46 protein-coding genes and 1 tRNA gene (1 of these 47 only partly in view) are annotated in these 50,430 nt (G+C 41.3%); 35 read left to right on the forward strand and 12 right to left on the reverse strand.

What is annotated here, in order from left to right; all coding sequences use genetic code 11:
- The 6 genes from FRX45_RS17580 to FRX45_RS17605 form a co-directional block, all read left to right on the forward strand.
- A protein-coding gene (locus tag FRX45_RS17580) for an RNA polymerase sigma-70 factor (protein ID WP_152269776.1) crosses the window boundary here: on the forward strand, positions 1 to 409 show its 3' portion. 155 nt of this gene lie to the left of the window's left edge; 409 of the gene's 564 nt are visible here — the last part of the coding sequence; its start codon lies off the left edge, out of view; its stop codon occupies positions 407 to 409.
- Between the two features lie 80 nt (positions 410 to 489).
- A complete protein-coding gene (locus tag FRX45_RS17585; protein ID WP_152269777.1) occupies positions 490 to 1,602 on the forward strand; it encodes a FecR family protein in 1,113 nt (370 codons plus the stop codon).
- A gap of 225 nt (positions 1,603 to 1,827) precedes the next feature.
- Positions 1,828 to 5,220, forward strand: a complete 3,393-nt coding sequence (locus FRX45_RS17590; RefSeq protein WP_226805436.1) for a TonB-dependent receptor — start codon at positions 1,828 to 1,830, stop codon at positions 5,218 to 5,220.
- 19 nt (positions 5,221 to 5,239) lie between these two features.
- Positions 5,240 to 7,036, forward strand: a complete 1,797-nt coding sequence (locus FRX45_RS17595; protein WP_152269778.1) for a RagB/SusD family nutrient uptake outer membrane protein — start codon at positions 5,240 to 5,242, stop codon at positions 7,034 to 7,036.
- A 362-nt stretch (positions 7,037 to 7,398) separates the two neighbouring features.
- Positions 7,399 to 7,647, forward strand: a complete 249-nt coding sequence (locus tag FRX45_RS23630; protein ID WP_226805437.1) for an endonuclease/exonuclease/phosphatase family protein — start codon at positions 7,399 to 7,401, stop codon at positions 7,645 to 7,647.
- 210 nt (positions 7,648 to 7,857) lie between these two features.
- Positions 7,858 to 8,652 carry a glycoside hydrolase family 16 protein gene (locus FRX45_RS17605; RefSeq protein WP_152269779.1) on the forward strand — a complete coding sequence of 265 codons (795 nt, stop codon included), beginning with the start codon at positions 7,858 to 7,860 and terminating at the stop codon, positions 8,650 to 8,652.
- Between the two features lie 36 nt (positions 8,653 to 8,688).
- On the opposite strand, the gene FRX45_RS17610 is transcribed toward FRX45_RS17605, so the two are convergent.
- Entirely contained in the window at positions 8,689 to 8,910 is a 222-nt protein-coding gene (locus FRX45_RS17610; protein ID WP_152269780.1) for a DUF2905 domain-containing protein, read from the reverse strand.
- Positions 8,911 to 8,976: 66 nt separating this feature from the next.
- Positions 8,977 to 9,795 carry an SAM hydrolase/SAM-dependent halogenase family protein gene (locus FRX45_RS17615; protein ID WP_152269781.1) on the reverse strand — a complete coding sequence of 273 codons (819 nt, stop codon included), beginning with the start codon at positions 9,793 to 9,795 and terminating at the stop codon, positions 8,977 to 8,979.
- A 232-nt stretch (positions 9,796 to 10,027) separates the two neighbouring features.
- Here FRX45_RS17615 and FRX45_RS17620 point away from each other — a divergent pair.
- From FRX45_RS17620 to FRX45_RS17695, 16 genes are all read left to right on the forward strand, one after another.
- Positions 10,028 to 10,100, forward strand: a tRNA-Lys gene (locus tag FRX45_RS17620).
- A 270-nt stretch (positions 10,101 to 10,370) separates the two neighbouring features.
- Positions 10,371 to 11,084: a hypothetical protein gene (locus tag FRX45_RS17625; protein ID WP_152269782.1), complete on the forward strand. Its 714-nt coding sequence runs from the start codon at positions 10,371 to 10,373 to the stop codon at positions 11,082 to 11,084.
- Between the two features lie 41 nt (positions 11,085 to 11,125).
- Positions 11,126 to 11,446, forward strand: coding sequence for a DUF6922 domain-containing protein (locus FRX45_RS17630; protein WP_152269783.1), 321 nt, complete (start codon positions 11,126 to 11,128; stop codon positions 11,444 to 11,446).
- Between the two features lie 11 nt (positions 11,447 to 11,457).
- Positions 11,458 to 12,108 (forward strand): nucleotidyl transferase AbiEii/AbiGii toxin family protein, encoded by a 651-nt coding sequence (locus FRX45_RS17635; RefSeq protein ID WP_193311758.1) that lies wholly within the window; start codon positions 11,458 to 11,460, stop codon positions 12,106 to 12,108.
- A 111-nt stretch (positions 12,109 to 12,219) separates the two neighbouring features.
- Complete coding sequence (locus tag FRX45_RS17640) at positions 12,220 to 12,549, forward strand: helix-turn-helix domain-containing protein (RefSeq protein WP_152269786.1); 330 nt, start codon at positions 12,220 to 12,222, stop codon at positions 12,547 to 12,549.
- Between the two features lie 58 nt (positions 12,550 to 12,607).
- Complete coding sequence (locus FRX45_RS17645) at positions 12,608 to 13,543, forward strand: CHC2 zinc finger domain-containing protein (RefSeq protein ID WP_152269787.1); 936 nt, start codon at positions 12,608 to 12,610, stop codon at positions 13,541 to 13,543.
- 52 nt (positions 13,544 to 13,595) lie between these two features.
- Positions 13,596 to 13,976, forward strand: coding sequence for a hypothetical protein (locus tag FRX45_RS17650; RefSeq protein ID WP_152269789.1), 381 nt, complete (start codon positions 13,596 to 13,598; stop codon positions 13,974 to 13,976).
- A 206-nt stretch (positions 13,977 to 14,182) separates the two neighbouring features.
- Positions 14,183 to 14,536, forward strand: a complete 354-nt coding sequence (locus tag FRX45_RS17655) for a plasmid mobilization protein (RefSeq protein ID WP_193311759.1) — start codon at positions 14,183 to 14,185, stop codon at positions 14,534 to 14,536.
- Positions 14,533 to 15,516, forward strand: a complete 984-nt coding sequence (locus FRX45_RS17660; RefSeq protein ID WP_152269791.1) for a relaxase/mobilization nuclease domain-containing protein — start codon at positions 14,533 to 14,535, stop codon at positions 15,514 to 15,516. The genes FRX45_RS17655 and FRX45_RS17660 overlap by 4 nt, the downstream gene beginning before the upstream one ends.
- Positions 15,517 to 15,547: 31 nt before the next feature.
- Positions 15,548 to 16,153, forward strand: a complete 606-nt coding sequence (locus FRX45_RS17665) for a hypothetical protein (protein WP_152269792.1) — start codon at positions 15,548 to 15,550, stop codon at positions 16,151 to 16,153.
- 2,981 nt (positions 16,154 to 19,134) lie between these two features.
- Positions 19,135 to 19,797, forward strand: coding sequence for a hypothetical protein (locus FRX45_RS17670; protein ID WP_152269793.1), 663 nt, complete (start codon positions 19,135 to 19,137; stop codon positions 19,795 to 19,797).
- Positions 19,798 to 20,061: 264 nt separating this feature from the next.
- On the forward strand, positions 20,062 to 20,667 hold the full coding sequence (locus FRX45_RS17675; RefSeq protein ID WP_152269794.1) for a hypothetical protein: 606 nt from the start codon (positions 20,062 to 20,064) through the stop codon (positions 20,665 to 20,667).
- 255 nt (positions 20,668 to 20,922) lie between these two features.
- The gene (locus tag FRX45_RS17680; RefSeq protein ID WP_193311760.1) at positions 20,923 to 21,744 is read left to right on the forward strand and encodes a helix-turn-helix transcriptional regulator; all 822 of its coding nucleotides are present in this window, start codon (positions 20,923 to 20,925) and stop codon (positions 21,742 to 21,744) included.
- 70 nt (positions 21,745 to 21,814) lie between these two features.
- On the forward strand, positions 21,815 to 22,264 hold the full coding sequence (locus FRX45_RS17685; protein WP_152269797.1) for an SRPBCC family protein: 450 nt from the start codon (positions 21,815 to 21,817) through the stop codon (positions 22,262 to 22,264).
- A 41-nt stretch (positions 22,265 to 22,305) separates the two neighbouring features.
- A complete protein-coding gene (locus FRX45_RS17690; RefSeq protein WP_152269799.1) occupies positions 22,306 to 22,641 on the forward strand; it encodes an EthD family reductase in 336 nt (111 codons plus the stop codon).
- A gap of 230 nt (positions 22,642 to 22,871) precedes the next feature.
- Positions 22,872 to 23,465: an SMI1/KNR4 family protein gene (locus FRX45_RS17695; RefSeq protein WP_152269801.1), complete on the forward strand. Its 594-nt coding sequence runs from the start codon at positions 22,872 to 22,874 to the stop codon at positions 23,463 to 23,465.
- Positions 23,466 to 23,967: 502 nt separating this feature from the next.
- On the opposite strand, the gene FRX45_RS17700 is transcribed toward FRX45_RS17695, so the two are convergent.
- The 3 genes from FRX45_RS17700 to FRX45_RS17710 all read right to left on the reverse strand — a co-directional run bounded on the left by FRX45_RS17700 (position 23,968) and on the right by FRX45_RS17710 (position 27,306).
- Positions 23,968 to 25,317, reverse strand: coding sequence for a phage integrase SAM-like domain-containing protein (locus FRX45_RS17700; RefSeq protein ID WP_152269802.1), 1,350 nt, complete (start codon positions 25,315 to 25,317; stop codon positions 23,968 to 23,970).
- Between the two features lie 273 nt (positions 25,318 to 25,590).
- The gene (locus FRX45_RS17705) at positions 25,591 to 26,130 is read right to left on the reverse strand and encodes a hypothetical protein (RefSeq protein ID WP_152269803.1); all 540 of its coding nucleotides are present in this window, start codon (positions 26,128 to 26,130) and stop codon (positions 25,591 to 25,593) included.
- A gap of 210 nt (positions 26,131 to 26,340) precedes the next feature.
- Entirely contained in the window at positions 26,341 to 27,306 is a 966-nt protein-coding gene (locus tag FRX45_RS17710; RefSeq protein WP_152269804.1) for a WD40/YVTN/BNR-like repeat-containing protein, read from the reverse strand.
- Positions 27,307 to 27,516: 210 nt separating this feature from the next.
- On the opposite strand from FRX45_RS17710, the gene FRX45_RS23875 reads away from it, so the two are divergent.
- Positions 27,517 to 27,765, forward strand: coding sequence for an RDD family protein (locus tag FRX45_RS23875; protein ID WP_152269805.1), 249 nt, complete (start codon positions 27,517 to 27,519; stop codon positions 27,763 to 27,765).
- Here FRX45_RS23875 and FRX45_RS17720 read toward each other — a convergent pair.
- Complete coding sequence (locus FRX45_RS17720; RefSeq protein WP_152269806.1) at positions 27,762 to 28,244, reverse strand: hypothetical protein; 483 nt, start codon at positions 28,242 to 28,244, stop codon at positions 27,762 to 27,764. The two genes, FRX45_RS23875 and FRX45_RS17720, sit on opposite strands and share 4 nt — an antisense overlap.
- A gap of 168 nt (positions 28,245 to 28,412) precedes the next feature.
- Here FRX45_RS17720 and FRX45_RS17725 point away from each other — a divergent pair, with 168 nt between their 5' ends.
- Positions 28,413 to 29,465 carry a winged helix-turn-helix domain-containing protein gene (locus tag FRX45_RS17725; protein WP_152269807.1) on the forward strand — a complete coding sequence of 351 codons (1,053 nt, stop codon included), beginning with the start codon at positions 28,413 to 28,415 and terminating at the stop codon, positions 29,463 to 29,465.
- 713 nt (positions 29,466 to 30,178) lie between these two features.
- Here FRX45_RS17725 and FRX45_RS23345 read toward each other — a convergent pair.
- The 3 genes from FRX45_RS23345 to FRX45_RS17740 are packed head-to-tail and all read right to left on the reverse strand — an operon-like array spanning position 30,179 to position 34,210.
- A complete protein-coding gene (locus FRX45_RS23345; protein ID WP_193311761.1) occupies positions 30,179 to 30,646 on the reverse strand; it encodes a VanZ family protein in 468 nt (155 codons plus the stop codon).
- A 16-nt stretch (positions 30,647 to 30,662) separates the two neighbouring features.
- Positions 30,663 to 31,730: a D-alanyl-D-alanine carboxypeptidase family protein gene (locus FRX45_RS17735; RefSeq protein ID WP_152269809.1), complete on the reverse strand. Its 1,068-nt coding sequence runs from the start codon at positions 31,728 to 31,730 to the stop codon at positions 30,663 to 30,665.
- A 35-nt stretch (positions 31,731 to 31,765) separates the two neighbouring features.
- Positions 31,766 to 34,210: an ABC transporter permease gene (locus FRX45_RS17740; RefSeq protein ID WP_152269810.1), complete on the reverse strand. Its 2,445-nt coding sequence runs from the start codon at positions 34,208 to 34,210 to the stop codon at positions 31,766 to 31,768.
- 288 nt (positions 34,211 to 34,498) lie between these two features.
- Between FRX45_RS17740 and FRX45_RS17745 the strand changes: the two genes are divergently transcribed.
- The 8 genes from FRX45_RS17745 (at position 34,499) to FRX45_RS17780 (ending at position 39,574) form a co-directional block, all read left to right on the forward strand.
- Entirely contained in the window at positions 34,499 to 35,593 is a 1,095-nt protein-coding gene (locus FRX45_RS17745) for a sensor histidine kinase (protein ID WP_152269833.1), read from the forward strand.
- Entirely contained in the window at positions 35,590 to 36,330 is a 741-nt protein-coding gene (locus tag FRX45_RS17750) for a LytR/AlgR family response regulator transcription factor (RefSeq protein WP_152269811.1), read from the forward strand. Before FRX45_RS17745 ends, FRX45_RS17750 begins: the two co-directional genes overlap by 4 nt.
- Before the next feature lie 347 nt (positions 36,331 to 36,677).
- Complete coding sequence (locus FRX45_RS17755) at positions 36,678 to 36,833, forward strand: lmo0937 family membrane protein (protein WP_152269812.1); 156 nt, start codon at positions 36,678 to 36,680, stop codon at positions 36,831 to 36,833.
- A gap of 32 nt (positions 36,834 to 36,865) precedes the next feature.
- Positions 36,866 to 37,435, forward strand: a complete 570-nt coding sequence (locus FRX45_RS17760; RefSeq protein ID WP_152269813.1) for a DUF4142 domain-containing protein — start codon at positions 36,866 to 36,868, stop codon at positions 37,433 to 37,435.
- A 131-nt stretch (positions 37,436 to 37,566) separates the two neighbouring features.
- Complete coding sequence (locus FRX45_RS17765) at positions 37,567 to 37,749, forward strand: DUF3606 domain-containing protein (RefSeq protein ID WP_152269814.1); 183 nt, start codon at positions 37,567 to 37,569, stop codon at positions 37,747 to 37,749.
- 4 nt (positions 37,750 to 37,753) lie between these two features.
- Positions 37,754 to 38,494 (forward strand): DNA polymerase ligase N-terminal domain-containing protein, encoded by a 741-nt coding sequence (locus tag FRX45_RS17770; RefSeq protein ID WP_152269815.1) that lies wholly within the window; start codon positions 37,754 to 37,756, stop codon positions 38,492 to 38,494.
- A 243-nt stretch (positions 38,495 to 38,737) separates the two neighbouring features.
- Positions 38,738 to 39,070, forward strand: a complete 333-nt coding sequence (locus FRX45_RS17775) for a hypothetical protein (RefSeq protein WP_152269816.1) — start codon at positions 38,738 to 38,740, stop codon at positions 39,068 to 39,070.
- Positions 39,071 to 39,166: 96 nt separating this feature from the next.
- On the forward strand, positions 39,167 to 39,574 hold the full coding sequence (locus tag FRX45_RS17780) for a hypothetical protein (protein WP_152269817.1): 408 nt from the start codon (positions 39,167 to 39,169) through the stop codon (positions 39,572 to 39,574).
- 1,285 nt (positions 39,575 to 40,859) lie between these two features.
- Here FRX45_RS17780 and fbp read toward each other — a convergent pair.
- Positions 40,860 to 41,876 (reverse strand): class 1 fructose-bisphosphatase, encoded by a 1,017-nt coding sequence (gene fbp / locus FRX45_RS17785; RefSeq protein WP_152269818.1) that lies wholly within the window; start codon positions 41,874 to 41,876, stop codon positions 40,860 to 40,862.
- Between the two features lie 556 nt (positions 41,877 to 42,432).
- Here fbp and FRX45_RS17790 point away from each other — a divergent pair.
- The 3 genes from FRX45_RS17790 (at position 42,433) to FRX45_RS17800 (ending at position 46,092) form a co-directional block, all read left to right on the forward strand.
- Complete coding sequence (locus FRX45_RS17790; RefSeq protein WP_152269819.1) at positions 42,433 to 42,921, forward strand: helix-turn-helix domain-containing protein; 489 nt, start codon at positions 42,433 to 42,435, stop codon at positions 42,919 to 42,921.
- A gap of 293 nt (positions 42,922 to 43,214) precedes the next feature.
- A complete protein-coding gene (locus FRX45_RS17795) occupies positions 43,215 to 43,664 on the forward strand; it encodes a nuclear transport factor 2 family protein (RefSeq protein ID WP_226805438.1) in 450 nt (149 codons plus the stop codon).
- A 223-nt stretch (positions 43,665 to 43,887) separates the two neighbouring features.
- Positions 43,888 to 46,092 carry a DUF4838 domain-containing protein gene (locus FRX45_RS17800; RefSeq protein ID WP_152269820.1) on the forward strand — a complete coding sequence of 735 codons (2,205 nt, stop codon included), beginning with the start codon at positions 43,888 to 43,890 and terminating at the stop codon, positions 46,090 to 46,092.
- A 67-nt stretch (positions 46,093 to 46,159) separates the two neighbouring features.
- On the opposite strand, the gene porV is transcribed toward FRX45_RS17800, so the two are convergent.
- Complete coding sequence (gene porV, locus FRX45_RS17805) at positions 46,160 to 47,326, reverse strand: type IX secretion system outer membrane channel protein PorV (protein WP_152269821.1); 1,167 nt, start codon at positions 47,324 to 47,326, stop codon at positions 46,160 to 46,162.
- A gap of 87 nt (positions 47,327 to 47,413) precedes the next feature.
- Positions 47,414 to 50,430, reverse strand: a 3,017-nt coding sequence (locus FRX45_RS17810) for a YDG domain-containing protein (RefSeq protein ID WP_226805439.1), incomplete at its 5' end; no start/stop codon positions are given.

The raw sequence follows: 50,430 nt of genomic DNA on the forward strand, positions 1-50,430 counted from the left end.
TTCCGATACTTTTATTAACCTGTGGCGCAACCGTATGCGGCTGCTTGAAATAGAAAACCTGAAAGTATACCTGTATGTATCGGTGAAAAATCTTTCTATTAAATATCTCAGTCGCAATAAACTCCGGGTTGATTTTGATTTGAATGACATAATACTGCAGCATGTAGCCGCCACAAGTCAGAATCCGGAGGATCTGATGGTTTCAAAAGAAGTGCTTAAATCAATACATATGGCTATTGAAGACCTGCCGCCTAAATGCAGGCTTATTTTTAAGCTGGTAAGAGAAGACGGGCTAAAATATAAGGAAATTGCACAAATACTTAATCTTTCTGTAAAAACGATTGATGCGCAAATGGCTATTGCCGGAAAACGCATTGTACAGTCGCTCAGCTTTCTCATTCATAAATAATTTTCCGTTTTTTCCTGATCCATTTAGGGGATTTTTTTGATTTTAGGTTCCTTTAGTCATTCAAAAGAACCTTTACCTGAATGTCGTATAACAAAATCTGGCAATTGGTTGCACGGAAATTATCCGGTGAGGCATCCCTTGATGAGCTAAAAGAGTTGGAACACCTGTTGCAGGAGTATCCTGAAATTGCCTATAAGGTAGATATCTATTGCCAATATTTCGACAATCCTCCCAGCCAGGTATATCGCACAGACGAAACAAAAAGAAGGTCGTTAGAACAGTTCCGGTTACGGTTTAGCAGGGAATTAAATAACGAGTCTGAAGCCATTCCGTTGCCGCTAACGCATAATAGTACGGCTATGCCCGGTATAAAAAAATGGTTAGCGGTTGCTGCGGGTCTGATAACTATAGTGGTTACGGTTTTTTTTATGACCGGAAGGGAAAAGGGAAATGCAGGATTTGCGCAGCATAAGATAAATGAAGTAAATACCATGCCCGGAACGCGATCTAAAACAATACTTCCCGATGGCACAATAGTATGGTTGAACAGCGATAGCCGGATTAGTTATAATGTTGATTTTGGTAAAAATAAAAGAGAAGTAACCCTTATTGGGGAAGCTTTTTTTGATGTAGCTCATGATGAGGCGGTTCCGCTGATTGTGCACGCTAAAACGGTTAACATTCTCGTAAAAGGTACGGCGTTTAATGTGCGCAGTTACCCGGGGAGTGATAAAGTGCAAACATCCCTGCTGAGGGGTTCAGTTGAATTAACGATGAAGGATCACCCTGAGCACAAAATATTCCTGAAACCCAATGAAAAAATAACCATTGATGTACAGGAAAATGAACCTGCTGCGAACAATGATATACAGGCTCCGCCGGCAGCGACATATAATCAGAATAGGAAAATATATCATATTGATTCACTGAAACAAAGTACGCTGGTTGATGCAATACCGGAAGTGTCATGGATAGAAAACAGGCTGGTGTTTGATAATGAACCATTTACTGATGTAATAGACAAAATGGAAAAATGGTATAATGTGGATATCATTCTCACCAACCAGCACCTGGGGAAAAAAAGCTTTTCAGGTGTATTTGAAAAAGAAAATATTGCCGAGGCATTATCAGCGCTCCAGATCATTAATTATTTTGATTTCGAAATAATGGGAAGAAAAATTATCATCAAATAAATTAATAAACAAAAAGGATATGCTTATGACATGAACCAATAACCCCTCCACGAAAAAGAGAGATGCTGTTACATCTCCCTTTTATTAGTTAAATCCGGTAAGGGTTTTCTTAACGCGATCACCCGTACCTATTATTAAACTTAATAAAGTAAAATTATGAAAAAATTGATTGTATCCCAGTCAAATGGGGATACTTGTCCAAAATTTCACAAACTGCTTATTGTCATGAAATTAACTGCAATATTATTAATTGTAGTGTGTCTCCAGGCTTCCGCAACGGGATATTCTCAAAATGATGTGAGTATTTCTGTGAAAAATGTTGAGCTTAAAAAATTGTTCAACATGCTTCAAAAAAGTACAAGCTACCGCTTTCTTTATGAGGATAGGCAATTACCCGGAGATGTAAGGGTTAACATAGCGGTAGAAAAGGTATCCATACAAACCTTGCTGAATGATGTATTGCGCAACACGTCATTGCATTACAAAGTGCTTAATAACAACCTGGTAGTCCTCAGCAATGCTGCAGTAAATGAAATCATGAGCAGCATTATTAAAGGCCGGATAACCGATGAAACAGGGCAGCCGTTACCAGGTGTTAACATCCGTATCAAAGGCAGTACCTCCGGGATATCTACAGGTGCTGATGGCGCTTTCTCTATTGAAGTGCCTGAAAACAGTGTACTTGAAATTTCATTTATTGGGTATATAACCCAGGAAATTGCTGTAAAAAAAGATGAAAACATCAATTTGCAACTGGTGCCCGGCGATAAGAATTTAGACGAGGTGGTGGTGGTAGGTTTTGGTACTCAAAAGAAGGTAAACCTCACAGGAGCGGTAGATATGGTAACAGCGAAGCAACTCGAAAGCAGGCCCTTAACCAGTTTGGGTGCAGGGTTGCAGGGGTTGATTCCAAACCTTAATATTACTATTTCCAACGGAAGGGCAACTACCAGTCCCGCTTTTAATATTCGTGGTTTTACAAGCATTAATGGCGGGGAACCTTTAATTATTGTAGACAATGTGCCTTTCACCATGGACGAAGTATCCAGGCTCAATCCTAACGATATTGAAAGCGTTTCTGTGTTAAAAGATGCTGCGTCTGCTGCTATTTACGGGGCACGTGCCTCTTTTGGAGTGGTGCTCATCTCCACCAAGACTGCAAAAGGAAACAAACTAAATGTAGCCGTTAATTCCTTTGTCGCTATCAGAACGATCGGCAAGCTGCCGGAATTGGTTACTGATCCTTACCTGGTGATGGATACTAAACATGAGGCGGGACGACCCCTTTATAACCTTTACCCGGAGGCTGCACGTGCATATGCCAAGCAAAGGTCAGAAGATCCTTCATTACCCGCTGTGATACTCAACCCCACAAACCCCGATTACTGGTCATCTACCGGGTCTACCAATTGGTTGAACGAAGCTTATCACAAAACAGGTCCTACTTATAATACAAACCTGAGTGTTTCTAAACGTGCTGATAAAATGGCCTATTATTTATCGGCCGATTATTACAGGCAGGATGGCATGTTGAAATATGGCAATGACATTTATAACCGTTACAATCTCAGGGGTAAAATTGATCTGAATATTACCCGGTGGCTCGACATCTCTAACAATACACTCATAACCAGCAGTGAGTACGATGCACCGGTATTGATGGATGCTGATTTTTTCTGGAATGTAAACAGGCAAAGTTCTTTGGACGTTCCCAAAAATCCTGATGGTTCCTGGACCTATCTCGGTGGTTCACTATTGGGAAGAATGCAGGAGGGCGGCCGCTCTAAAAACAGGCTCAATGAATTTCAGACTACTTTTTCCGCAAATATTTCGTTGATCAAAGGTGTTTGGGATCTAAAAGGCGATGCAACCATTAGAAGAGGTAACGCGTTGACAAGATCTTATGATATTCCTGTTCCTTACAAAACAGGTCCTAATATCCCAGTGGCTTATGCAGGCGCCACCACTACCTGGGCACAGAACAATAGTTTAAACAATCGGTACAATGTATATAATGTGTATACCGACTTTCATAAAAACTTTGGTAATCATTTTGTGCAGGGATTGGTAGGTTTTAACCAGGAGTATAGAATCGTTTCGACGGATACTGCCAGAAGAAATAATATTATTTCTACTTCATTGCCATCTATCGGGCTTAGCACCGGTACAATGACAGAATCTGAAAGGATCAGCGATTGGGCAATGCGCGGCGTTTTTTACCGCTTAGGCTATAATTACAAAGAACGTTACCTGCTTGAACTGAATGGACGGTATGACGGTTCATCGAGGTTTCCGGCAGATAAACGTTGGGGATTCTTTCCCAGCGCTTCCGCAGGTTGGGTGATCTCCGACGAACACTTTTTTCAGCCGGTAAAAAATGCTTTAGGGCTGAACCTTTTAAAACTCCGCGCATCGTATGGCAGTTTAGGAAACCAGGCGGCAGTTGCAGAATACGGCTATATACCTACCATGACGAACGGGCAGGTGAACCGTATTCTTGGAGCAAACCGCCCTATGGCTGTGTATGCACCAGGAGCAGTATCTGACAATTTTAGCTGGGAGAAAATTGAAACCATTAACTACGGTATTGACCTTGGTTTTTTTGAAAACCGGTTAACACTAAATTTCGACAAGTATACCCGTTACACAAAAGATATGTTGATTGCAGGTAAAACATTACCTGCGGTATTTGGAACCGCGGTACCCAGAGAAAATGCCGGTGACTTAAAAACAAAGGGTTGGGAACTGCGGCTTAACTGGAGAGATAATGGCAATTTGGCGGGATCACCTTTCTTCTACAATCTCACCTTCACACTTGCTGATAATCGGTCATGGATTACCCGTTTCGATAATCCTGCCAGGTTGCTGAGTAATTATTATGTAGGTCAGGAAATTGGTGAAATATGGGGTGCGGATATCATTGGTTTCTTTAATGACGAGGCGGATTTGACCAACAGTCCCAATCAAACAGCGATGGGTACCGATGATCAGTCGTACCAGTTTTTTGTAGGCGATCCCAAATTTGCAGATCTTAATAAAGATGGTGTGGTGAATAAGGGTAAAAGTACAGTAGATGATCCGGGCGACCTGCATAAAGTTGGTAACAGTGCACCACGCTTGCCTTATGGCATTGACCTGGCAGGAGGCTGGAAAGGATTTGATATGCGCGTATTCATCCAGGGCATAGGAAAAAGAGACTGGTATCCCGGTGCATCGAACGTATATTTCTGGGGGGTGTATGCGCAGCCCTGGACCAATGTAACCGTTCAGAACCTTGATCACTGGACCCCGGAAAACCATAATGCTTATTTTCCTGCAGTTCGTGCTTATAGTGCGGAAGATAATATGCAGCAGTTAAGCATCCCAAACAAAAGGTATATGCAGAATGGAGCCTATGCGCGTGTAAAAAATGTAACCTTAGGTTACACGCTTCCGGATGGTTTACTACGAAGAGCCAGGCTGAGCAAGCTTCGTTTTTATGTAAGTGCGGAGAATATTTTTGAGATATCGCATATCAGGGTAAAACTTGATCCTGAATCTCTGGCTACAGGTAGCAGGGCACAGGCAGCGTATCCATTCCAGCGCACCTATTCTTTTGGACTAAACCTTAATTTTTAATCTGTCAACACAAAACATAATGAAACATACAATATATTTTCTATTGGCAGGTTTTGCGCTGTTGAGTTCATGCAATAAAGATTTTCTGCAACGCAATCCTCAAACATCCATAACACAAAATGAATTCTTTAATACTGTTGCCGATCTGGAAACCTATACCAACGGCTTTTACAGTATGATGAGTACCAACTCGTACGATCCTTATACTGATCTTTACTCAGATAATATATCCATTAATACCGGTGGCAGTGAAACCGATAACCTGATACGGGGTGGCATCACACCCGGAACTGTAGCAGGATGGAATAATTGGGGGAATCTGCGTACGGTCAATTTCTTTTTGGCCTATGCCGGAAAAGCTGTAGGAGACCAGGTTGTGATCAATCATTTTATGGGTGTAGCACGGTTTTTCAGGGCGCAGTTTTATTATAACATGGTAAAACGATATGGTGACGTGCCATGGTATTCCGCCGTAATTGGTACTTCCGATGAAGAGCTGTTGTATAAACCCAAAGACCCACGCACATTGGTTGTAGATTCTGTAATGGCAGATCTTGAATATGCAATTGCAAATATACTACCCAACAGAACCAACAATACGATGCTTACCAAATGGACCGCATTATCTCTCTTGTCCAGAGTAGCATTGCATGAAGGTACTTACAGGTTATATCACGATGAACTGAGTTTACAAAGCTCAGCACAAGCTTTTTTGCAGCGTGCAGCTACAGCTTCTCAAACCATTATTGATGAAGGTGGTTTTGCGGTCTACAATACCGGTAATGGCGGAATGGATTTCAGATCATTATTCTGCAGCAATAATCTTTCAGCCAACAAAGAAGTGATTATGTTGTGGAAAAACAGCAGGGAAGAAGCTGTGGCAAACAACACAAGCACCGTATTGGACTGGCAGTGGGCTTTAAGTGCAAGCCTGGAGCATGAATTTTTAAATGCAGACGGCACGCCGTTTACCAATGTCGTAAATTATGATAAGAAAACTTTTGTAGAGGCATTTCAAAATCGCGACCCACGGTTGGCAGAAACCATTATGCCACCGGGCTTTGCGCTTACACCTGGCGGCCCCTCCTACATTTCCAAACCTAGTTTCGGTGGTTACTTACAAATAAAATTTTTTCCCCGCGATGCTGCCGTTCGTGGCGGATGGGAATTGAATTATACTGATCTGCCTATTTACCGTTATGCTGAGGTGTTACTTATTAATGCGGAGGCGAAGGCTGAGTTGGGAACGCTTACTCAAACCGATCTGGATAATACCATTAACCTTTTACGCAGAAGAGTTGGTATGCCCGATCTGAATCTTGTTGCGGCAAATACAACCCCCGATCCGTACTTGTCGGCAAAGTATCCATTGGTTACAGGTGCCAGTAAAGGTGTAATCCTGGAAATAAGGCGTGAACGCCGTGTGGAACTGGCTTGTGAAGGAAAGCGTCTTGATGACCTGTATCGCTGGAAAGCCGGATCGTTATTAGGAGAGGATTCGAAAGGCATGTATGTACCCGCACTGGGCGGTATTGATATTACAGGTGATGGCGTTGAAGACATTGCTATACTGGAAGCCCCGGGGCAGGAAGGACCCATTGCCGGTTTGCCTCCTGAAGTGCAAGCCAGTGTTGTAAAATATTATTTGTCTGACGGAAGCTTTTATCTCTCCAATACAAATGAAGGAAGCATCATGTTCGGAAGGGACAAGCAGCAACCAAGGAACTTTATTGAACCGAAATATTATTACTTCCCCATACCGCAGGAACAAATTGTTCTTAACGAACAACTTACCCAGCCTGCCGGCTGGGAATAAGAATCTATAGATCGGTTGTAGAACACCGGTGGGATACTTAGTTGTCTCACCGGTTTATTTTTGCCTGAAAATATGATTACGGTTTTGCATATAACGGATGTGTGTATCCGTACTGTGGTTTAAATAATATTCCTGTTTAAAAAAGTAACTATTATTGCAATAAATAGCCTCCATCATTTAGAAATAGTTATAAAGAATATGACCACACGACAATTACGAAAGCACTACGTGTTTGTTACTATAGCATATCGGAAAAGGAGGCACGCTTCCGCATTTTTGATACGACAGGCAAACTGGTGATGAATTGGTTATCCCATAAAAGATAAATCAGGGCCAACTATTAAAAACAAAAATGAAATTACATGTGCAGATCATTGTTCAACTTACCCGGATATGCTGTTTTTTTTCTTTTTCTATCCTGCTCTTCCAATAAAATCCCATCAGGAGCCACAACTAAAAATGCTGTAAAGGTGATGACCTATAATGTACATCATTGCAATCCTCCGGAAAAGGCTGATGTTATTGATGCAGATGCTGTTGCTGCGGTTATCAAAAAACAACATGCAGATATGGTGGCTGTGCAGGAAGTGGATGTAAATACCGTGCGTTGATGAGCATTTCACGCGTACCTGCAATAACTGCCCTTCAACTTTTTGGGAAAGCGGTGAAACAGGGGCTATAGATTTTATTGCATTCGGTTCAAAAGACGCTTTTAATGTTTTATCGCATAATGTAGTGCAAAATAAAGAGGCATCAGATCACATGCCTGTTATTGCGGAGTTACAGCCAAAGTAATTACTGATCACGAACAATATACATGTATGAAGAGTAAGAAATTATTTCCGCTTTCATTTTTAGCAATCCTGCTCGTTTCCTGCGCAGGCACAAAGCATGTCCCAAAAATGGAACTGAACTGGGAGGAAAATTTTAACCAAGTTAATGGTTTCGATACCAGCCGGTGGTCAAAAATACCCCGCGGAACCTCAGACTGGCAAAAGTATATGAGCGATTTTGACAGTTGCTATGCCATGCGTGATGGTAAATTAATATTGCGTGGTATAGTTAACAATAGCTTGCCGAACGATACTGCCAGTTATTTAACCGGCGGCGTATACACAAAAGATAAAGTGAGCTTTGGCTTTGGCCGGCTGGAAATATATGCAAAGCTGAATGGAGCACATGGTGCGTGGCCGGCTTTCTGGTTGTTATCGCAGGGCATGAAATGGCCGGATGGTGGCGAAATAGATATTATGGAAAGATTGAACTTTGATGCTATCGCCTACCAAACGGTACATTCTCATTATACCTATACTCTGAAAATGAAAGAACCGAAACAGGGAGCAACCGGAGTGATCAATCCCAATGGCTTTAACAATTACGCTGTGGAGTTGCACCCGGATAGCTTAGTTTTTTTCATAAATAATAAAAGAACGTTCTCTTATCCCCGTATTCATACGGACAAAGAAGGACAATTTCCTTTTGATAAGTATAAATATTACCTGTTGCTGGATATGCAGTTGGGCGGCAGTTGGGTTGGTAAAGTTGATCCCGCAGATCTGCCTGTTGAAATGGAAATTGACTGGGTAAGGTTTTATGCCTTTAAGCAGAAACGTTAAATGTATGCCGGGGAATGAAGTAGTATGTAAGATTTTCTATAGTTTCCGGAGCAGCCACAGGAGTAGGGAGAGCATGATACTAAAAAGGATCATGGTAGTGATGGGAAAATAAAAACGGAAATTTTCTTTTTCAATACGGATGTCTCCGGGCAGGCGTCCGATCCAGTGCAGCCTGTCGTGAAAAAAGTAAATCACAATGCCTGCAATAACAATCAGCGCTCCTCCTGCGATGATGTACTTACCTGTTTCAGCGTTCATTACATAAAATTAAAAAAATTAGCCATGCGGCCGGGATGCCAGGCATAAGAATGACCAGGCCCTGAGCTATTCAAAGAATATGCGTATGGTTTGATAAAACAAACGGTTTTGCAAATGTGCCGATTGCTTTTCAGAGTATCCCTGTAATCCCAGCAGCCCGGCGGCATTGCCTTTGTTGATGGCAATTTCGAGATAACCTGCCGAGTTAAACAGCGCCAGCTTTTCGCCCTCCGGCACATCGGCATAGGTTTCACTGATTCTTTCAATCACTTCATCTCTTTTAAAGGCAATGGTAAAACGCCGTCCTTTTCGTTGCTCCTCAAAAGCTTCACGTGTAATATTGATCACCACGTTTTCAAAATGATCTATAAAAATAATTTGTCCTTCAATCCAGTTTTCGCCAAGCATCGGCCGCAATGGATTTTTTTCCAGTATATCTATATCCGGCGTGCCAATGCTGTGAAGGCTTTCTCCTTTTGCGATGGCTTGTATGCTTTTGCCAAATATGCGTGTGATATATAATGCGTTTTTGGCCACCATTTTATCCATGGGCAGCCCAATCACCATTTCAGGTTTTCCTTCTGCGATCATGGTAAGCAGCCCGTTATCGGCGCATAAAATATATTGCCGGTTGTAAAAAGCCAGCAACAGGTGTTCATGCTTGTTTTCAAAAAGGTTTACCAGCACAATATGAAAAGTAAAGTCGGGAAAATTTTTAATGGCGTTGCGGCACACGTAAGCCGCCTGGGGATAATTAAATGGTGTAAGTTCATGGCTGATGTCCACCAGTGTGCATCCGGGAATCACTTGCAGCAACTGTCCTTTAATAGCCCCTGCCAGGTAGTCTTTTTGTCCGATATCTGATGTAAGTGTTATTAAGGGCATGTGTGATCAACAATAGTACAACTATATTCGTGCAAAAATAAGAGACTACACCCGTAATAAACATTGTTTAACGGAATGAACCGGGTGGATTGGTGTGCAAAAGCTGCTGTAAAAGAAAAAGCATTGATTTTTTTTAAAGTTTGGAGGAATGCCTTTTTCCCTTATTTTTGCACTCCCAAAAACGAGAGGGGTTTATCCTTATTTTAAGGGTGGCGCACTTCTTAATGGTTATGATTCCGTAGCTCAGCTGGTAGAGCAATACACTTTTAATGTATGGGTCCTGGGTTCGAGTCCCAGCGGGATCACTTTTTGAAGATTAGGTGTCTGAAAATCAGGCACCTAATTCTTTTACTCTATAATTTACTCTATAAAGAACTCTGAGGTTTCTGATAGTTTACTATTTTTTACTCTGCATGAACTATCCTTACAAAGATAAATTGATTATGCCTTGATTTAATATATCAATTTGCCAGAGGAAAAGAGAGATGTTAAATAGATTAACCTGGTCAAATTTTGAACAGGTCACTTTCCATAACTTTCCTCTATTAGTTTTATTTTTGAAAAAAGGATAAGTGATGAAAGATTTAGTGAAGAGGGCGAAGTCCTTTATTACATTTGACTTCCCGTTACAGACAGCGAATATCAGTACGCAATTTGCCAATACGCATAAAAAACTCCAAACAGAGATTCCGGGATGGAGTACTACTGCGACCCGGCAGAAATTAATCTCCCATTACTGGTTTACGTATGTAGCAGGACATTACGCTATAATGTTAGGATTCCCAGCACTGGTGATTTTCATATGGCAGAGCCTTGCGCAATCAAGCTTTCATTTATTAAGTGCCTTGATTGTAGGATTATTAAGCTATCCGGTTTTATACTTGTTTCATTATCTCCCCTGGTTTAGCTCTATTTTTTTGCCCAGGTTGGAGACTGTGAAAGAATTCTACGAACAAAAACAATTAGAACAATTGGGTAAATGCCGCCAAGCTCAATTATCCAATTTTGCGTTGTCTCTCGTATTCTATGTATTTGATAAAACCAGTGGCATAAATACATTGCAATGCAACGATCAATCTGCCGCTTTGTTAATGAAATTATATGGAGTAGATAAAGGAAGTATTAAAAAGAACCTCGAATTGATACTCGGCAAAAAGCATCGCTTATTACCCAGGAAATGCACTGAAGTCCAAAAGCGGTTCGATGAGGCCTATACTTTTTTCGAAGACCTTCACTTTACAGAAGGGATAAAGTTATTGAAGGAATTGAAATCTAAGTTCCAGATCTGACAATTTGAAAAAAGCGGTTATTATTGTACATTTATGTAATCATGGCAAAGTCAAAAAATATTGGAATCGGACTGAAACCCAATCTTGATAAAGGGTTGTTTTGGGATTGGCGCTATGATGAAATCGATTGGCAAAAATCTTATCGAAGCGTCATTGAGAAGGTGCTGGAACGTGGAACAATGGAAGAATGGGAAGAAATAATTCGCTTTTATGGCAAACCAAGAATTATTACTGCTTTAAAAGAAGAAATCAAGTTTCTGCCTGATTATATTATTAATGCTGTAAGCAGCTATTTTAACATTAGAAAGGAAGAAATGGCATGTTACGTAAGGAAGCAGTTGAGAAAGGGACAGTGGATATAATTAATAAATTAATGGCAGATGAAAAACTCATGTCATTTAGTTTAGTGGGTGGAACAGCGCTCGCATTAAAGATTGGGCATAGAAAATCATTAGATATAGACCTTTTTACCGCTACAGATTTCAACTCGCAGGAAATTTCCAGTCACCTAACTACTAATTATAATGTAACACGTATTCAGACAATTACTAACGGAGTATTCTGTCTAATAGATGGAGTTAAGCTTGACCTGATTACTCACAAATACCCATTGCTGGAAGACCTGGAAACAGTTGAAGGTATACGTATGGTATCCTTAAAGGATATAGGAGCCATGAAATTAAATGCCATCTATAATAATGGTACCCGCCTAAAAGATTTTGTAGACATTTATGCCTTACTGGAAACCTTCCCTTTAAAAGAATTATTACAGGCAAGTGAAAAAAAATATCCTGAGAATAATATTGCAATGGTAAAAAATGCTTTACTGCATCATGAGGATATTGACTTTACTGTGCCTATTGACTATGTAGGTAAAGAAATTAAATGGACTTCTATAACCCAGCGTTTGCAACAATCTTTTCACGATCCGCAAAAAATCTTCAATAAACTGCCGGCCTTAACCCGGGAATTATTAGAAAAAAAACAGCGTAAGGAACAAAAACGCAAAGGCCCCCGACTTTAATATCTTCTATCAAAATACAGCCTGCAGTTAATTATTCCAGTCACATTTAAGTATACTTAGCTTGTTTTCGCCTGTCTTTTAGGCTATGTTGCAATCTTAAAACGGAAAGTGATGAAAGAATCTGTGAGCAATGGTAACCTCGTTACCCCTATGTTGTTCCCGTATGAGCCGGAGCAATACTGGCAACATGTGCGGCAAATTATCCGGGAAGAGGTGAGCAAGGTTGAAAAACAAAAGCCGGTTTCCCCCAATTACGAAACACCTGGTCTGACCTACAAACCTCTTTACAAGATCGCCGAGATCTGCGCCCTGTTCCATGTTACCAAACCCACTATCTACGATTGGGTGAGACATGGCAAGCTAAAGCCCTTCAAAATCCGCTCAAGGGTGTACTTTCTATGGCAGGATATTCAACAGCTTTTGCCCCCTGGCGGGCAGTGATTCAAAGCGAATATTTCATTTTCACCCGCATTTTGTGTAAATGTTTAATTGCGAGAGTATGAAAAAGCTATCATGCAGGGAAGCCCGGCAAATTGACCTGGTGGAATATCTTGCTGCATTAGGCCATCAGCCAAAAAATATCAGGAACCAGGATTATTGGTATTGTTCACCATTTCGTGACGAAAAAACGCCCTCTTTTAAAGTCAACAGAGCCCGCAGTATCTGGTATGATTTCGGTGAAGGAAAAGGAGGGGATATCATTGACTTTGGAGTAGAGTATTTCAGCTGTTCAGTAAGTGAACTACTGGAAGGATTATCGAAAAAGTCATTATCTCTCAATTTTTCTTTTCACTCGCCTGCCTTTGCTGGTGAAAAGAAAGAACCCGGCTACGGCAAGATCATCATCCTTAAGGATCGAGCCCTTGGGGCACCACCCCTGGTTCAATATCTTCAAAAAAGATGTATTCCAAAGGAAATTGCAGCGCAGTATTGCCGAGAAATAGATTTTGAACTCTATGGCAAAAAATTTTCTGCTATTGGATTTGCCAATGATAAAGGAGGGTTTGAATTAAGAAATGAGCATTTCAAAGCAGGCAGTTCTCCCAAAGCCATCACTTTTTTGGTCCAGGGAGGCAAAGAGCTAACTGTGTTTGAAGGATTTTTTGATTTCCTTTCTTTCCAGACTTTATACAAAAACAATCCCACTATCCCAACAAATATTCTGGTACTTAATTCCCTTTCTTTTTTTCACCAGGCAAAAGACCTGATGGATAAACACCAAAGGGTACACCTGTACTTAGACCGCAACAAGCAGGGAATAGAGTTTACCCGGCAAGCACTACTATGGGATGAAAAAAAATATAAAGACCTGAGTACCTCATTTGCGCAAGGGCAGGATATGAATGACTGGCTTATTGAAAAAAGCTCACTTGTAGACTCGGGGCTTATGACAGAAAATCTCAGGTACCGCCACCGAAAAGGCAGAAGCATCTGAATTATCTATCCCTGGAATAAACCTTATTGATCAAAAAATAAAACATTGAATTATGGCAGAGTTTAAAAGAAGAACGCTTTATTTGGGAAGTGGTAAACAGGTAAAACTTTTTGGCAACAGTATTGCTATTGGCAGAAGTCTGGAGATAGGTGAAGGTTATGCTCCCAATATCTTTTCATGCCTGCAGCAGGAACAGGAGATCATTAAACCAGCAGCCAGTAGTGTAAAATCTTTAACTGATAATCCTAAAGAAAAAGAAAAACCTGTATCAAAAATTATATCTACTGTGTCAAATCCATTCAGGTTATCAGAAGCCGACCTGATGGAGATTGCCGATTATAATATCCGGCTTTGGCTTGACCTTAAAGATGGTATCCGTAAACATGGCACCAACAGTGCCCAACTATTTAACGGTGAAGCCCTCAGGAGTTGATGTATTTAAACAATATGCGGCATTCTGATGAAGGCACCCTGAGATATATGAGGACTGATCTGAGGTTTTGTAAGGCGAGCGGTGTTGTTGTCACACAAAAACCCTCGTGGTCAACCACGCTCGCCTTTTTCTCCCGCTGGTCGCAAAAGGAAATACAGGACATGATGCAGCTAGTATTAACCGGTGAGCAATGATTAATGAGGCGTATGGAACAGATGAATGTCAAAAGATCAATGGGCGGACGCCCCTTAAAAGCCGTAAGAAAAGATATCAGGATAAGTGTTCGCTTTAACCGCCAGGAGTATTTTATCCTGAAGGAAAGGGCTGGTTCAGCAGGTGTAAAGCCATCTGTTTTTATCAGGCAGGCTGCCATCAAGGCAAAAATCACCGGCAGACTTTCTACAGAAGAAGTGCAATTGATCCGCCAGCTTGCCGGCATGGCTACCAATATCAACCAGGTAGCAAGAGCATGTCACAGGGAGGGACTCTTTGAAGCTATGCGGTATTTTGAGGAGTACAGAAAAGCGCTTGATCACGTAATGCAAAAATTAAGGTCATGATCAGTAAGCATCTTACGGCAAACTCTTTCTATCATACCTGCCGCTATGTTACCATTAAACCCGGCGCAGAACTACTGGTTGCAAAAGGGGTAAGAGCTTATGATTTTAAACTGATGGCGCAGGATTTTGCAATACAACAGGCACTCAGACCGGAAAAAAAGCAGGCTTGTATGCATGCCATTCTCAGTTTTTATCCGGGAGAAACGCTATCGGATGAAAAAATGAAAGCGGTAGCAAAAGAATATTTAAGCAAACTGAATGTCGTAAATACCCAATATGCCATCACTAAACATACCGACAAAGCACATATTCATTTACACATTGTTGCCAATATGGTAAACAATGAAGGGAGACCAATCAGTGATAGCTGGATCGGACTAAGAGGGAAGAAAATAGCGCAGGAGCTTACATTGAAGCATCAGCTTATGCAGGCAATAGATAAGAATCTAAGGCTTACTCACCTGGAATCGCTGAATGAATATGAAGCGACAAAGTACAGGATCTATATGGCTATCTCAGAACTACTCCCCAAATGTAAAAACATGGAAGAGCTGAAAACCCGGCTCGGAAAACGTGGCATTCTAACAGAATACAAATACAAAGGACAGAGCCTTCAAAAACAGGGTATCAGTTTTAAGATGGGTGAGTATCGTTTTAAAGGCAGTAAAATAGACCGGAGGTTCTCCTATAACTTTCTTGAAAAAACGCTGGCTTTGCAGCAAAAGCAAGTGTTACAACAAACAAAACCGGAAAGCATAAATACGCCGTTCCAAAAACCTGGAAGTGCTTTCCAAAAAGAAAATACTCCTTATCCATCCAGGGAACATGACATTGGTTTTGGAAGTGAAATACAGAAAGCTGCTTCAGATCTATGGAAATCATTAACCGACCCTGTGGGAGAAGGTGGATCCTTACCTAAAGAATTGCGGGAAGAACAAAGAAGGAGAAAGCAGCGCAAAACATTGCGAAGATGGCCATGATAAAACCATTGATCAATTTATAACATACGGTATGAATAGTGAAGCAGATAAGGGCAGCCACGCTTTTGTGGAAGTAGCCATCCACAAAATGGAAAAGCAGGACAAAAGAATAGAGCAGATCGAAGCATTAATCCACAAACAGTTGGAGGCTGGTGCTGAAATAAAACAACTGACCAGCGCCATGGAGTCGCTGGATGAACACCTGCATAACGAACCCATTTCTGAAGACAGGATATCAGCACTAACGATGAAGATGGATATGCTGATCAATAAACTTGCCACAGCGCCTGCTAATAAAGTATTGCATCACCACCATGTACCGGGAATTATCTGGGGAGTAATACTGCTGGCAATTATACTTTGCATGGTATGTGCGGGCTGGCTCTATACCTACAGAAAGTTAGACGATTTTATTGCTAACGATACCAGGTACCGGGCACTCCGGCTGGATACAGCTCTACAACCGCTTCAACAATACCTGGATCTTGTAGATTCTGTCTACGCCACAAATTCCAGCATGCGTGATGAGGTAATAAAAAAAGAACAGGAATACCAGGACAATTTCTACCGGCTACAAAAAGCATTACGGTTGAGAGGGGAGGCGGGAAAGTTGGAGAAGGAGGCCGGGAAGAAGTAAAGATGCTTATTTTAGAAGATTTAAAATAGCTCGCATGAAAATTATAATAATTGACTGCCTAATTTACCAGGGAATCCATTTGTGGATGATGGTCCAAAGACAATTCGATCTTCTGAGTACCTTGTAGCACCGGATATGACAAAAAATAAGTAGACAAGACTATTGCGTGTACTATAGCAGCAGTTATCTTCGCATTGGTTTTTCATAGGATATTGGATTTAAAACGGGGAGCATGTCTATGCACCCTTTTTTTATGGCTGGCCCATTTTATATTATGAAGCGCTCCCTATGCAAAATCATGTTGTTATCTACCAAATACTAAATAAATGGTCATTATTACAAAATAGTCTTGCTTTCAAGCCTGTTAATTTATAACTTGTAAACTAGTTTTTCAACCTTGTTCTCACCAAACCCTGTGGCTGAGCAGGCGAAAGCATGTAAACATCTGCCAGGCTCATCAATAATTTGACCAAAATATTGAACATAAAATTTACGATTTTTCAAAATAGCAGAACGACATATTGTAAATATATTTAATTTTCATTGGCGCACTCAACAATTTCCAAAAGCGAATTGAAGGATATTGAGAATCAATACGGAAGAAAAAATAAGTAGTGCGTCTTATATACAAATACTACTGTTATTGGAAATTGCTTGCAGCCCTTCAAGTGTTCAGGAGCCGGTTGCCCGCCCTGGGGGTGGACTATCAAGAAGCGGCGTTGGCTCAATTGGGAATCCAGGAAGAATGCCGGACTATTTTTTGGGACGATGTTGAAAGATTCAGTCAGGTCAACCGTTCGGAGCCGGCTGGTTGAAGCCGCCTTCAGGACAGACGGGGACGAACGGTTGACCGAAGTTAGAGGATTAAAAATTAAATATCCGTTTATAAGCGTTTAAGGTCGGCTAAAGACGGTAAAAAAATAGCCGGACATTATAAAAGTTAGACAATGAGACAACGCCGCTTTACAGACTAATAGAACAGGGCGGTACAAAGACGACCACTTCGTAAATCACCCATTTAACGAAATGGTCATCTTTCAACCGGCTCCATGAACGGGAAGGGGCAGGCTGCAATCAACTACGTTGCATCAGGACGTAAGCAGTCTATAGAGACTGATAAAAATAAAAGGGTATGATTATTACTGATGCAACTTCCAATAACATGGTATTTGCGCAATGCCGCTTTTAACATACTGTAGATTCGAAGTTGATTCTCGCGTCACTACGCAAATACCTGCACGTTATTGGAAATTGCTTGCAGCCCTTCAAGTGTTCAGGAGCCGGTTGCCCGCCCTGGGGGTGGACTATCAAGAAGCGGCGTTGGCTCAATTGGGAATCCAGGAAGAATGCCGGACTATTTTTTGGGACGATGTTGAAAGATTCAGTCAGGTCAACCGTTCGGAGCCGGCTGGTTGAAGCCGCCTTCAGGACAGACGGGGACGAACGGTTGACCGAAGTTAGAGGATTAAAAATTAAATATCCGTTTATAAGCGTTTAAGGTCGGCTAAAGACGGTAAAAAAATAGCCGGACATTATAAAAGTTAGACAATGAGACAACGCCGCTTTACAGACTAATAGAACAGGGCGGTACAAAGACGACCACTTCGTAAATCACCCATTTAACGAAATGGTCATCTTTCAACCGGCTCCATGAACGGGAAGGGGCAGGCTGCAATCAACTACGTTGCATCAGGACGTAAGCAGTCTATAGAGACTGATAAAAATAAAAGGGTATGATTATTACTGATGCAACTTCCAATAACATGGTATTTGCGCAATGCCGCTTTTAACATACTGTAGATTCGAAGTTGATTCTCGCGTCACTACGCAAATACCTGCACGTTGCACGCCACTTCCCGGACAACCCTTTGCGGCAGGACACAGGTCACACTGCCCGATAAAATATAGTTTTGTTCCTGCAGACACAGGACAATAGCGAAGCAGCTTTTTTACAGGCAATATTTTTACGGGCAGTTCCCGGCAGACTTTAACGAAAATGGCAGAGGCTCAACTATAGTAATGCTCTCGACTATGCCAGCGCTGCCCGGACACGATTTGTATAGGCAGGTTGTTGTGGTTCTTTTTGCAGGTTGCGGCAGACTGTTTCTATAGCTCTTTTATTGATCATGTTTTGTTTGACATTGAAAAATAGTAAGTCCCTGGCACTTAGACCCGACGCACGACTGAATTCAGCAGGCTTGGCTCCTATTGTTTTTTTATTATGTTTTGCTGTAGACCAATGACATCCAGCCAGTCCTTATACTATAGTTCTGTTGACCCTGCGCACAGGGAACTTTACTAATCTGCCATTTTTTCTGCCGCAGGCCGATTGCGGCGTGCAACAGGCGGTTTTGCACAAGTGCGGCTGGACTGAAGCCTGCCAGGCTAATTGCAGATCCGGGCATCAGTTATCGGCTGACGATGTTCAAACAGAAATTATCTGAATACAATATTTTTTACTTTAAATTGGCAGTACGGTATTTCAGCAGACGAATTTCAAATTCCACACCTGCGCAAAGCCGCTATCGTTATATGCAACTTGTTCAGAACAGCGTCATCAACAATTCTATTCGGCTTGGGTAATGGGATAGCTTAAAATTATTTCCTAACCAGTGGCTACAGCAATTCTATTCAGCAACTATTTTCAACGCCGCTTTCATTTCACGGCAGACAGAAAACTTGTGACAACAACGCTGTTCCATTTGTTCAAACATTTCTCGCTGTTTCGGTTACAAAAAGTACTCTTAATTCAATCAAGTATGCATATAACAGGCGGTTTGGCTCAAGCGGGGCAAGACGTAGTACAATCAGCTAAGTGCAATTCCGGGCTTCGGTTACCGGCTGACGACATCATAACAGAAATCATCTAAATACAATATTTTTTACTTTAAATTGGCATCCGGTATTTCGGCAGACGGATTTCAAATATCCCACCTGCGCCAAGCCGTACCGTTATGCGGCATTTTTTAAGAAAACACAACATGACATTTAAATCAGACATCGAAGAAATCATAGCTTCAATTCATAAGGTATATCAGGACGATGAATTGGCATTCTTAGCGCTAACGAGTAAAATTGAATTACCACTTCGTGATAAAATAGCTTTTCAATTACACAAGAAATATCAAGATAAGTATCTCGTTTGCCGTGAGTGGAGACCAAGAGTTAATAATTCGCGTAACCGAATTGACATAGCAATTATAGACAAAACTGACTCTAAAGTATTGTGCCTAATTGAATGTAAAGCTAAATCCGTTGTTCGTTATGAAGAACGATCTACAGGACATTTGGCAAATGACTTGATCAAGATCCGCAACTTAACTAATGACGATAGCGTTGAACTATATTATATATATTTTAATAATGTGCTCAATAGCGAAAAACACTTTGAGGACATATATTGTAATTCGGTTAAGTACATTTCGGACTTAAACAATAGTATTAGTAAAAAGAATTTATTAAATAATAGTAAAAGTATTTGGGAGAAGCATTTAAGTCGGCTTGACCTAAATGCAGAGAAGTCGAAACAAATTATAATTAATGCAGGAACGTATTTCGGTTATGTTGTTTTTATCGAAACATATATTTATGGACCCGTAAATAGACATGAAATCAAAAACTTAACTTATCAGTCCATTTTGTAATAAATGTCTTAGGTATCGTTAAAAAACGACCGCATAACAGGCGGTTTGGCTCAAGTGGGGCAAGACATAGTACAATCGGCTAATTACAATTCCTGGCTTCAGCTACCGGCTGACGACAGCATAACAGAAATCATCTAAATACAGTATTTTTTACTTTAAATTGGCATACGGTATTTCAGCAGACGGATTTCAAATATCCCACCTGCGCCAAGCCGTACCGTTAGTGGCAATTACTCACAGACATTCCTAAATTTAAAAGCTTAAGTGACACGACTTATTTTTCTGTATATCTTCTTAAATATTATCAACTGTTCTTTTGGGCAGTTACAAAGAATAGAAGGATCACCAAGGCAGTTAACAAAAAAGGAAGAAAAAATAGAGGCAATAAATCACAATTGTATATATCAAAATAAATCTACTGCTAGACAAAGACTCGAATTATTTCCGTTTAAAAAGGCCTATAAAATACAAATAGTATCATTTGACAAACCGGACTTGATTATCTCAGGAGGTGAAATTCCCATAAAAGATAAAGTCGTAGATTACTCGAAACTAAAAGAATTCAAAACATTAAGCAATACTGAAATTGACACACTTACTGACATTCTGTATAATCACGTTTATAAGGGACCTTTTTTGACATCTTTCAAAAGCAAGTGTTATAATCCCAGGAATGCAATTTTGTTTATAGACTCTTCAGGACAGGTGTTTGCTTTTATAGAACTCTGTTTTGAATGCAATGGCTTCAGGACGGACTCTGAAGACGTTCAAACTGGTGACTTTTGCGATCAAAAATACGAACTGTTAAGGAGCTTCTTTGTACGACTTGGAATAGCTTTTGGAACTAACTATGAGTCTTATGAAAAGTAACAGCCACTAACATGCAGGTTGGCAAAAATGCTGGCAGACGGAAAACGTTCGTCAACTTTTGGAGCTTTGTTCTGCTATAGTTCCGGCGAATAACGCCGAGCACTAGAATAAACAATGAGCTTATGTATCTTTAATCAGCAGCGGCACCGGGCAGACGGAACTCAGAATTCCGCAACATCGCCAATGCTTTTACGTTGGCTGTCATTGTAAAACGACACGCTACTAACGACAACTTTTAGACATTGAACAATGCAAATGCGACTTCAAAACATTGAGCCACACCCTTTGCTTAAAAGCTACATTGATAAAATGTGGCTGTTTGAAAGCAGCGGCAAAATGCCTGTTGAAGATTTAAAGTTAGTTGTGCCTAACGGACGTTGTAAAATATCGATAGCTTTTCGAAATGGTATAGTTGCATCGGTAAACGGAAAAACATTTACATCAAAAGAAGACAATATCAGTTTGACAGGATTGGTAGATGTTCCGGTTATTTTGGATGTTGAAGATGATATTATTACAGGGACTATTGTAGTTGAATTTAATCCACGGGGTGCGTATCGCTTTTTTCAAGTTTCCCTCAATGATATTAAAAACCAAATTCATCCACTAAAAGATATTTTGGGAACTGTTTCCCAATATTTAGAAGTTCAAATTTCGAATGTTGGAACCGTTAGTGAGAAAATAGATTTGCTACAAAAGTTTTTACTGAAACAACTCATTCTGACTGCGCAGGATTTAGTTTTTGAATATTGCGTAGAAAAAATTGTTTCATCAAAGGGAAAAGTTACTGTTAAAGAGCTGGAGAAGAAGACAGAATATTCCAGCCGATGGCTAAATAAGAAATTCGCTGTCAACTTAGGTGTCAGCCCAAAAAGTCTATCTACCATTATTCGTTTCAATCAATATTATAATGCAGTTGCGAACAACAATGAGATGGATTTTATGCAAAACGCTTTTTACGACTACTATTACGACCAATCTCATTTTTTAAAAGAGTTTAAAAGGTTTACAGGGCTATCTCATTCGGGCTTTGAAAACACTTCAAATGATTTTGGTAAGTTGTTCTATAAAGAATAGCACTTCCGATTTTTACAACACAAGATGAAAAGTTGTTCCGTTCTTTGCATAGTCATTAAAAAAGCAAAAAATGGAAAAGAAAAATTACCACAGAACAATTACAGTAAATGCTTCCGCTGCAGAAGCAATAAAAAAAATCGGTCAAGTAAATCATTGGTGGAAGCATGATTTTACTGGAAGTGCTGAAAAGCAGAATGACATGTTTACAGTTCCGTTTGGGGAACTGAATGGAGAGAAATCCTTTGTTGATTTTGTCGTAAGCGAAATTATCCCAAACAAAAAAGTGGTATGGAAAGTAACTAACTGTAATTTGCCTTGGTTTAAAGACAAAACCGAATGGAACAATACCGAAGTTGTTTTTGAAATCACATCTGCTAACAACAAGGTGAATATTGATTTTACTCACATCGGATTAGTTCCGGGTATTCAGTGTTACGAAGTTTGCGAAAAAGGTTGGGATGGACATGTCACAAAAAGTTTGGTAAGTTTCATGAATGATGGAAAAGGAAATCCACAGTAGTATCCAGAAGAAAAATTAAACTCAAAACAATTTTTTTAACAATGGACAACAATAGCTTAAAACCGATTTTTTGTGCAACTGTTCTTTATCCAAACAAAGAAGGTGCGACATTTGACTTTGAACTTTATGCAAATGAATTAATTCCAGAATATGTAGAAATACTTGGCGACAACGTTTTAAAATTTGAAGTACGTAAAGGTTTGACAACACCAGGACAGCCAGCACCAAACTTTATTTGCACTGCTAACATTTGGGTTTCATCAGGTGAAAAATTTGGAGCATCAATGGCTGACCCAAGAATGAAAAGTTTAATGGCAAAAATTTCTGCCTTTACAGACATTCAACCACTGCGACAGTTTGACCAAGTTATAGCTTGAGGTGGAAGAACAACGAACAGCCAACAAGCGCATTGGCTATAGCTGGGTTGACGTGCATCTCATCAACTTTTTGTTCGTCATTGAGCAGTAGTCCCGGGCAGAAAATACTCTATTGAGCTACAGAATAAAAATCTCAACTTTTTGTTCGTTTACTGTACTTTTGTTCGGGCAGAAAAATCGTTGAATGCCCAGCCATCGCCAATGCTCCGGACGTTAGGCGCAAGTTTTTTATGACACAACACGCAAGCTATATTCATCTTGTAGTTGACAAAGCTATTAACTTTTCAAATGAGTATTTGCGAGGTTTGCAGGAGCCAATTTATCGGGCTCCAGATAACATGATTGATTATTCAAAAGTTTCACCTGGACATGAAATTGTATTTTGGAAGGCTATTTACGCGAACATTTCTGAACTGGCGTTTAAAGTATACGAGGAAAAGATAGGATATCAACTGCCCCCCACTTACAAGGACTTCCCATCATATAAATATTTTATTTCTCTAAATTTCGGACACGAAGTAGAATTCTTTCGACATACACAATCTTGGGCTCACGATTATTACGGAAATATTTTAAAGACCGGGGTAGAAGCAACTTTGGGAAATGGACTAATTCCGTTTGCGCAAACAAATGACCGGGTTATATTGTGCTTTGACACAAATGACTCAAATAAGGAGAATGAATATGGAATTGTTTCTTATGTTCCTGAATTTGGTGAAAAGGAGTATCCTTCGAGACAGGGACAATATACATTCATCGACTTGATTTTCGATTGTGAAAGAAATTTAGACAGGTGGAGGGAAATGAAGCAAACCAGCGCCTAACATTGGTATTGCCAATAGTGGGGCTGGACATTGTAGCAATGAGCAGCGGTAATTCTGCTGTACTGCAGTTTGGAGCTTGACGAATAAAGCCCAACTTAAGTTCTTAATATTTAACTTTATCAAAAAGCTAGGCAGCAGTTCCGGGCGTACGAATATAAAATGCCACACCATCGGCAATACCTGCCTGTTATATGCAACTTGTTCAGAACAGCGTCATCAACAATTCTGTTGAGCTTCGGTAAAGGGATACCTTAAAATTATTATCTAAACAGTGGCTTCAGGAACTCTATTCAGCAACTATCTTCAAAGCTGCTTTATTTTTTTAAAACATTTTTCGCTGTTGCAATTACAAACAGCAGTCTTAATTCAATCAAGTATGCATATAACAGGCTTGGCTCAAGTGGGGCGGGACATAGTACAATCGGCTAATTGCAAATCCAGGCTTTATATATCGGCAGACGTACAAACAATAAAAATTAATTTAAATACAGTATTGTTTATTTTAAATTATGCAAGTTAGCTTATCAGGCTTACGTGAAACGATTTCAATATCACCTCTTTGTTGCCATAGTTCCCTGATCTTCTGACCAGCTTCTTCAGGACTAATCCGGATATATTTATAGAAATCCCTGAGACTCTTATGCCCACTAATTTTCATGATTAGTTCAGCAGGTGTACCGGCTAAAAATTCATTGGTACAGAATGAGCGGCGGCAGGTGTGGGAGGTAATCCACAAATATTTTGGCTTGATGGTAATTATATCCTTGTTCCCTTTTTTGTGTGAAAATTTGATTGGCGTGTCAAAGCCTGCTAGTTTCCCAACTTCTTTAATGTGTCTATTAAACATTCCATTGCACACGTTGGGAATATTGAAGTTTAAGCGATTTGCCAAAATATCATTAGCCTCTTTGCGCAAGGGAATGACTACCCAATGATCGGACTTGCACTGCTTCTTGTATAACATCCCTTGTCTAACATCCTCTTTTCGGATTATGGAGAAATCAGAAAAACGTAAGCCTGTTAGACAACCTAAAACAAATAAATCACGGTATTTGATCAGATGCGGATGGCCGAATAAATCTAGTTGATAAATAACACTGATTTCATTCCATGTTAAATACACTGCATCGGTTTCTTCATCAAGTATTCTAAAATCTTCCAGGTTAATCGGCGGAATAATCTTCCGGCGCATCCGATTACGCAGAAAAATGCGCAACTGCTTTATCGTCTTTCCTACTGTGCTGATTCGGAAACCTTTTATAAGTTCTTTCCTGCGGCGTTGTACATGCTCATACATCATATACTCAACAAATTCTTCGTAGAAATTGAAATCAAAAGATTCAAAAGTAACTGGCTTTTTCCGGTGCGTTTCAAATGCCTTAAGTGTATCCCTCATATTCCTGTAAACATGGAGCATTTTAGGTGTTACCTGCTTTGTCTTAGACTTTATGTATTCGTCAATCTGGAAAAATACATCGAGATTGACTTTTGGGAGTTCAGCGTCCTTGGCCTTTTCTTCCAGGCTGGAGAGGTCAAGGTCAGGTTTAAATACTTTCTTAAGAAATGCAAGCGGATCTGAAATTTCCTTTTTAGCCGCAAAAGTGAGAATATCTTCGACAATGCGGATGGCGTTCTTTAATTGCTCATTCAAGAATTCAGCGTTGCCATAATGGGCAGGCAGGTCGGCATTTATTCTTAGCCGTTTCAGGTTCCAGTAATTGGGAGGGACCGCAATGCCAGAATTCAGCAGGGTTCTTTTTGCAAGAGAATGGCAATACTGGATAAAAATAATGCTTGTACCATCTTTGCGTAACAATGCTTTTTTGCAAACGGGTTTGACAGGTAGTGACATTTTACTCTATAATTTACTCTATAAAAATGCTGTCAGGCAGAGTAAAGGTAATTCCTGAAAAGAAGGGGAGTTGTTATAGAGTATTGAAGATCAGGCCGTTGAAATAAGGCTGAATAATTATAGGTAAAGTTGATAAGTGTGGTTAAAGTCCCAGCGGGATCACAGAAAGGGAGAAAATGAAATTTTTCATTTTCTCCCTTTGTTTTTCAGTAAACTTCTAATCATCAGATAAGAACAAAGCATTTAGGTGTATGTATTTCATCATTTATTTACTCAGCAACCGCCTTTGCGGGGGACACGTTTAAAAATTACTTTACTATCCCGTTCTGCATAGTCGCACGATACTATTGGGTATGCATACTTAGGCGCGTGCGATAGGTTACGGCTTCTTATAATTATTTTGTCGTTAACTTTCAGGCTATGCAATTGCTCAAGTTGAGACTTTTCCGGCTCAAATTTTACAATGTAATCGTCACCATTAATCCTCACCATCACTCCAAAACCTAATCTTGAGCCTGGCGGAAGAGAAAGAGAGGTTACAACTCCCTCCATATTGGTAGAATCTTTAATGTGCTTCCATATATTAGCTTCGGCGGCATGCACTTTTTTACCTTCGGGAGATGCTTCCCATTTTTTGTACTTTATACCAGCAGGGGTAGCCTCCCATCTTTTCACTTCGGCTTCCCTTTCAGCAGCAGAGAGTGGCTTTGGGGTTGGTGTTTTAGAAGTTTCATTTTTGATTTCGCGATTAGCGAATACCAGTCCGCTTACCACAACCAGCGGTAAGATCAGCGCATAAATAACTTTTTTCATATTTTTTGTAGATTTAATTAACATAGATACATCTCCTGATAAATCAGATCCGTTTTAAGGCATTTCTTTTATTTTTCGTATCCTTTTAAAGTTGGTGCAGCATAAATACTTTGATGTTGTTCAGACGGAGGAACCGCCTGCCGAGGTGTGTGCCCCCACGCACCTCATAGTGACATGACCAGCACATCGGATGAATGTTAACCTGATTTTTCAACATCCTCCACTTCTGGGAATAGCATAAATCACGTTACCTGAAACAGATAAATTGAAGACCTTACCTTCTATAGCAGGAAGTAACAGTTTCCATGTTTTTCCCTTGTCTGATGATCGGTAAATGCCTTTAGGATGACCACAAAAAAAATTTCCCCCCACCTGGATAATGGAAGCAATAGAAAGGCTTGCGGGAATACCGGCATCAATGGCCTGCCATGTTTTGCCGCCATCGTAGGATGTGCGCACTCTTCTGGTTTCCGAAGTTGTATTATAAGTAATAGCAGCAAATCCGCCTTTGATGCTTTCTATAGCTATGCCAACACCGCCCTCACTGATCACCCGGTCCCAGTTTTCACCGCCATCGGTCGATCTTATGATTCCCCGCTGGCTGGTGGCCAGCAGCACCTCATTTGATTCCACGAATTTCATTACCCAGCCTTCGGTATAGACCTGTTTCCAGCTTTTTCCTTTATCAATGGATTTAAACAGTCCATTGTCGCAGCCGATGAAAAGGTTGCCTCCGGCAGTTTCAAAAACGGTACGGACCCGTTCTACATGAAAATTAATATACATAGGCGACCACATATCTGCCCCGTTCATTCTTTGTAAAAATTGGCCGCCGTAGTTATAGGCAAATATCCCATTCTTGCTTGGAGCAATATCGCTATAATCGTCAGGGAAAATCTCCTTTTCCCAGAAAGGAGCGGTAGAATTTGGTGTATGGTGAAATATTCCATTACCGGAACGGACATACACGGCGTTATCCTTTTCAACAAAACCAACAGGCTGCAAATTTTCAGGAAGCCCTTCGCTGATATCCTGCCAGGTCTGTCCGCCATCACTGGATTTTAATACGATTTTAAAGGCTCCCGATTTAGTATTGTTTATGGTTGACTGATCCGTGATTGGAAATACTATGGGAAATTGAAAAAGAAACAACAGTGCGAGGTTATAGATTTTCATGACAGAAAATTGATTTGATGAAATAATGAAGTAAAAATATCAGGCTTCAACCGCCCTGCAACTTTTTAATAGTAAACCTTTGTAACCGAAATGCAAAACCTTTGTAAATGGACCGAAAACACTGTCACAGTGAAGCTTCACCAAGGGTTTATGCTATATTGAATATCGATTAGATTTTATTTTTTTACTCCATACATAACACTGCATAAAATGACTGAAACTGCAAATACAAAATATCAAACTTTCTTCAGGAGACTCGCTGCGGCAATAATTGACGCCATAATCTTTTTGCCGGTTTTATATTTGAGTAATGAATTTTTTGGACCCAATCCTGAAAAATCAATTGGATGGCAGGTTGTTCAAAACGGACTTTATTTTACCTACTCTATAATCGGACATGCCATATATGGCCAAACCGTTGGTAAGAGGCTGACATCAATTCATGTCTGGTTCCCCTAAAAGCGGTAATCCTCAGCCAATTGCCTATCGTATACGAGCGTCATAGTATGCTCTCCGGAGCTTGAACGCTCATTTACCTGGATAGAAATAGACTTTCCTCCATTGATCAACTTCCAAACCTCTGTTACCTTAAAATCTGCTGTCCCACCATTTTTATCGAAAGATCTGACCGAATGAACTGTCATCGTTTGGCCATCATCTGACCACCTCGCAGAAGACTTCTCCCTTGCCATTCCGACATAGGTAGCTTTATTTTGTTTGCCGTCAAATACCAGTTTCTCCTGTCTCGTAACCAGTGCTCCGTCAGAAGACGAACTTGCTACGTCTACAGTCAGAAAATCTGCGTGTGTGGCTATTTTCATTGTTTTAGATCTCATACGATCTCCCCCGAAAATGCAAAGGGGAAACTTTCCACCCATTTTACTTTTCGATTCATTCAATTTCCATTCACCGGAAAAATTGACCTGACCCGGGACCATACACGATAGTGTAAAGCATCCAGCGGTTAACAGGAGCACCCATTGCTTACCTGAAAATGTTGTCATGAATTTTTGATAATAGCTCATAAATATTGTTTTAGCTTCGCATATCAAACATACGCACCCGTGTTGCCGATCCCTGTAAATCAATTGTAAAAAGAAATGTAAATGCGTGTAAATTTTGCTTTTACCACCCTGCTGCTGGCTGTTTTTTTTGTCGCCACATCTTTCGAAAAAGATTCCGACCGAGATTTACGGGCGAAGCGGGTGAATCTCATTATCCGTCAGATGGGTCATCGGTTGCTGCAACAGGCAGGTGATTCCACCTCGCGTGTGTTGCCCGTTACCGAGATTAAAGAAGGCACGTTTCTGCTCAGGTTTGAAAATGAATTCGTTTTTAACCACGACTCGCTCATGATGATGTCACAGGAACTGCTTCCCAAAACAGAGTTCCCTTCCGGATACACCGTTACTGTACATGATTGCCTGAAAGGCGAAATCGTATATGGGTTCCAGCTAAATAATACGTCTCCGGACCTCCTGGCTTGCAGCGGCAGAAGTCAGCCCCCAGGTTGCTACAGCATTGAATTTGCCTTCGCGAACTTTTATGACGACGTAGAACCAAAGAAAGCTGCCGTTGACCAGATGGCTGCATCAGATAGTGTTGCTCCTCAGGAGGTCAATTCAAAACATGAAAAATTCAAATCAGCTAAAGTTGATCCCCGGGAAGTCAAACCAAAACTTGACGAATTCAAAACGACAACCTCCGGCTATCCATTAATCAATGTGGTTTATATCGGCATACTGCTGTTGTTGGGTGTTACCTTGTTGATTTGGCGCTTTGGGAAAATTTTAAAACCGGTGCCCGGGCAAAATCAAAAACACGCTGTAATAAAAGAATCCGTTCCGGAATTGCCTGCGCTTGGAAAATTTTTATTTAATGGGAAGGAGCAGCGCTTGCTTTTGGGAAGTGAGGTGATTAATCTCACCGACAAAGAATGCAAGGTTCTGGAATTGCTACACAAAAATTTCGGTGAACTGATCCCCCGCGAAACACTGATGCAGGAAGTCTGGATCAACGAAGGAGTCATCACCGGTCGCAGCCTGGACATGTTTGTGTCGAAACTCCGAAAGAAATTAAGCCGTGATCCTGAACTGAGCATAACGAATATTCACGGGAGAGGGTATAAGCTGGAAATACCTGAAAGACAGATTATTTAACATCCAATGCCGTCCGGCAGGATCTGCGATTAAACTCATAAAGTCTGCATCGAGAATAGTCTCCGCAGCGGAAATATAGGGATTTTATGAAAAACAAATGTAATTATGAGTGTCAAACTGATGACTATAAATATTTATAATTCACCCAATAGTCTTAAGTCCGCTAAAAAGCGATTCGAGTTTGTACCAAGGGGGCACGAAAGGATACAAAATTAAATTTTTCATTTTTCTTTATAAAAGCTGATTTTTTAAAAACAGCAATTTCTTACACCGAACCGCAATCTGTAATTGAAAAACCAATGTAGCTGCTTTAAATAATTTTTTAGAATTAGTCGGTTAAGTCGTTAAAATGTTTATTCATCGTGATTTTGTTTGAACAATTTTTTCTATCAGCTTTGCCTCTGCCATAAATTGTTAATTTATCTATCACCTTCTTCTATAACACTTAAAAACTGAATTTAGGTAGCCTGTTGAAACAGACGCCAGCAAAGAAGTTCCGGCTGCTGAAGTCACAGTAAATCAAAAGCTACATCAGGGAACCCACCGGAAAACGGGAGGTATTCCCTGCCAGCCGGCAGGCTGGGTTTTCCGGCGGCTTTTGGTTACTTTTTCCGCAAAAAGTAACGAAGAAAAAATTGTCTGATAGCAACAATCAATTCCCAGTTAGCTTAGCAAAGCCTATATCTATGATTCCGACCTATGCGCCTAATCCTTTAATTATATTTAGATTTCATCGAACGCGTCAGTTTTGTGAGCATAGTAAACGTCCAATAGCCAACCATAACGCCAAGTCCATTCAGTATCACGTCATCAATATCAAATATGCCTACCCGTAACACCGCTTGCATTCCCTCGATGGCAAAACCCGCGGAAACTGCGGGAGCGAGAGATTTTTTCCATGTCATGCTCCGCCAGGCAAAAGGAACAAGAAACCCTATTGGCACAAGCAAAACAACGTTTCCCACAAGATTAACACCAGCAATAAGTAACCCCTTTTCACCGAGCATGTACGGCAAAATGGTCTTGAACGGCAATAAGTTGGCCGGGCCTTCGTGCGGCCCTCCAAAATTAAGTCTCAATGAGCCTATCCTGATAAGGGGCATGTCCTTAAACACCATTACCCTGATCAGGATCGCGCTATAGGCGATGAGCATAAATATTGATATTAAACGCTTCTTCATTGTTTTTGCTTTTAAGTTATTTCTTTGGCGGTGAACTCGTCCCCGTCTTTGGCGGATGCGCAACAATATTACCTGTTGATTGGCCGCCAGCCAAACCAAAACATTGCTTCGCCGATGCAAGCAGATCTCTACTGTCGCTGTAGAGGCGGCTATGGTTTGTGTCGCCCATAATAACCCCAACGATTGTTCCTTTTTGTCCGCCTTTGGAAACATATCGTGCGGCAAATAAAAGGCAGCTACCCGCATCATGAGTGGTGCCCGTTTTGATACCAATGATACCATCGGTGCCAAGCAGAAGGTTTGTGTTTTTAATGACGCCTGCTACCGGTATCTGGGCCTGCTGCCGGGCAACAATCCTGGCAATCACCGGGTTTTTGAGCGCGGCGATGCCTATCGTAACAAGTTCCGATGGCGTGCTGACCGTAGCTGAACTAAAGCCGCTCGCATCGGCAACAACTGTTCTACTAAGGCCTAAACGTTTCAGCATGTCCTGGGCGTACAACACATATGCATCTATTGAACCAAATATCCTTTCAACCAATATATCAGCCATATTGTTATCTGAAGCAATCAACATCCTTTGCATAGCTTCATACTGCGTAAGTTTCATGCCTATGCGTATTGGCAGAACCGAACCACCTTCCGAGATATAAGCATTAAGGCTTGCAATATCATTTCTGGTTATGGTGTATGTTTGCCCTTCCTGTCCGCGTTTGAAAGGCTTTTTTTCCATAATAGCCAATGCGGTGATCACTTTTGCCATACTGGCTGTTGGACGAGCCTTCTCATTGCCGGACGAACGTGCAAGAATTCCATTTTCAACGCTGCCGATCGCAGCCTGCCCCACCGCTGGCCAGGCAAGCTGCACATCTTGTTTTGGATGTTTTAGCGAAGGCTCATTTTGATATTTAGAAAAAAAGCTGTGCGCTAAAAATCCAATAAATATCAATGCTACTAAAAGGCGTGGTGTAATTTTTTTTATGCTCATCAGCTTTTTCGTATAAGTATTTTCATCAAATGCGCCTGACAAAACCATAAAATTCTTATCGGGTTTACAGTTCCCCGGCCAGGTGTAATGTTTCATATTCTATCCTGGTGTGTAAAGAATAGTTGAATAGCTCATTCAGAGCGAAGGCTTTTCAACGGATTTGCAATTGCCGCTTTTATTGCCTGGAAACTGATCGTTGCAAGTGCAATAAATATTGCAGCAAGTCCGCCTGCAGCAAATAACCACCAACTGATGCTGATGCGATAAACATAATCCTGCAACCATTGGTGCATGTAATACCATGCAATGGGTGTAGCAATGGCGAAGGCAATGGCAATGAGCATGATAAATTCTTTTGAAAATAAATAAACGATACTGCCTGCAGTAGCGCCAAGCACTTTGCGTATGCCCACTTCTTTTACGCGCCGCACTGCCATAAAGGATGCAAGGCCGTACAAGCCAAGGCAGCTAAGGAATATGGCTATTGCTGCAAAAATTTTATACAATTGCGACAACTGGTTTTCCTGTTTGTAAAAACTTTCAATTTTGTTATCAAGAAACCTGTATTCATACACAAAATTGGGAAATGTTTGCTCCCATATTGCTTTAACAGATTGCAGTGTACCCGAAATGTTTTTTGTTTCAAGCTTAATTCCTGCCTGGCTGTACATCGTAACGTTTTGCGTAACCAGCAAGGGTGCCAGATCATTACGAAAAGATCTGTTATTGAAATCTTTCAATACGCCAACAACCGGGCATTTTATCCTATCCTCCCATATACTTATTTCTTTATTCAATATTTCATCCGGGTTTTGTATTCCCAGGCTTTTCATCATTGACTCATTCACTAAAAATTCTCTTGTCATTTTGGAAGGTTGCAGATTTCTTCCGGCTACCAGTTGTAATTTATAAGCCGGTACATATCCATCATCGGCGAATTTGGTAATGGCTTTAAAATCTGCTTCTTTTATTGCATGGTCAAATTTGAATGTGCTCCATATGTCATTACCCGCTTCAATTGGGGTGTTGGAGCTGAAGCTAACTGCCTGCACACCATTAACCTGCAGCAACTGTTGCTTTAAATAGTCCAGCCTGCTGATGCGAAGACTATCTGAACGGAAAGGAACATTTACAACTGCATCTTTATCGAAGCCTAAGGGCTGATCCATGAAATAATTCATCTGTTGTACAATGATTAATGTTCCGATGATGAGCGCTTGTGCAATGATGAACTGAAACACAACCAATCCTCTTCTTAATGAAAGTCCTTTTGATGTGCTTGCTGTGCGTTTGCTCTTTAATGCATTAACAGGATTGAAACGTGATAAAACAATAGAAGGATAAAAGCCGGCCAGTGCGGTTACAACAATGGTTATCACCAAAAGAAATAAAATAATTGCCGGGTTACTGAGTATGTTGAATGAGAGTGAAAGTTCTAACAATTGATTTACATAAGACAATGCAAGAATGGTGATAGCTACTGCAAGCAGTACAGCACCTGTAACAATTAAAAAAGCTTCAATAATGAATTGAATCTGCAATTGAGTTTTATTACCGCCTAACACTTTTCTTACGCCAACCTCTTTTGCACGGGTAACAGCTTGCGCTGTGGAAAGATTGATAAAGTTTACGCAGGCAATTAACAGGATGAAAGCTGCAATCAGCCACAATACGTTGAGCAGTTCATGACCGATTGTTTTGTTGCTGTAATTACCTGCCTGTGTGTCGTAATGCACCTCAGTTAAAGGTTGTATAACGTAGTTATCCCTATTGTCGGGCGATTTAACCTTTCCTGCATAGGCGCTTAATTGTTGATTAAAATTGTCAACGTCAATATTTGACGGCAGCAGAATATAACAACCAAAATCAGCATTCGTTCTATCCTCCCATCCGGCGGATTCTGCTAAAAACCCTGTAATGCCTGTTCCAAAGGCCACCACAACTTTTAGCTGGAAGTCTGTATTTGCAGGTATTGGCGCCAGAATGCCTGACACTTTTAATTTATCGGTGCCATGCTCGAATATATGTCCGCCTACTTCTATGTTGATGGTTTTGCCCATTGCAGTTTTCCAGTCACCAAAATACTTTTCTGCAATCTCTTTTGTAAGCAATACGTTGTTCGGATCTTTTAGTGAGGCATACGAACCTGCGAGCAAAGGGAAATCAAACATGTTAAAGAATGAAGGCGTTGTAAAAAATACACCCCTGTCTTCTTTAAATGTATTTACGGTTGTTCCATTGTCGTTTGGTATCAGCAATTGATCATTGTGGCTTTCCCAAACTGCAGCTACCTGTTCTAAATGGGGGAATGCTGTTTTCAAGCCCAGGGGCAATGGAAAAGGAATGTCTTTCCCATAAGCAATAGTTGCTGCATCTGCATGATGATATTCGGTTAACACACGATAGATGCGATCTTTCCCTGAGTGAAAATTATCGAAACTTGTTTGAAATCGTATAATGATAAAGATGATCATACAAACGGCTACGCCAATAGCCAGTCCAATAATGTTAATAGCAGCATGACTTTTATTGCGTACCAGGTTGCGCCATGCTATTTTAAAATAATTTTTAAACATACAACTGCCTTTTATCAATTGAGACATCGCAAAAGAATCATATTATTTTTATCTCACGAAACGCAATAGACGAGCGCTCATCAATCACCGAGGGAGATGGCTCTTTGCCCGATTAAGGCATTTTTGTACCGGTTAAAATCTTAAAACAACCGTTAACAGATGATGAATGGCTGTTTGTCGGTAAAAACCGGCTCAATGGCGGTTAAGTTTGCAGGTAATGAATTGATACGTGATATTGTAACCGTTTTGTAACATCGGAGACAAATATTGTAAATTACTTTTGTGAAAATGACGCTCCAACCATTAAAAAGTAAGATGATAACCATTTTGGCCCACATATTGGTGTGGGTGGTTTTCGGTATTGCCATATTTTTCTATCATCCTCTTTTCTCAGGTATTGACATACCCTACGAGGCCTGGATAACGCAGGCCGTCACGCTAGTCCTGCTCGTGACGGGTTTTTATGTCAATGTATTCGTCCTGGTTCCCAAATTCTTGCTGAACAATCACTTTGGTTACTATTTTGTGATGATCATTGCCCTCATAGCGGCAATTGTGTTCATTAACAAGGGCGTAGAAAATGTGCTTTATCACTCCCATGTTTTTCCTCAGAACAGGCGGGGAGAAACGACTGAATTGATAAAAGCTGCTCCGGTTTTTAAGCCCGGCATGCGCAGGCCTATAGATAGGCCCACTATTATTATCAGTGCGCTGGTGCTTGGTATCGGCACGAGTATTACGGCGATACAAAAATGGCAAAAGGACAAACAGAAACGCGAAGAGCTGGAAAAAGATAAGGTTGCTTCCGAGCTGTCATTCCTTAAGGCGCAGATAAACCCGCACTTCTTTTTTAATACCCTGAATAATATTTACGCGCTCACGCAGGTAAATGCGGATGAGGCTGGTAAGGCTGTTTACGAGCTTTCGCGCATGATGCGGTACCTGCTTTATGAAACACAGCAGGGGCAAACCATGCTTAGCCGGGAAATAGCCTTTATGAAGGATTATATCAGCCTGATGCAATTGCGGCTAACCGATGCGGTGAAGGTAAGCATCAATACGCCCCACCACTTACTGGATATGCCTATGGCGTCAATGATGCTATTGCCTTTTGTGGAAAATGCCTTTAAGCACGGCGTGAGTGCGACACAGCAAAGCCATATCAATATCGTGGTATTGCAACGCAGCGGCGTGCTTGATATTACCGTAAAAAATTCCGTAATGAAGGATAATAGTGTTAGCTTAGATACCAATAGCGGCATAGGCTTAATGAATACCCGCCGGAGGCTGGACCTGCTTTACCCGGGTAAATATACACTGGATATCTGCGAGAGTAATAGCATTAATGAGTACACTGTTCACTTAATTCTTGATCTGAAATGATATTAAATTGCATCGCGGTTGATGATGAACCCCTGGCGCTGGGCCTGGTAAGTAAATTCATTGAACAAACACCATTTTTAAACCTGGCGGGGAAATACGCGGGCGCTGTGGATGCACTAAAAGCCATTCACACGCAGGAGATAGACCTGATATTCCTCGACATACAAATGCACGACCTGAACGGCATAGCGCTGGCCCGCGTACTGGACAACGGGGCCGGTAAGCCCCGCATAATATTTACTACCGCCTACAACCAGTTCGCGCTTGAGGGCTATAAGGTTGATGCTTTGGATTACCTGCTAAAGCCGTTTAATTATGAAGAGTTCCTCCGTGCGGCCCAAAAAGCTTTGCATTACGCCGGATTATTAAATAAGCCTGCCACACAGCCCCTGGTAAATGAAACTGAACACGCAGATAACAATTATCTTTTTCTGAAAGTGGAATATCAACTGGTACGTATCGCCCTGGATGATATCCTGTATATTGAAGGGTTGAAGGATTATGTCAAGGTCGAATTGAAGAACGCTCCAAAAGCCATTCTGTCACTTACAAGTCTGAAGGCGCTGGAAGAAAAATTACCCCCGAAACGTTTCATGCGCATACATCGTTCGTTTATCGTGTCGCTCGATAAGATCACATCCATGACTAAGAACTCGACCCATATCGGCAACACACGAATCACCATTGGAGACCAATACAGAGATGCTTTCGCACAGTTTTTTGCGAAATGGATTTGAATTTTAAAAGCTGGCTATCTCTTTTTGTACCGTGTACTGCCAACGCTGATCTGTTTATCTATGATGGCATTGGTCGCCAGATATTGCGGCAACAGGGCATAATGTGATCCGTACGGGAATTCTTAGCTGCAAGAGTTGTTTATTTTATAAATGTTGTACAAGGCACAAACGTATGTACAATGGCCGCTTTGTAAATTAAATTGCCCCGGGTATATAATAGCAACATTGCAATGTGCTTGCTAATATCTGAACGATAGAATACAGTTCTTCAACGTGAGCTTTGTGTTTTGTTTTTTGGCCTGATTTTTTATTTACAATAGTCATTATTAAAATACTAAATCATTTTTATGGGAAATTTATTGTACATCATTGCTGTTATACTGGTTATCGGCTGGGCGATAGGGTTTTTAGGATATGCTGCAGGCGGCATCATCCATATTTTATTGGTAATTGCCGTAATCCTGGTTTTATTAAAAATCATTGGTGGCCGTTCCAGTGTATAAAGACATCATTTTTAATGTAAACTAAAAATAACATGAAAAAACCAACATTTTTCTTAGGTTTTACTGCTTTAATTATGCTGGCTTGCAATAACCAGCCTGCTGATCCTGTTGAAAAAGCAGACTCTACCAATGAAGCCAGGCAGGATCAGGCCGCTGATGTTTCCCAAACAAAAGAAAATACCAGCGCGTTTTTAATCAAAGCTGCCGATGGCGGCATGGCCGAAGTACAGGCCGGTAAGCTGGGTGAGGAAAAAGCTACCCACAACCAGGTAAAAAAATTCGCAGCTTTGATGGTGGAAGATCATACAGCTGCCAATAACGAAATAAAAGCACTTGCATCAAAGTTGAATATTAGTTTACCGCAAGCCCCATCTGAAGAAAATATGAAGAAAACGGCGGAAATGGGTGGAAAGACGACGAAAGATTTTGATAAAGACTTTATGGATATGATGGTGAGTGATCACAAAAAGACCATTGATCTTTTTAAGGACGCTAGTGACGATAACATTGATGCAGATGTAAAGGCATTCATTAATAATACAATTCCGAAACTGGAGGAGCATCTTGCCAAAGCAGACTCCATCCACAAAACGCTAAAGTAATTTATAACAAGATTGATGCCTTGCAGGAGAACACCAATAAACAATCAGCAGCCGGTAAGTCCAGGTTTTAATAAATGCACGGTACTTTCCGGCTGATGATTTCTTTACCTTATTCACATAAATTTTATTTTATGCCGGACGATAAAAAGAAAACAGGAGGGGCAGACGATAAACGTATTGATAAAAATGACAACAGTGAGCTTGCTTACTGGTCGGCCAAATTTAAAGTTACCAGGATTGAATTATTGAATGCTATTGAAAAAGCCGGGAGCCCGATGGTCGGAAAAGTAAGGGCACAGATAAACAGGAAATAACAAAATGGGACTCTCCACTTACAGGAAGAAAAGATCCTTTGATGTTACTCCCGAACCGCAGGGCGGAAAAGGTGATTTAGCAGAATTGCGTTTTGTGGTGCAAAAGCACGATGCCAGCAGGTTACATTATGATTTTCGTCTTGAGATCGGAGGCGTGTTAAAGAGCTGGGCAATACCAAAGGGACCATCGTTGAATCCCGAAGACAAACGACTTGCAATGATGGTGGAAGATCATCCTTTCGATTACAGGAATTTCGAGGGTGTGATCCCGGAAGGCAATTATGGTGCGGGCACTGTTATCGTTTGGGACGAAGGTGCATTTGAACCGCTCGAGCCTACCGGAAGCAAAACATCAGATGAAAAACTGCTGCTCAAAGCACTCAAAGCCGGTTCGCTAAAATTCAGCCTCCATGGACACAAGCTAAAAGGAGAATTTGCGCTGGTGAAATTAAAAAAGGCAGAGAACAATGCCTGGCTGCTGATCAAACACCGTGATGAATATGTAAACGAAACCGATGTTACAAGAAAAGATAAATCGGTGATCAGCAAAAAAACAATTGAACAAATGGCTAAGAATCCTGCTAAGGTATATGGTAAGGCAGCGATAAAAGCCACTACAGGCATTACAAAAAAAGCTGCGAAAAAATTCACAAAAAAATCCTCCTCATCAAAATCCGCATTAAAAAAATTGGCTTCCAAAGCTCCCTCACGAAAAAAATCCGCTAACAGAACTCCCGGATATTAAACCATTATCCAAAGTCCCGTTTCCGTTTGTTATAAAGGCGCATTAATAACGGGAGAGTCATAACTGCATATGATCCGGCACGTTTTTTTATGTATTGTACTCAAACGGGGCTATGAATAATCAGATAAACGATCAACAGAACCTGCAGGATGAAATCAATTATTTCAGCCGGAAGTTCCATCTTACAGGAGAAGCAAGAGTAATGAAAGACAAAAAATAACACCGGCACCAATAATAAATTTTATGAAAAAAATAGGGTTGATACCTGTATGGATAGCTTTTTGCTTTGCCTGCAACAGCAACGGAACGGGTAGTGCCACAGATCACAACAATATGAACGATTCGCCTGCCAGTAATGCTGCCCCCACGCCAGGCCTCGGGAATGACCCGACCAGGAATGATGCATCAAGGCCTGATCCCGCAGAACGTCGCAAAGTTGAGGACTCATCATCCACGAACAATAAGGCAGATCCCACACCGGGTTTGGGAAATGATCCAACGAGGAATGACGCTTCAAAGGATCCTTCCAGGGATAACGCACAGCCAAAGCAGGACACCGGGCTGAGAAAAAATTAAGAAGAGCGGATACGCGGGCTAAATTAATATTCCCGTATTAGGGAAAACTATGCAAAAAATCAGGTATTTTTCCATTCAACATTTTAAACCCACTATATGGCAAAGAAAAAAACAACGCCGGACAAGCCCGGTATTTTTGAAAGGATTACCGAATCGGCAGAACAGTTGAAAGACAATATTTCCGCAGCTACATCTGCCATTGTTGAAACTGCAGGTGATAAATATGATGAGGCGAAAGAAGCCGTGAAGTCTTATATTGCTAAAAAAGTACAGCCTGCTAAAAAAGGTATAAAAAAAGCAGCGGCAAAAGTATCGAAAGCAGCAACCAAAGTAAAACCGGCTGCAAAAAAGACAATAAAAAGAGCTGCAACAAAAGTTGCCGTTGCCAGGCCTGCCGTTAAAAAAACTGTGAAGAATGTCGCAAAGAAGCTTGCACCCAAAAAGGCAACAACAAAAAAAGCTGCGCCCAAAAAAGTTGCAAAAAAGAAGACGGGAAAAAAATAATAGCGATTAAGAATTTTGATGAAGAGGCTGCTATACTCAACATTCAGAATAACCATGAAGGATAAAGAAGTTATATGAAAAATTGCTTGTAAAATACTTAGCTGCGGTACTGCTATTACACTTCGTTTGCCAGCCCGCCTGTCCCATTCGGGCAGGCTCGCTTGTGCTGCAACAATAACTATGCAGCTTTTATAAGAAAAATTTCAAAATTACATGGGTATTAGTTATCACGATAGTGGAATTGAAATTTTACTTATCAAATGCGGCAATTGGTGACTCTGCTCTTTTAATCGAACCACAGCTCCGCTTTTATACCCTCTTGGTACTGGTTCAATATTGGTAGCCAAAAGTGGGATAAATAATATAGATCTGGCTCGTCATGTTCCAACAGGCGCTATAAAAATCTTATCAAAATAAATCTTCCATCCTCACTTCGCTGTCAACCAACTGCATTTTGTGGTCATTGCCGGTAACGCCATGTGACAGAAGTAGACAGTACGCTTAATCGAAATAGTGAAATTGAAATGCACGTAAAATTTCAAAGGGATGGGAATATTAAAATTGCAATAGAATACACTTATAGTAATTTTCCGCATGCGTAGTAATAATTATTACAGCATGGCAGCTACTGTCATTACAACATAATAGTATAAGGTTCTATTTTTTGAACATGCAGACGGCCGTTTCTTTGTGTAACAAATCCAATAAATCCTTTTTAATCCATACCCTGAAGAACAACCGAAACCTTAACCCAAACCGTACCCTGAAACCCTAACCTGAAGAAAAACCTGCAACCCTGATCTGACACCCTAGCCCGGGAAATCCAATGCAATGTCCTAAAAACCGACAAAGACATTGAGCAAAGCAATGACAGCGTAAAAACTGTTGTTGCTTTGTGCTTTTAATGGCAGTGATGAGTGTAAAAAGGAAAAGCTCCATGAAAATGGAGCTTTTAATACGAACCTAAACCCTCGAATTGAGACCCACAAATTAGTGTACTATTTTGGTTAATGCAATAAGCAATAACACTTGTAGCTTGTAAATAGAAAATGTGTTTTGCGTGTAAAACCATATTTAAACGAGAACCCGGCTGTCGCTTCCTTAATAAAAAAAGGGGCAGCATAAAAATGCACCCCGTTTTAAATCCAATATCCTATGAAAAACCAATGCAAATATAGGTTTGCATTTAGTTTAACTAAGCATTTATGCTATACAATTCGACAGATGGTCGGTTTACTTCGATGAATTGCATTGCCGTGTTTAAAAAATTAAACCCATGTTATAACTATTGCTGGATCTGCCTGCCTATTTCCCATTCTTCCATCATATTACTGCTGCCGATAAACAGTGGAGAACGCTGGTGCAGGCTGGCGGGGGCAATATCCAATATGCGTTTATAACCGTTTGTTGCTAAACCACCGGCTACCTCCACTATAAAAGCAAAAGGATTACATTCATACTGCAACCTTAATTTTCCCTGCGGCATATCGGTTGTTGCAGGATACATAAAAATTCCTCCCTTCAGGAGATTGCGGTGGATATCACTAACCATGCTGCCAATATAGCGTTGTGTATATGGCCCACCTTCCTGCGCTGTATTGCATTGATATTTTTTGATAAAGTTTTGTACCCTTTCTTCAAAGCGATAAAAATTACCATGATTAACCGAATATATTTTTCCCTGTGCAGGACATTTAATATCAGGATGGCTAAGACAAAATTCTCCTATGGAAGGATCTAATGTAAATCCATTTACGCCTCTGCGGGTGGCATATACCAATATGGTGGACGAACCATACACTATATAACCTGCTGCTACCTGCCGGATACCGGGCTGCAGGAAATCATCCGGCTCAACTACAGCTCCCTTTGCCGTAAGGCGGCGGTAAACACTGAATATGGTTCCAACAGAAACATTTACATCAATATTAGAGCTGCCATCCAAAGGATCAAAAAGACAAATGTATTTGGATTGACGGCTGGCCTCATCTTCAAACGCTATGAAGTCATCCCATTCTTCGCTCGCTATGCCTGCGCAACTGATGCCATGTTGTAAAGCACCTGTAAACTGGTTATTGGCGAACAGGTCTAATTTCTTTACTTCCTCACCCTGCACATTCATCATGCCGGCTTCTCCAAGTATATCCGCCAAACCCGCTTTGTTCACTTCCACGTTCACCCTTTTTGCCGCAAGTCCAATGTCCCTCAGCAAGCCCGACAACTCGCCGGTGGCGTGTGGAAAATTCCTTAACTGCTGAATAGTGAATTCATCAAGGGTGTATACTTTTCTGCTGATGGCCATTTGAAATCTATTAAACTAACGATTGTTAGTCAAATATTATACTTTTATTGCTTTTTTGCAAAAAAAAGGATTAGCAAAACATTGTCATTTGGCTAAGGTTGTATTTATTTACTGAACCTGTCGGTTGCCTTCGACGCCTACAGCTTTACACTGTATTATTTTTATGGCGATTACGACCCCATCAATAAATATTATTACGAAGTCTTTCAGTGGAAGTAGTGGAAAAAAAGTAGAAGTAGTGGAAAAAAAATAGCGTGGAACTCCACTTACCGTCTTGAGTCCCTCGGAGAACCCGACCACGAATAAGGGAGCCCACGCCTGAACGTGAGCTCTTGCTTATCATCCCGTGGTCTTTGAACTTTCCGAGGTTTCAAGACGAGACTCAAAGCGAAAGCTTCAAATTAGTTTGAAGTAGTCGCAAAATACCTTTATAACAAATACTATTTATCCGGGTATTGAATTACTTGATAAATCAAACTTACAATATAAGATTTATATATCAAAATGTAGTTATTGAACTTCATTTTAATATATGAAAGCGTATTCTTTTTGCTGAATGGCCCGATACCGCAATAAAAGGGATACAAAAAGGATAGGTGAACAAATTAAGCTGCTGCGAAAAAAACGCGGCTGGAACATTGAGGATATCTCTGCCATGACAGGCTTCGCACGATCAACAATTACTTCAATTGAAAATGGAGCAGAAACCGACACAACACATTTAATTGAAATTGCCAAAGCAATTGGCGTTCATCCAACAGAGTTATTCAATATCCCGATAGATTTAAAGCCTCGCTATAAATTGTCTGGAAAACGAAAAGAACAACTGAAGCTGACCCACAAAATAAACGTTCTGGCCGGGGAGGGATATTTTACATCACCGAAATTTGTGAACCAGGTAAAATTAGTTCTTCATGAAAATTTCAATATAAAGGCAAATTCAGTAAGCATCTCAGGCGTCTTGCTGCGGTTGGTTAAAGAAAATGTCTTGAAGTTTTCCAAATCAGGACGAAAGAATTTGTATGTTGCCAGAAATAAGAAGTAGCCCTATAATACCTTCTCAATTTCTTTTTATAGTTCTTTGGTATTACCTTTCCAGCGCTGGTCTGGTAGCAAAGGATTATTGCGCCAGTCCAGACCTGATTGCTGGCTAAAGCGTATATCCTCGTTGTCTCATCCGCTACTCATCTGCAGTTCGCGCTGAAGTAACACGGAATACCATCACAGCAGAACGACCTGCTCTAAGCAACAATTGTATGGGTATATGGGCCCCTGGCTCAAATCAAAAAATGCGCAAATGACTGTCAGTTAATCCAATAGTTTCTTAAACTTTTCGACATGAAAAAATTATTTTTACTCATTACTTTATTGATTCCAGGTTTAATTATGTCACAATCAGGAAATAATAAGATTACAGCGCAATTTCTTCAATCTTTTGCGGATGCATTCAATGCGCATGATATAAAAGCCGTTATGTTGCATATGACGGAAGACTGTATATTTGAGGCTTCAGCAGGCGGAGAAAAGAATGGTGAAAGATTTAGCGGGCAGGAGGAGGTGAGCAAAGCATTTGAAACCGTATTTGCAACATTCCCCGATGCACATTGGGCAAATGCCCACCATTTCATTTCGGGGAACAGAGGTTTTTCAGAATGGATCTTCACAGGAACAAAGTCCGATGGAAGCAAAGTTGAAGTAACCGGCTGTGACCTGTTTACTTTTAAAGATGGCAAAATAGCCGTTAAGAATTCTTATAGAAAAAATCGTTTAACCGGCGCATTGAAGTGATGCAATACGAATATATTGCTGACAACGGTCCTGAAGGCAAATTCAACAGAATTTTTACAAGGAATATAAATTCAGGTCCGCGTTTGATTTGCCGGTAGATCCATTGCTACAGCTTATTATCAAACCGGTTGGTTTCCACCGCTTTTTGCTCAATGTGTTTGAGCCTGTACCCGGGGACTGTACCTTTGCTGTTTATTTTTCAGCTCATATTTTTACTTTCAGTATGAAACAATTTATCAGCCTGCTGGCATTGGTCTTCTGCCTTCATTTTGTACTGCCTGCACAGGTGCTGTTGGTTAAGAATGGAAAACCTTCAGGCAGAATTATACTCACATCTAACGACAGCATTGATACCGGGGCTGCACGCCTGCTGCAGGATTTTGCAGAAAGAATTACCGGAGCGAAACTGCTGATTCAAAAAACAGATCAGGTTAAAAAGAATGATATTGTCATAGGCAATGACGGATTTAATAAAAATGTGCAGAAAGACAATCTTCAGGAAGATGGATTTCGCATCGTGTACAACAATCATACACTACGGGTGGTTACAGGCGGTGGAAAAGGGTCAATATATGCTATAGTGAGCCTGCTTGAACGGTACTGCGGGGTTTCCTACTGGGGAGAAAATGAATACAGCCTAACGCCGGCTTCCACACTGCAAATACCTGTAGTTGACTTCACAGAAACACCTTCCTTCCGGTACAGGCAAAGCCAGCATTATGCTATGGCAACCGATTCTGTTTACGGCAACTGGATGCATTTAAAAACACCCCGGGAAATATTTGCCGGTAACCTGTGGGTACACACTTTCGATTTCCTTCTGCCCTCGGCAGTATATGGTGAAACACATCCTGAATACTATTCTTATTTCAATGGCGGACGTCATCCCGGCAAAGCCAGCCAATGGTGCCTGTCCAATCCTGAAGTGCTGGAAATTGTAAGCCAAAGACTGGATTCGGTTTTTAAAGCCAATCCTGATAAACATATTGTTTCCGTAAGCCAAAACGACGGGAACTATACTTTTTGTCAGTGCAAAAAATGCAAGGCAGTTGATGATTATGAAGGTGCTCATTCGGGCAGCCTTATACATTTTATGAACAAGCTGGCTGAACGTTTTCCCGGCAAAGAAATTTCAACACTGGCTTATTTGTATTCCATGAAGCCTCCGCGCCATGTAAAGCCTGCCAAAAACGTAAATGTAATGTTGTGCAGCATTGATTGCGACAGGGAAGTTTCTTTAAAAGAAAATGCTTCGGGACGCGAATTTGCAGCAGCGCTGGAAGGCTGGAGCGCTATAACAAAAAACATATTTGTTTGGGATTATGGCATCAACTTCGACAATTATCTTGTGCCCTTCCCCAACTTCCATATACTGGGAGAAAATATGCGGTTGTTTCATAAGAACAATGTGTCCATGCATTTTTCTCAGATAGCCGGCAGCCGAGGTGGTGATTTTGCTGAATTGAGAACATGGCTCGTGTCAAAACTCATGTGGAATGTAGACCAGGATGAGGATGCTCTTGTACAAACCTTTCTGCGTGGATATTATGGCGCTGCAGCTCCTTATTTATACCAGTATATCAAGTTGATGGAAGGCGCCCTGCTGGGTAGCGGCAAACGGTTATGGATATACGATTCGCCGGTATCGCATAAAGAAGGTATGTTAAAGCCATCCCTCATGCGCAGGTACAACAGCTTGTTTGATCGCGCGGAAAAGGCTGTTGCAGCAGATTCCGTTTTATTGAAAAGAGTATGGCGCACCCGTTTGCCGCTGCAATATTCCGAGCTGGATATTGCCCGAACAAATAAAAAGATGCAGGTGGATGATATCAGCCGCAAGCTGGATTTGTTTGAAGAAAGGGTGAAATTGTTTTCTGTTACTGCGCTCAATGAAAGGGGGAATAGTCCGCTTGATTATTGTGCATTGTACAGAACAAGGTATATGCCATCGGGCAAACAAACCATACCGGTTGCCGGTATCGCTTTTTCAATACCGCCCAGTGAAAAGTATGCCACTATGGGCGGGGAGCTTACAGACGGGTTGTATGGAGGCATGACATTTGCCGAGGGATGGGTAGGCTGGCTGGGCGCAGATGCTGCATTGACCCTTGACCTGGGCAGTGAAAAGGAATTTACCGGCGTTCATACAGATTTCCTGCACCAGTTGGGTGCATGGATTCTGGCACCGTCTAATGTTACTTATTCTATTTCAACCAACGGTACAGATTACACGATGCTGCAATCCATTGATCACCCTGAAGACAGGAATCCCCAGGTAAAATTCGTTGATCTCAGTTATACAGGCGATAAGCCTGTTAAAGCCCGTTACATTAAAATAGATGTAACGGCTATAAAAACCTGTCCGCACTGGCATTACGGCGTGGGACATCCCTGCTGGTTTTTTATAGATGAAATATGGATTGAATAAAATAAACAATCTGGAAAGCCGGACGCTCACCTCTCCCTTCTCTCCTCTCACCCCTCGCCACATAGCGCTAGTAAGATAATTTTCCCTTTTCCTGTTTGGCTGAATTTTCCCCGCCTATATTAAACAGGAGGCCGATCCGCATTGTGTTCGACAAAGGATTCCTGTTCACTCCATTACCTGAGGCCAGGAGATAAGAAAAATTGAGGCCAATAATATTATAGTTGATGCCCAATCCCATAGTGAAATAGCTTCTTCTACCCATGGTACGGCTGTCGGCATAATAACCTGCTCTCAGTGCAAACTGATCGTTATAAAAATATTCGGCTCCCAGGGAGTATGCCATAGCATTATTACCAAAGGATTTCATCCAACCATCTACTACGCCATCGCTGTTGTATTTGGCATAGTCGGCCGAGTCGGCTGCTGCACCCGGCACAGCAGGCACCAGTAACTTATTGATTTCCCCGTTGAGCGATATCTTATGCACTTCATTGGTAACCCAGGTATGTCCTGCTCCTATACCGATGTTGGCAGGAATGAAGTTTTTCTGCGTAGCATCTGAAGTATATGAAATTTTAGAACCCAGGTTACTCATTACCAAACCGGCATTCCAGCCCTGTCCGTCATCGTTAGCTGTGGTATAATATAAACCAACATCACCTGCAAATGCATTACCTGCTTTGTATGAACCACCACCGTAAGGCGAAGAGGAACCTGAAGCCAGGTTGCTGTAAATATATCGAAGCGCTACTCCTAACGACAGCTTATCAGCCAATTTGCGGGAGTAACCGAAATCGAGACTGAACTCACGGGGATTGCCTTTATTGAGCTCATTACCCAAAGCATCGGAAAATTGTATACTGCCCAAGTTAAAATACCTCAAAGAGCCGGAGATTACCTGTTGTTCATCCAATTTATAATGAGCGGCCAGCGAAGCGAGATATACATCTTTTAACCCAAGATCTTTTAACCAGGGCGTATAAGTAGCGCCAACGCCCCATTCATTTTGAATAAACGGATATTTGGCCACATTGTAAAACTGCGCGTTCGCATCCGGCGATGTGGATATGCCCTGGTCGCCCATGGCGCCGGCTCTTGCATCGGGCGAAACCCGTAAAAAAGGTACGGATGTAGTAACAATATTAATGGGGTCAGCAGTTTGTGAATAGACTGCTACAGAAAAACCAAAGGCTGCAGACAGCGTCATCAGCAACTTACTATATGCGGTTTTCATTTGAATTGAATTTAAGATTGATTGGGTTGTTGTAATAAGTCAGAGAGAAAATTGCTGCCCGGATGGCCAGGCAGCAATTATATGTTACTATTTCACTTTTACTTTTTGCGCGTCCCTGAATTTCTCTGCGGTAACGCCCAGCACATAGGTGCTTGATGCCAGATGTGACACAGATACATTGAAGCTGTTTATACCAGCGCTCAACTGTTGTTGTTGCAATATCACCTGCTGACCGGTTTCGGTATACAAGGTGATCGCAGCCTTTTGCGCCACCGTAGTGTATATTTTTACCGTTAATGTATTGGGGTTGCTGCTCCATACTTTTACACTATAATCGGCATTACTGGCAGGCGTAACCGTAAGTTTTCCTTTTGCATAACTGATCGTATAGTTACCCGATGCTGCACCGGACGCTTCGATATCATAGTAGCCGATCGGTGAACCGGTAGTTGCATTCGTAGCTGCTGCCGGTTGTGCATCCAGGTCAGATGGCTGATCTCCTTCCGCCAACCCGTTGTAACTGAAAGTAAATACAGGGTTGGTTGCACCTTGTTTTTTGGTTTTATCTTCCGGTGTAATCACCAGCGGCGCCGGTGCAATAGTAAATGCAGCAGCTCTGAACGATTCAATCTCATAATCATCTCCACCGTTAAGGCTTCCCTGCTCTATTTCATAAGTACCCACGTTTTTACCTGCTGTTCTTTGCAATGAGCCCGGGAACCGATCGCCGGCCAGCTTACCTTCTGCTAAATAGGTCAGTTCGGGATCAGCCTCACCATACAGCTTGGTTTGTGATACAGCAGTTACTTCAATCAGCTTTTTGGTAATTACGCCAACATTGCCACTCACTGTTGTTGATTCTAAACTGTAATTATCTGCATCCTCACCCGTTAACTGCAATCCACTTACTGTTACTTTTTTCTCTTCCCCGCCATGTTTGGTATCATACACTCCTTCCGGAGGATAATTTATCGCAACGTAGTCATCTCCTGCAATACCTTCCACCGAATAGTTCCCGGGCAGTAATACTGCACCGGTATTGCCATCGTATGCTTTTGTGATGGCAGGTGAGGCTGTCAACGAAACTTTAAGAGTTGCTTTCCGGATACTGCCTTCGGTTGTTGTTTCTTTGGTGGTTAAACGATAGTTATCTTTATCATCGCCATCCAGCACAAAAGCATTAACGGTAACAATCTTGTCGTCTCCTGCCTGCCTGCTGTTGTACACGGCCGTTCCTTTCACCGAAACCTTATCGCCTTCTTCTATTCCTGTCAACTGGTATTTTTCAGCCGGAACAGTTGCTTCAACAGACCCGTTGTAGGTTTTGCTGATAGCGGGGCCAGCTAAAAGTGAGAGTGTAATATCTTTCGCAATGATATCACCACTGGTAGTAGCCGATACTGTGCTTACACTGTAATTGTCCTTTTGCTCACCACCTAATTCAAATGTGGTAACAGTGATTTCTTTATCATACCCTGCTTTTTTATTGTTATAAGAAGCTTTACCGGACGCAACAATTACATCATCTTCACCCACAACACCCGATAAGCTGTAATGGGCTGCCACCAGGTTTGCCTTATCAGACCCATCGTAAGCCTTACTGATAGATGGCTCGGAATGCACGGATACTTCAATGATTTTGCGTGTAATGGTACCTTTCACTTCTGCAGTAGTGGTGGTCAGTTCATAATTATTCACAGACTCACCATTCAATACAAAGCTGTTCACATCAATGTCTTTATTTCCGCTTGCATTGCTATCTTCAAATTTGGCTGCGCCGGTTACATGCACATCATCTCCTTCTACCACGTCATGCAATACATAGTTACCTGCGGATAATTTAATACCTGTGTTGCCATCGTATGCTTTGCTGATGGCAGGAACCGCGTTCAATGATACTGTGATCCGTTTTTTGGTGATTGTCAATACCTGTTGAACCGGGGCTGCGGGTTTATAATCATTGTTACCAGCCTGGGTAGCCGTAATGGTTACCTGGCCTGCATTTTTGATATGTACTTTTCCATCAGTAACAGACGCAATAGATTCGTTGCTGCTGCTATAGCTGATCTCCAATCCTGCATCGCTGGTTGCTGCAGGTATAAAATCAGCAGCTCCATATACTTTTTCTTGTGTTGAGGCAAAACTGATGGTTTGTGCTGTTCTTACCCGCACACTGAGTTGAGCACTGTTGGAATTTGCCGGGGCGCAATTACCGGTTGCTACACAACGGTAATGATAGCCATCCATCTCACCCAACGCATTGCTTATGATAAGTGTAGCAGTGGCAGCGCCACTGTAATAACTGTTATTGGAAATATTGGTAAATCCGCTGCCGGCATCCACCTGCCACTGATAGGAAGAGGCATTATTGGCTTCTATAGAAAAACTGGTGCTTTCTTCTTCATCAATCGCTTTGCCTGAAGGATGAAGAGCTATAGTAGTAAGTGCATTCACTGTAATCAATATATCCTTAGACTCGCCTGAGCATAATCCGTTATTAGGTATAATGGTATATTTTACTACGCCACTACCGGTAAGTGTTTGCTGTATGGATGAGCCGCTGGAAGCCGATGCACCCGACACGCTACCGCTAACGGTAGTGGCAGTCCAACTGAAACCGGCGCCAGACGATGAAGATATCAACGCAATACCTGTTGTGCCTCCGCTGCAAATGGTTTCTGCAGCGGGTGTTGCAACTACTGTAATGGCGGCCGGTTCATTAACCGTAACTGGCCTGGTAGTTTGACAGGTATTGTTATCTGTAATTGTTACTGTATAGGTGCCGGCAGTAAGACCACTTGCAGTTGCTGCTGTACCACCGCTGGGCGACCAGCTATAGCTGTAAGGTGCTGTGCCACCGCTTACGGCAACACTCGCCGTACCATTGCTACCCATGTAACAGCTTACATCTGTTTTAGAAGCAGCAGCACTTAACGCTGAAGGCTGATTGACAGTAACTGACTTTGTAGTTTGACATGTATTGTTATCTGTAATTGTTACTGTATAGGTGCCGGCAGTAAGACCACTTGCAGTTGCTGCTGTACCACCGCTGGGCGACCAGCTATAGCTGTAAGGTGCTGTGCCACCGCTTACGGCAACACTCG

It is taken from the genome of Agriterribacter humi, assembly GCF_009192765.1.
GTDB lineage: Bacteria > Bacteroidota > Bacteroidia > Chitinophagales > Chitinophagaceae > Agriterribacter > Agriterribacter humi.

Bases quoted from the DNA above. Each gene is read 5' to 3' on its own strand.
- FRX45_RS17585 (WP_152269777.1), top strand. From the start codon at position 490: ATGTCGTATAACAAAATCTGGCAATTGGTTGCACGGAAATTATCCGGT.
- FRX45_RS17590 (WP_226805436.1), top strand. From the start codon at position 1,828: ATGAAATTAACTGCAATATTATTAATTGTAGTGTGTCTCCAGGCTTCC.
- FRX45_RS17595 (WP_152269778.1), top strand. From the start codon at position 5,240: ATGAAACATACAATATATTTTCTATTGGCAGGTTTTGCGCTGTTGAGT.
- FRX45_RS23630 (WP_226805437.1), top strand. From the start codon at position 7,399: ATGTGCAGATCATTGTTCAACTTACCCGGATATGCTGTTTTTTTTCTT.
- FRX45_RS17605 (WP_152269779.1), top strand. From the start codon at position 7,858: ATGAAGAGTAAGAAATTATTTCCGCTTTCATTTTTAGCAATCCTGCTC.
- FRX45_RS17610 (WP_152269780.1), bottom strand. From the start codon at position 8,910: ATGAACGCTGAAACAGGTAAGTACATCATCGCAGGAGGAGCGCTGATT.
- FRX45_RS17615 (WP_152269781.1), bottom strand. From the start codon at position 9,795: ATGCCCTTAATAACACTTACATCAGATATCGGACAAAAAGACTACCTG.
- FRX45_RS17625 (WP_152269782.1), top strand. From the start codon at position 10,371: ATGAAAGATTTAGTGAAGAGGGCGAAGTCCTTTATTACATTTGACTTC.
- FRX45_RS17630 (WP_152269783.1), top strand. From the start codon at position 11,126: ATGGCAAAGTCAAAAAATATTGGAATCGGACTGAAACCCAATCTTGAT.
- FRX45_RS17635 (WP_193311758.1), top strand. From the start codon at position 11,458: ATGGCAGATGAAAAACTCATGTCATTTAGTTTAGTGGGTGGAACAGCG.
- FRX45_RS17640 (WP_152269786.1), top strand. From the start codon at position 12,220: ATGAAAGAATCTGTGAGCAATGGTAACCTCGTTACCCCTATGTTGTTC.
- FRX45_RS17645 (WP_152269787.1), top strand. From the start codon at position 12,608: ATGAAAAAGCTATCATGCAGGGAAGCCCGGCAAATTGACCTGGTGGAA.
- FRX45_RS17650 (WP_152269789.1), top strand. From the start codon at position 13,596: ATGGCAGAGTTTAAAAGAAGAACGCTTTATTTGGGAAGTGGTAAACAG.
- FRX45_RS17655 (WP_193311759.1), top strand. From the start codon at position 14,183: ATGGAACAGATGAATGTCAAAAGATCAATGGGCGGACGCCCCTTAAAA.
- FRX45_RS17660 (WP_152269791.1), top strand. From the start codon at position 14,533: ATGATCAGTAAGCATCTTACGGCAAACTCTTTCTATCATACCTGCCGC.
- FRX45_RS17665 (WP_152269792.1), top strand. From the start codon at position 15,548: ATGAATAGTGAAGCAGATAAGGGCAGCCACGCTTTTGTGGAAGTAGCC.
- FRX45_RS17670 (WP_152269793.1), top strand. From the start codon at position 19,135: ATGACATTTAAATCAGACATCGAAGAAATCATAGCTTCAATTCATAAG.
- FRX45_RS17680 (WP_193311760.1), top strand. From the start codon at position 20,923: ATGCGACTTCAAAACATTGAGCCACACCCTTTGCTTAAAAGCTACATT.
- FRX45_RS17685 (WP_152269797.1), top strand. From the start codon at position 21,815: ATGGAAAAGAAAAATTACCACAGAACAATTACAGTAAATGCTTCCGCT.
- FRX45_RS17690 (WP_152269799.1), top strand. From the start codon at position 22,306: ATGGACAACAATAGCTTAAAACCGATTTTTTGTGCAACTGTTCTTTAT.
- FRX45_RS17695 (WP_152269801.1), top strand. From the start codon at position 22,872: ATGACACAACACGCAAGCTATATTCATCTTGTAGTTGACAAAGCTATT.
- FRX45_RS17700 (WP_152269802.1), bottom strand. From the start codon at position 25,317: ATGTCACTACCTGTCAAACCCGTTTGCAAAAAAGCATTGTTACGCAAA.
- FRX45_RS17705 (WP_152269803.1), bottom strand. From the start codon at position 26,130: ATGAAAAAAGTTATTTATGCGCTGATCTTACCGCTGGTTGTGGTAAGC.
- FRX45_RS17710 (WP_152269804.1), bottom strand. From the start codon at position 27,306: ATGAAAATCTATAACCTCGCACTGTTGTTTCTTTTTCAATTTCCCATA.
- FRX45_RS23875 (WP_152269805.1), top strand. From the start codon at position 27,517: ATGACTGAAACTGCAAATACAAAATATCAAACTTTCTTCAGGAGACTC.
- FRX45_RS17720 (WP_152269806.1), bottom strand. From the start codon at position 28,244: ATGGTCCCGGGTCAGGTCAATTTTTCCGGTGAATGGAAATTGAATGAA.
- FRX45_RS17725 (WP_152269807.1), top strand. From the start codon at position 28,413: ATGCGTGTAAATTTTGCTTTTACCACCCTGCTGCTGGCTGTTTTTTTT.
- FRX45_RS23345 (WP_193311761.1), bottom strand. From the start codon at position 30,646: ATGAAGAAGCGTTTAATATCAATATTTATGCTCATCGCCTATAGCGCG.
- FRX45_RS17735 (WP_152269809.1), bottom strand. From the start codon at position 31,730: ATGAAACATTACACCTGGCCGGGGAACTGTAAACCCGATAAGAATTTT.
- FRX45_RS17740 (WP_152269810.1), bottom strand. From the start codon at position 34,210: ATGTTTAAAAATTATTTTAAAATAGCATGGCGCAACCTGGTACGCAAT.
- FRX45_RS17745 (WP_152269833.1), top strand. From the start codon at position 34,499: ATGACGCTCCAACCATTAAAAAGTAAGATGATAACCATTTTGGCCCAC.
- FRX45_RS17750 (WP_152269811.1), top strand. From the start codon at position 35,590: ATGATATTAAATTGCATCGCGGTTGATGATGAACCCCTGGCGCTGGGC.
- FRX45_RS17755 (WP_152269812.1), top strand. From the start codon at position 36,678: ATGGGAAATTTATTGTACATCATTGCTGTTATACTGGTTATCGGCTGG.
- FRX45_RS17760 (WP_152269813.1), top strand. From the start codon at position 36,866: ATGAAAAAACCAACATTTTTCTTAGGTTTTACTGCTTTAATTATGCTG.
- FRX45_RS17765 (WP_152269814.1), top strand. From the start codon at position 37,567: ATGCCGGACGATAAAAAGAAAACAGGAGGGGCAGACGATAAACGTATT.
- FRX45_RS17770 (WP_152269815.1), top strand. From the start codon at position 37,754: ATGGGACTCTCCACTTACAGGAAGAAAAGATCCTTTGATGTTACTCCC.
- FRX45_RS17775 (WP_152269816.1), top strand. From the start codon at position 38,738: ATGAAAAAAATAGGGTTGATACCTGTATGGATAGCTTTTTGCTTTGCC.
- FRX45_RS17780 (WP_152269817.1), top strand. From the start codon at position 39,167: ATGGCAAAGAAAAAAACAACGCCGGACAAGCCCGGTATTTTTGAAAGG.
- fbp (WP_152269818.1), bottom strand. From the start codon at position 41,876: ATGGCCATCAGCAGAAAAGTATACACCCTTGATGAATTCACTATTCAG.
- FRX45_RS17790 (WP_152269819.1), top strand. From the start codon at position 42,433: ATGGCCCGATACCGCAATAAAAGGGATACAAAAAGGATAGGTGAACAA.
- FRX45_RS17795 (WP_226805438.1), top strand. From the start codon at position 43,215: ATGAAAAAATTATTTTTACTCATTACTTTATTGATTCCAGGTTTAATT.
- FRX45_RS17800 (WP_152269820.1), top strand. From the start codon at position 43,888: ATGAAACAATTTATCAGCCTGCTGGCATTGGTCTTCTGCCTTCATTTT.
- porV (WP_152269821.1), bottom strand. From the start codon at position 47,326: ATGAAAACCGCATATAGTAAGTTGCTGATGACGCTGTCTGCAGCCTTT.